The organism is Allobosea rubneri, from assembly GCF_032464875.1.
GTDB classification, from domain to species: domain Bacteria; phylum Pseudomonadota; class Alphaproteobacteria; order Rhizobiales; family Beijerinckiaceae; genus Allobosea; species Allobosea rubneri.
Genome location: NZ_JAWDID010000033.1, coordinates 1 through 56,235 on the forward strand (window position 1 = coordinate 1; position 56,235 = coordinate 56,235).

53 protein-coding genes and 3 pseudogenes (1 of these 56 only partly in view) are annotated in these 56,235 nt (G+C 64.7%); 27 read left to right on the forward strand and 29 right to left on the reverse strand.

Annotated features, from left to right (window positions below; all coding sequences use genetic code 11):
• A pseudogene (locus RKE40_RS19315) lies at positions 1-107 on the forward strand (IS5/IS1182 family transposase); the annotation flags it as partial.
• A gap of 467 nt (positions 108-574) precedes the next feature.
• Here the strand turns inward: RKE40_RS19315 and RKE40_RS19320 are convergent.
• Positions 575-820 carry a DUF6894 family protein gene (locus RKE40_RS19320; protein WP_316019850.1) on the reverse strand — a complete coding sequence of 82 codons (246 nt, stop codon included), beginning with the start codon at positions 818-820 and terminating at the stop codon, positions 575-577.
• A gap of 944 nt (positions 821-1,764) precedes the next feature.
• On the reverse strand, positions 1,765-2,181 hold the full coding sequence (locus RKE40_RS19325) for a DUF1236 domain-containing protein (RefSeq protein ID WP_066476425.1): 417 nt from the start codon (positions 2,179-2,181) through the stop codon (positions 1,765-1,767).
• 1,254 nt (positions 2,182-3,435) lie between these two features.
• Here RKE40_RS19325 and RKE40_RS19330 point away from each other — a divergent pair.
• Positions 3,436-3,693: a hypothetical protein gene (locus tag RKE40_RS19330; protein WP_316019851.1), complete on the forward strand. Its 258-nt coding sequence runs from the start codon at positions 3,436-3,438 to the stop codon at positions 3,691-3,693.
• Between the two features lie 92 nt (positions 3,694-3,785).
• Here RKE40_RS19330 and RKE40_RS19335 read toward each other — a convergent pair whose 3' ends face one another.
• The 3 genes from RKE40_RS19335 to RKE40_RS19345 all read right to left on the reverse strand — a co-directional run bounded on the left by RKE40_RS19335 (position 3,786) and on the right by RKE40_RS19345 (position 5,368).
• On the reverse strand, positions 3,786-4,388 hold the full coding sequence (locus RKE40_RS19335) for a cysteine hydrolase family protein (RefSeq protein ID WP_316019852.1): 603 nt from the start codon (positions 4,386-4,388) through the stop codon (positions 3,786-3,788).
• Positions 4,389-4,443: 55 nt separating this feature from the next.
• Complete coding sequence (locus RKE40_RS19340; protein WP_316019853.1) at positions 4,444-4,950, reverse strand: YciE/YciF ferroxidase family protein; 507 nt, start codon at positions 4,948-4,950, stop codon at positions 4,444-4,446.
• 76 nt (positions 4,951-5,026) lie between these two features.
• Positions 5,027-5,368: a low affinity iron permease family protein gene (locus RKE40_RS19345; RefSeq protein ID WP_316019854.1), complete on the reverse strand. Its 342-nt coding sequence runs from the start codon at positions 5,366-5,368 to the stop codon at positions 5,027-5,029.
• Positions 5,369-5,465: 97 nt separating this feature from the next.
• Between RKE40_RS19345 and RKE40_RS19350 the strand changes: the two genes are divergently transcribed.
• Positions 5,466-5,894, forward strand: coding sequence for a low affinity iron permease family protein (locus RKE40_RS19350; protein WP_316019855.1), 429 nt, complete (start codon positions 5,466-5,468; stop codon positions 5,892-5,894).
• 297 nt (positions 5,895-6,191) lie between these two features.
• Here the strand turns inward: RKE40_RS19350 and RKE40_RS19355 are convergent, their stop codons facing one another.
• The 4 genes and pseudogenes from RKE40_RS19355 to RKE40_RS19370 all read right to left on the reverse strand — a co-directional run bounded on the left by RKE40_RS19355 (position 6,192) and on the right by RKE40_RS19370 (position 9,390).
• On the reverse strand, positions 6,192-6,719 hold the full coding sequence (locus RKE40_RS19355) for an HWE histidine kinase domain-containing protein (RefSeq protein ID WP_316019856.1): 528 nt from the start codon (positions 6,717-6,719) through the stop codon (positions 6,192-6,194).
• Positions 6,716-7,342 carry a GAF domain-containing protein gene (locus RKE40_RS19360; RefSeq protein ID WP_316019857.1) on the reverse strand — a complete coding sequence of 209 codons (627 nt, stop codon included), beginning with the start codon at positions 7,340-7,342 and terminating at the stop codon, positions 6,716-6,718. The genes RKE40_RS19355 and RKE40_RS19360 overlap by 4 nt, the downstream gene beginning before the upstream one ends.
• A gap of 361 nt (positions 7,343-7,703) precedes the next feature.
• Positions 7,704-8,971 (reverse strand): annotated as a pseudogene (locus tag RKE40_RS19365) (Y-family DNA polymerase); the annotation flags it as partial.
• A complete protein-coding gene (locus RKE40_RS19370; RefSeq protein ID WP_316019858.1) occupies positions 8,968-9,390 on the reverse strand; it encodes a LexA family protein in 423 nt (140 codons plus the stop codon). The gene RKE40_RS19370 and the pseudogene RKE40_RS19365, both read right to left, overlap by 4 nt.
• A gap of 117 nt (positions 9,391-9,507) precedes the next feature.
• On the opposite strand from RKE40_RS19370, the gene RKE40_RS19375 reads away from it, so the two are divergent.
• Positions 9,508-9,699: a hypothetical protein gene (locus RKE40_RS19375; protein WP_316019859.1), complete on the forward strand. Its 192-nt coding sequence runs from the start codon at positions 9,508-9,510 to the stop codon at positions 9,697-9,699.
• Between the two features lie 108 nt (positions 9,700-9,807).
• On the opposite strand, the gene RKE40_RS19380 is transcribed toward RKE40_RS19375, so the two are convergent.
• Complete coding sequence (locus RKE40_RS19380; protein ID WP_316019860.1) at positions 9,808-10,347, reverse strand: helix-turn-helix domain-containing protein; 540 nt, start codon at positions 10,345-10,347, stop codon at positions 9,808-9,810.
• Positions 10,348-10,450: 103 nt separating this feature from the next.
• On the opposite strand from RKE40_RS19380, the gene RKE40_RS19385 reads away from it, so the two are divergent.
• From RKE40_RS19385 to RKE40_RS19395, 3 genes are all read left to right on the forward strand, one after another.
• Positions 10,451-10,894, forward strand: a complete 444-nt coding sequence (locus RKE40_RS19385) for a DUF6634 family protein (protein ID WP_316019903.1) — start codon at positions 10,451-10,453, stop codon at positions 10,892-10,894.
• Between the two features lie 106 nt (positions 10,895-11,000).
• Entirely contained in the window at positions 11,001-11,807 is an 807-nt protein-coding gene (locus RKE40_RS19390; RefSeq protein ID WP_316019861.1) for a metallophosphoesterase, read from the forward strand.
• Between the two features lie 39 nt (positions 11,808-11,846).
• A complete protein-coding gene (locus RKE40_RS19395; RefSeq protein ID WP_316019862.1) occupies positions 11,847-13,772 on the forward strand; it encodes an AAA family ATPase in 1,926 nt (641 codons plus the stop codon).
• Positions 13,773-14,193: 421 nt separating this feature from the next.
• Here RKE40_RS19395 and ligD read toward each other — a convergent pair whose 3' ends face one another.
• The 5 genes from ligD to RKE40_RS19420 form a co-directional block, all read right to left on the reverse strand.
• Positions 14,194-15,189 carry a non-homologous end-joining DNA ligase gene (gene ligD / locus RKE40_RS19400; protein ID WP_316019863.1) on the reverse strand — a complete coding sequence of 332 codons (996 nt, stop codon included), beginning with the start codon at positions 15,187-15,189 and terminating at the stop codon, positions 14,194-14,196.
• A 65-nt stretch (positions 15,190-15,254) separates the two neighbouring features.
• Complete coding sequence (locus tag RKE40_RS19405) at positions 15,255-15,395, reverse strand: hypothetical protein (protein ID WP_316019864.1); 141 nt, start codon at positions 15,393-15,395, stop codon at positions 15,255-15,257.
• Between the two features lie 148 nt (positions 15,396-15,543).
• Positions 15,544-15,879 (reverse strand): hypothetical protein, encoded by a 336-nt coding sequence (locus tag RKE40_RS19410; RefSeq protein ID WP_316019865.1) that lies wholly within the window; start codon positions 15,877-15,879, stop codon positions 15,544-15,546.
• Positions 15,876-17,156, reverse strand: coding sequence for a Y-family DNA polymerase (locus tag RKE40_RS19415; protein ID WP_316019866.1), 1,281 nt, complete (start codon positions 17,154-17,156; stop codon positions 15,876-15,878). The genes RKE40_RS19410 and RKE40_RS19415 overlap by 4 nt, the downstream gene beginning before the upstream one ends.
• Complete coding sequence (locus RKE40_RS19420; RefSeq protein ID WP_316019867.1) at positions 17,153-17,575, reverse strand: LexA family protein; 423 nt, start codon at positions 17,573-17,575, stop codon at positions 17,153-17,155. The genes RKE40_RS19415 and RKE40_RS19420 overlap by 4 nt, the downstream gene beginning before the upstream one ends.
• Positions 17,576-18,357: 782 nt before the next feature.
• Between RKE40_RS19420 and RKE40_RS19425 the strand changes: the two genes are divergently transcribed.
• From RKE40_RS19425 to RKE40_RS19435, 3 genes are all read left to right on the forward strand, one after another.
• The gene (locus tag RKE40_RS19425) at positions 18,358-19,911 is read left to right on the forward strand and encodes a site-specific integrase (protein ID WP_316019868.1); all 1,554 of its coding nucleotides are present in this window, start codon (positions 18,358-18,360) and stop codon (positions 19,909-19,911) included.
• Positions 19,904-21,946, forward strand: coding sequence for a hypothetical protein (locus RKE40_RS19430; protein WP_316019869.1), 2,043 nt, complete (start codon positions 19,904-19,906; stop codon positions 21,944-21,946). The genes RKE40_RS19425 and RKE40_RS19430 overlap by 8 nt, the downstream gene beginning before the upstream one ends.
• An 85-nt stretch (positions 21,947-22,031) precedes the next feature.
• A complete protein-coding gene (locus RKE40_RS19435; protein ID WP_316019870.1) occupies positions 22,032-22,394 on the forward strand; it encodes a hypothetical protein in 363 nt (120 codons plus the stop codon).
• Between the two features lie 207 nt (positions 22,395-22,601).
• Here the strand turns inward: RKE40_RS19435 and dinB are convergent, their stop codons facing one another.
• From dinB to RKE40_RS19455, 4 genes and pseudogenes are all read right to left on the reverse strand, one after another.
• Positions 22,602-23,735, reverse strand: coding sequence for a DNA polymerase IV (gene dinB / locus RKE40_RS19440; protein WP_316019871.1), 1,134 nt, complete (start codon positions 23,733-23,735; stop codon positions 22,602-22,604).
• A gap of 367 nt (positions 23,736-24,102) precedes the next feature.
• Positions 24,103-25,368 carry a tyrosine-type recombinase/integrase gene (locus RKE40_RS19445; protein WP_316019872.1) on the reverse strand — a complete coding sequence of 422 codons (1,266 nt, stop codon included), beginning with the start codon at positions 25,366-25,368 and terminating at the stop codon, positions 24,103-24,105.
• A gap of 179 nt (positions 25,369-25,547) precedes the next feature.
• A pseudogene (locus RKE40_RS19450) lies at positions 25,548-26,114 on the reverse strand (Y-family DNA polymerase); the annotation flags it as partial.
• A gap of 14 nt (positions 26,115-26,128) precedes the next feature.
• Positions 26,129-26,488, reverse strand: coding sequence for a DUF3572 domain-containing protein (locus RKE40_RS19455; protein ID WP_316019873.1), 360 nt, complete (start codon positions 26,486-26,488; stop codon positions 26,129-26,131).
• 68 nt (positions 26,489-26,556) lie between these two features.
• On the opposite strand from RKE40_RS19455, the gene RKE40_RS19460 reads away from it, so the two are divergent.
• Positions 26,557-26,928, forward strand: a complete 372-nt coding sequence (locus RKE40_RS19460; protein ID WP_316019874.1) for a response regulator — start codon at positions 26,557-26,559, stop codon at positions 26,926-26,928.
• Positions 26,929-26,946: 18 nt separating this feature from the next.
• Positions 26,947-28,323 carry a PleD family two-component system response regulator gene (locus RKE40_RS19465; RefSeq protein ID WP_316019875.1) on the forward strand — a complete coding sequence of 459 codons (1,377 nt, stop codon included), beginning with the start codon at positions 26,947-26,949 and terminating at the stop codon, positions 28,321-28,323.
• 538 nt (positions 28,324-28,861) lie between these two features.
• Here the strand turns inward: RKE40_RS19465 and RKE40_RS19470 are convergent.
• From RKE40_RS19470 to rnr, 5 genes are all read right to left on the reverse strand, one after another.
• Entirely contained in the window at positions 28,862-29,062 is a 201-nt protein-coding gene (locus RKE40_RS19470) for a hypothetical protein (RefSeq protein WP_316019876.1), read from the reverse strand.
• A gap of 192 nt (positions 29,063-29,254) precedes the next feature.
• Complete coding sequence (rpmG, locus tag RKE40_RS19475; protein WP_066469944.1) at positions 29,255-29,422, reverse strand: 50S ribosomal protein L33; 168 nt, start codon at positions 29,420-29,422, stop codon at positions 29,255-29,257.
• Between the two features lie 177 nt (positions 29,423-29,599).
• The gene (locus RKE40_RS19480) at positions 29,600-30,334 is read right to left on the reverse strand and encodes an NUDIX hydrolase (RefSeq protein ID WP_316019877.1); all 735 of its coding nucleotides are present in this window, start codon (positions 30,332-30,334) and stop codon (positions 29,600-29,602) included.
• Positions 30,331-30,777, reverse strand: a complete 447-nt coding sequence (locus RKE40_RS19485; protein ID WP_316019878.1) for a DUF983 domain-containing protein — start codon at positions 30,775-30,777, stop codon at positions 30,331-30,333. Before RKE40_RS19485 ends, RKE40_RS19480 begins: the two co-directional genes overlap by 4 nt.
• A 28-nt stretch (positions 30,778-30,805) precedes the next feature.
• Positions 30,806-33,112, reverse strand: coding sequence for a ribonuclease R (gene rnr, locus RKE40_RS19490; RefSeq protein ID WP_316019879.1), 2,307 nt, complete (start codon positions 33,110-33,112; stop codon positions 30,806-30,808).
• Between the two features lie 648 nt (positions 33,113-33,760).
• On the opposite strand from rnr, the gene urtA reads away from it, so the two are divergent.
• From urtA to urtE, 5 genes are all read left to right on the forward strand, one after another.
• Positions 33,761-35,047: an urea ABC transporter substrate-binding protein gene (gene urtA / locus RKE40_RS19495; protein WP_316019880.1), complete on the forward strand. Its 1,287-nt coding sequence runs from the start codon at positions 33,761-33,763 to the stop codon at positions 35,045-35,047.
• A gap of 223 nt (positions 35,048-35,270) precedes the next feature.
• On the forward strand, positions 35,271-36,872 hold the full coding sequence (urtB, locus tag RKE40_RS19500; protein WP_316019881.1) for an urea ABC transporter permease subunit UrtB: 1,602 nt from the start codon (positions 35,271-35,273) through the stop codon (positions 36,870-36,872).
• Complete coding sequence (gene urtC / locus RKE40_RS19505; protein ID WP_316019882.1) at positions 36,869-38,008, forward strand: urea ABC transporter permease subunit UrtC; 1,140 nt, start codon at positions 36,869-36,871, stop codon at positions 38,006-38,008. Before urtB ends, urtC begins: the two co-directional genes overlap by 4 nt.
• A 5-nt stretch (positions 38,009-38,013) precedes the next feature.
• Positions 38,014-38,778: an urea ABC transporter ATP-binding protein UrtD gene (gene urtD, locus RKE40_RS19510; RefSeq protein ID WP_316019883.1), complete on the forward strand. Its 765-nt coding sequence runs from the start codon at positions 38,014-38,016 to the stop codon at positions 38,776-38,778.
• 190 nt (positions 38,779-38,968) lie between these two features.
• A complete protein-coding gene (gene urtE, locus RKE40_RS19515; protein WP_316019884.1) occupies positions 38,969-39,664 on the forward strand; it encodes an urea ABC transporter ATP-binding subunit UrtE in 696 nt (231 codons plus the stop codon).
• A 257-nt stretch (positions 39,665-39,921) separates the two neighbouring features.
• Here urtE and RKE40_RS19520 read toward each other — a convergent pair whose 3' ends face one another.
• On the reverse strand, positions 39,922-41,733 hold the full coding sequence (locus tag RKE40_RS19520) for a monovalent cation:proton antiporter-2 (CPA2) family protein (protein WP_316019885.1): 1,812 nt from the start codon (positions 41,731-41,733) through the stop codon (positions 39,922-39,924).
• A 256-nt stretch (positions 41,734-41,989) separates the two neighbouring features.
• Here RKE40_RS19520 and gnd point away from each other — a divergent pair, with 256 nt between their 5' ends.
• Together gnd and RKE40_RS19530 are read left to right on the forward strand one after the other, a co-directional pair.
• Positions 41,990-42,976, forward strand: coding sequence for a phosphogluconate dehydrogenase (NAD(+)-dependent, decarboxylating) (gene gnd / locus RKE40_RS19525; RefSeq protein ID WP_316019886.1), 987 nt, complete (start codon positions 41,990-41,992; stop codon positions 42,974-42,976).
• A gap of 5 nt (positions 42,977-42,981) precedes the next feature.
• The gene (locus RKE40_RS19530) at positions 42,982-43,509 is read left to right on the forward strand and encodes a gluconokinase (protein ID WP_316019887.1); all 528 of its coding nucleotides are present in this window, start codon (positions 42,982-42,984) and stop codon (positions 43,507-43,509) included.
• 169 nt (positions 43,510-43,678) lie between these two features.
• Here the strand turns inward: RKE40_RS19530 and RKE40_RS19535 are convergent, their stop codons facing one another.
• Positions 43,679-44,665 (reverse strand): VOC family protein, encoded by a 987-nt coding sequence (locus RKE40_RS19535; protein ID WP_316019904.1) that lies wholly within the window; start codon positions 44,663-44,665, stop codon positions 43,679-43,681.
• A gap of 167 nt (positions 44,666-44,832) precedes the next feature.
• Here RKE40_RS19535 and RKE40_RS19540 point away from each other — a divergent pair, with 167 nt between their 5' ends.
• Positions 44,833-45,225 (forward strand): hypothetical protein, encoded by a 393-nt coding sequence (locus tag RKE40_RS19540; RefSeq protein WP_316019888.1) that lies wholly within the window; start codon positions 44,833-44,835, stop codon positions 45,223-45,225.
• Between the two features lie 24 nt (positions 45,226-45,249).
• Here RKE40_RS19540 and RKE40_RS19545 read toward each other — a convergent pair whose 3' ends face one another.
• On the reverse strand, positions 45,250-45,759 hold the full coding sequence (locus tag RKE40_RS19545) for a MarR family winged helix-turn-helix transcriptional regulator (protein WP_316019889.1): 510 nt from the start codon (positions 45,757-45,759) through the stop codon (positions 45,250-45,252).
• Positions 45,760-45,846: 87 nt separating this feature from the next.
• Between RKE40_RS19545 and RKE40_RS19550 the strand changes: the two genes are divergently transcribed.
• Together RKE40_RS19550 and RKE40_RS19555 are read left to right on the forward strand one after the other, a co-directional pair.
• Entirely contained in the window at positions 45,847-46,785 is a 939-nt protein-coding gene (locus tag RKE40_RS19550; protein WP_316019890.1) for an alpha/beta fold hydrolase, read from the forward strand.
• Between the two features lie 58 nt (positions 46,786-46,843).
• Complete coding sequence (locus tag RKE40_RS19555) at positions 46,844-48,046, forward strand: ABC transporter substrate-binding protein (protein WP_316019891.1); 1,203 nt, start codon at positions 46,844-46,846, stop codon at positions 48,044-48,046.
• 170 nt (positions 48,047-48,216) lie between these two features.
• On the opposite strand, the gene RKE40_RS19560 is transcribed toward RKE40_RS19555, so the two are convergent.
• Positions 48,217-49,401 (reverse strand): aminotransferase, encoded by a 1,185-nt coding sequence (locus tag RKE40_RS19560; RefSeq protein WP_316019892.1) that lies wholly within the window; start codon positions 49,399-49,401, stop codon positions 48,217-48,219.
• Between the two features lie 118 nt (positions 49,402-49,519).
• Between RKE40_RS19560 and RKE40_RS19565 the strand changes: the two genes are divergently transcribed.
• Entirely contained in the window at positions 49,520-50,275 is a 756-nt protein-coding gene (locus tag RKE40_RS19565; protein ID WP_316019893.1) for an SIR2 family NAD-dependent protein deacylase, read from the forward strand.
• A gap of 24 nt (positions 50,276-50,299) precedes the next feature.
• Here the strand turns inward: RKE40_RS19565 and RKE40_RS19570 are convergent, their stop codons facing one another.
• Positions 50,300-51,628 carry an oxygenase MpaB family protein gene (locus RKE40_RS19570; protein ID WP_316019894.1) on the reverse strand — a complete coding sequence of 443 codons (1,329 nt, stop codon included), beginning with the start codon at positions 51,626-51,628 and terminating at the stop codon, positions 50,300-50,302.
• 374 nt (positions 51,629-52,002) lie between these two features.
• Here RKE40_RS19570 and RKE40_RS19575 point away from each other — a divergent pair, with 374 nt between their 5' ends.
• The 4 genes from RKE40_RS19575 to RKE40_RS19590 form a co-directional block, all read left to right on the forward strand.
• Complete coding sequence (locus tag RKE40_RS19575) at positions 52,003-52,617, forward strand: cold-shock protein (protein ID WP_316019895.1); 615 nt, start codon at positions 52,003-52,005, stop codon at positions 52,615-52,617.
• A 216-nt stretch (positions 52,618-52,833) separates the two neighbouring features.
• Entirely contained in the window at positions 52,834-53,511 is a 678-nt protein-coding gene (locus RKE40_RS19580) for an HPP family protein (RefSeq protein ID WP_316019896.1), read from the forward strand.
• Between the two features lie 106 nt (positions 53,512-53,617).
• On the forward strand, positions 53,618-54,667 hold the full coding sequence (locus RKE40_RS19585; RefSeq protein WP_316019897.1) for an HD-GYP domain-containing protein: 1,050 nt from the start codon (positions 53,618-53,620) through the stop codon (positions 54,665-54,667).
• 160 nt (positions 54,668-54,827) lie between these two features.
• Positions 54,828-56,235: the 5' portion of an ABC-F family ATP-binding cassette domain-containing protein gene (locus RKE40_RS19590; RefSeq protein WP_316019898.1), read on the forward strand. The gene runs 182 nt beyond the window's last position; 1,408 of the gene's 1,590 nt are visible here — the first part of the coding sequence; it begins with the start codon at positions 54,828-54,830; the stop codon falls past the right edge of the window.

The following is a 56,235-nucleotide window of genomic DNA, read 5'->3' on the forward strand; positions in this document are numbered from 1 at the left end:
TCGCCAAGCTCAAAGACTGGCGGCGCATCGCAACCCGCTACGACCGATGCGCCCACACCTTCTTCTCAGCCATCTGCATCGCCGCAGCCGTCATCTTCTGGATCTGATCAATGAGTCCTGAGCCTAGAGCGAGGGGCGCCAAGGACGCCACGATGAATTTGAGACGTGTTTGCTCGGCCTCCTCCGAGCCAAACATCATAATCTGCTCGTCTTTGACCCTTGCCCATGCGGCCTCCGAAGCCGACAACGCCCGTGCAATTACGACCGGATCACTCAACGAACTGAACGGCATGGTACTCTCCTCCTTCCTAGGGCACTGTTTGAGATTGCGGCCATAATAAGATGACAGTTCGCCTCGTTTTCAAGAGGCCGCGCATGCCTATAGGGGCCAGCGCCGGGAGGCCCACCAAGTCACTGCGGCGACGCCTAGCATTCCGCCGGTGACAATCAGCGCGGTCCAGATTTTAGCCGCCTGGCTGGAAAGGACCAGGGCGTCTACGATCGGACCGTTGCGTCACTTCAACAGTGAAAGCTGGCCGGCGGCGAAGCGCCGCAGTCGGCGGAGCGCGGGCGATTACTTGGTCGATCCGCCGTCCACACCTCGTGCCTTTATATCGGCGGCTGTCTCGCCTCGAAATGTCAACGAGGCCTGATAGATGATTGTCCCCGCAGCGTCCTCGACAGCAATGCGGTATTCGGCGCGAGCGCCAGCCGGCAGATCAGCAACCAGCTCGGCAAGAGCTCGGTGAGCGTCCTTCACGGCGACGATGTCGCTGGGGGTGTTCAATGGCGTCAGCCAGATCAAGATGACGTCCATCATTCACGACAAACCGGTATAGGGGCACAGGCACCTCCGACCAATCCGACCCGAGAAGAATTCAGACCCCGCTTGCCGGTGCTAGATCGAAGGCGGCTTTGCAGAAGGTCATCGGGCGCCATGCAACTTCGCTGCCTGTTCCGCATTGGCATCGAGCGGAGGGCCGATGATGGACTTCGACGTTTCTAGGACTGCGCCCGGCCATTGGGTACTTACCGACCTCTTGGGACGGCCTGCCGGACATATCGACCAACTCGGCCCCCGCTTGTTCCGTTTTGCCCCGGTAGGACAATCAGGCAGCGCCCTGCGCGAAGTCGCCTCACATACGTTCGAGAGCCTCGATAACGTGCTCCGCGCCGTTGAAATCGTCAGCCGCGGGTCATGCCATCTGAAGCCGTAGCGCTTCAGCTAATGCGGAAACACCGGCTACAATTCCGTCCCAACGGTCCGCAGGGTAGCTTGGCGATCGAAGTCTATGAAGCGCGTCATCGCGGTGAAGACAGCCGGTGACCGCCAGTCCTAGCCTCAGGATAACCGCGCAGGTGGTTTTATCGACCGTGACGCAAGCTCGAAAACCCGCGCGTCGTAATACACCTCCGCGGCCCTCCGGAACCGCTGCCACGCGGGCAGTGGACTTCGAGCGGGCGACATCAACGCATAATCGAGTTCAGGAGGAAGAACTGCATCAGGGTCGAAGCCGGCCGACCGGCAAAGCGCCCTGGCTATGGCCTCTACGCGATCTGCTTCCATGACACGCCACCCAACGCGACACAGAACGCCTGCCGCCTTCCCCGGCAATTGAGACAGGCGGCAGGCTTGGCGCTCGGAAGCGGCATGAGCGCCATCGTCCGAAACGCACGATGGAGCGGGCGGTTCCGTTCCGCGCTAACGAAAAAAGCCCGGCCCCGCGTGAGCGAGACCGGGCCTTTGTTTTTGGCTTGCCCTGCTTACTCGATGACCTGGACGATCTTGCGGGTCTTCGGCTCGACCAGGACCGTGCGGTTGTTAACGACGGTATAGCGGTAATCCTTCACGCCATACTCGGCCGGCACCGCGTGGTAGGTCACGCCGCGCTCGGGCAGGACGGCGCCGACCCGAACTTCTTCACTGTAGGTATAGGACGGGACGCGCTGCTCGGTGACATAGGTTTTGAAGCGCGGCGTGTTGTCGCCAATGATGCCTCCGACGACGGCGCCGCCAACGCCACCGACGACTGCGCCGACCGGGCCGCCAACGACCGCTCCACCCACCGCGCCAGCAGCCGCACCGCCGGCCGCACCACCCTGGGCGCCAGAGGGATTCTGAGCGAAGACCGCCATGGGCGCCAAGGCGATAGCGGCAGCAAGAATGATCCTCTTCATGATCAGAACTCCAGTTGCTCCCCAGTTACCGAACAAACTTAGAATCCTTGTAAAAAGTTCCACTTGGGATCGGTTGACCGACACCTCTATCGAGCAGCCTTTACCAACTGCAATTATCGAGCGCATGGTGGAGCCGGGCATTCGCCGGAGCTGCTGCGTTCGCGGCATGAGCCGCGGTCGCGTTCTCTTCGCCCTCGTGGCGGAATGGCTACGCAGAGGTTGCATAGTCCTCAAATCCCAGGTTCGAATCCAAGGCGAGGTCTTCGGGGACGCACAGTTTGACGCAGCGGAACTCTCTTGAGAAACCCGCGTTGTCAGCCGCCGATTTTTTATCGAGTCCCGCCCATGTCGCTTGCCGCATCGCTATGGCTGGTCACCCTTGCTCTCATCCTCGGGATTCTCGCGGTGTTGTCCTTCGGGTGAACGACGGCGTCAGTTACATCGAATGACGCAGGGAAGGGAGCCCGCGCAAGGAGAGAGCGCCTGCACGTGGGCTAGGCTCCGCAGGCCCGATCAGGCGCCGGTGAAGATCAATAAGTAGGTTCAAGCCAAGGCGGCCTAGCTTGGCGATGGCTCCGGCTACCATCCCGGAGCCACTCTCATTCCCGTGACGATGAATCAGATGATGGCTCCCAGAGTTCGTAACTCTCTGAGAGCCCCGATTTGGGGGGCGAGCTCGATCGCCAAAGTGATATCGAGAGCGATTATGCGCTCTTCTGATGTGCCGCAAAGCAACCCCTGGGTAGTCCGGTCGATTGCCTAAGAGAGAGCGTCGAGAATTGGCGTTGAAAACTGATAATTATGAAACGGGGAAAGAATGTCTGATCGCGACACCTGGCAACGCTGAGCTGGCCGGCTTCAAACCGCCGGTGGATTGTCAAATGCTAAAGACCGGAGGTTCCGGGTCGACTAGCTTGCCCTTTGGGGCAAGGGGCAGATGGCGATGAAAATGCGCTCGACGGCCTACTATCGGAGGCGTGAAGCCTTTCGGGCTCGAATGAGCAAGAAGCGCGCCTTGCGAAATGCAACAGCTTTAGTGGGGGCCGAAACAGAGCAAGCCGCTCCATCCGAAGAAACCGTTTGGAGCTCGTTGCTCGAGCGCGTTCGTCGGCAGATGGCACGCAAATCATAGGGCCCAGCCGTTCCGGTAGGTTCGCGGCGCCCTTGGCACTTGACCAAGCGGAAGGTCTTTTCCGACTGCGCGGAACAGTGGGTGAGCTGGACCGTTCCACCACGGGGGGCACAAGGGAGGCTCCCATGTTCAATGGCGGAAATCGCAGGGGCATCGACGCGACGGACCTGGAGAAGATCAACATCGTGCTCAGCACCATGTACCTCTGCATCGACTTCGCAATGTGGTATATCGGAACGCGCGGAGGTTCGGCGTTCGCCGCCGACTGCAAGGAAGAGATGCTCAAATCTCTCAAGAGCGGGGATATCAATATGGCGCTGATGGAAGATGCTGCGACCTTTGACTACGTCGTCGCCAAGATCGAAGCGCTACACCGGCTTTAGTTTTCCGAGGCGGGCACGCGTTACGGAAATTCCAGGCCGCGCCGATCGGTCGGAGATGCTTCCGAGGTACACCGCGGCCTAGACGGTCTGGATCAGGGATGCCAACGGCCGATGATCTCTCCGACCGTGACTGCCGAGATTTGCTGACTGAAGCGTTCCCGGAAGAGCGCCAGCAGGCTGTCGTGTCCGGCGTCAGAGAAGCTGCACACGGCGTCGGTCGCGATCACGACGCGGAAGCCGTGGTCGACGGCTCCCAGCGCGGTGGAAAGAACGCAGACATCAGTCTCGGCACCGGACAACACGACGGTGTCGATGGAGCGCGCCCGGAGGTATGCGAGCAGCTTGCTGCTAGTGAAGGCCGAGTAGACGGGCTTGTCGAATACGGGGGCCGGGGGCGTGAAGCGGGCCAGTTCCGGGACGAGTTCGATGAGCGCGGGGTCCAGCCGTTCACGGGTCGTCTCCGGCCAGCGGCGATAGAAGTCGCGCCATGCGCCGATGGTCTCCTCCGGCGAGGCTGGCGTGACGAAGCGTGTGAAGAGGGTCGCCAGCGGGCGTGCCTCCGCGAGGGCAACGCATTGAGGAAGGACACGCGTCATCCATGGCGTGGCCCAAGGGCCTCCCGGAGCGAAGAGTCTCTGCATATCCACGCAGAGGTGGATGGTGCGATCGGTGAGCGACGGCATTTGCTCGCCCATCTCTTCCTCCCCGGGACGGCGCGCCGGCTCCTTAAGAGCCGACGCGCGTTCGGCCTCAGGCAGCCTTGCCCTGCGCGCTCTTGTTGATCATTGCAACGCCTAGCTTGGTCAGAAGCTGGTCGGTCGTCTCCTCCTCCTGGAGCGTCTGATCCAGCAAGTCAGCGGCATCCTTGAGGCCGAGCTGCGCCGCCCAGGTCTTCAACGTGCCGTAGCGGGTCATTTCGTAGTGCTCGACGGCCTGCGCCGAAGCGACCAATCCCGCATCAAGAGCTGGGCTATCTGCGTAGTCCTCCATGATCTCCTTGCCTTCCTCGATGATGCCCAGGATGGCGTCGCAGGTCTTGCCGCGCGGAGCCTTGCCGGCGATCTCGAAGACCTGGGTGAGACGTTCGACATGCGTCTCGGTCTCGTCGCGGTGCTTCTCGAAGGCGGCCTTGAGGTCAGGTGACGACGCGGCCTTCGCCATCTTTGGTAACGCCTTCAGGATCTGTTTTTCGGCGTAGTAGATGTCCTTGAGGGTGTCGATGAAGAGATCGTTGAGCGTCTTTGGTTCGCTGGCCATGGATCGCGCCTCCGGTTAGGTGAAACCGATCTAACGCCGCCTTCGGATCGAGGTTCCGCTGGCAGTAGCCCGAGCCTCAGCCGGAATGTTTTTCCTCGGAGCATCGCGCCTTTTCGATCTCCTCGTCGCTGCGCGCCTCGACCCCGATCAACGAATTGCGGGCGCCTTCATGCGCGCGGATGAGCTCGTCGATTTTCGCCTGCAATGCCGCTCCGTCGCGGTTCTGCGTCGCTTGTAGGATCGGCAGAAGCAGAAGGGTCACGGTGCTGATTGCCAAGCTGGCGCCTCCGAGAAAGTGGTCGCTTCCTGATAAGAAGGCCACGGCTCCAGCTAGCGACAATGCCAAAGCGATCAGCAGCATCGCGGGTCGCCCGGCGAACCTGGCGCACCCGGTCGATAACTCGTCGAACCAATTCATGCGGTTGCTCCGACGCTCGCAATGGGAACTCGCCCAGTGAGCGGGCGGTTCCAATGATGTGCGGACGAAGCCTTCAAATTGCTCTCGAGGTGACATCATGTCGAGTTACGAACACATCATTCACAAGGACAGCAAGGTGTCCTTGTTCACGCGGGTTGCGCAGTCGGTATCAAGCTGGACCGGAAAGCCGCTCACCTTCTTCGTCGCGGTCGGCCTGATCGTCGTCTGGGCGGTTTCAGGGCCCATCTTCGGCTTCAACGATACATGGCAGCTCGTCATCAACACCTCGACGACCATCATCACCTTCCTGATGGTGTTCATCATCCAGAACAGCCAGAACCGCGATACGGCCGCGATGCAGATCAAGCTCGACGAACTCATCATCCGGCTGGAAGGAGCGCGCGAGGAACTCCTCGATCTGGAAGAGATGGACGAGGAGGATCTGGTCGTCATCAGGCGTGATTTCTGCAAGCGGGCCTCCAAGGCGCGTCGTGAAGCCGACGACGGGAACTCGGGTTCTGCCTAAGACTCCGCGGCTGGTGGAGCCCGCCGGACTTCGACGCGATCGAGGCCGCTGACGCCGAGGCGGCGATCGCTGACCTTGAGCAGCATGCCGGGATCAGCATCGTAACGACGGATGTCGAAATGCCCGGTTCGGCTAACGGGACGAGCTGGTCTTTGCCATCCCGGACGTTGGCCTCCCGTCCACATTATCGTGGTCTCCGGGCGGATTAAACGTGGCGGGCGACCTGCCCGAGCACGTCCCTTTCATCGCGAAGCCCTATCGCCCGGCCGAGCTCGAAGCCGCCCGGCGCGCAGCCACCTAGCCTAGGATTGCTGTCAGCGGCAGCTTGATCGACACGACCACGCCTTCCCGTCGCCAGTCGTGCGAAAGAGTGCCGCCAAACTGGCGCACGATTGTCGTGTCCAGCAGACGGCTGCCGAAGCCGATGCGCTCGGGGACGGCTTCGATCGCGGCGCCCCCGCGTTCTTCCCAACGCACATTGAGCGCGTCGTCCTCCGTATCCCACGAGATCGAAACCTGCCCCTCTTCGGATGCCAAGGCACCGTACTTGATCGCGTTGGTGGCGAGTTCGTTGATGACCAGCGCCAGCCCGCTGATCGATTGCGGTCGGACCGACATCGTCGTTCCGTTCAACAGGAACCGTGTCCCGGCGTCGTGCTCATGGGGTTCGACGATCGAGCGGATGACGTGATCAAGATCCGCAGCGTCGACTTTGTCCTTGGTCATGACCATCTCGTGGGCGCTGGCGAGCGCCAGCATGCGGCCCGTCAGCGTCTGGGAAAAATCATCTTTGTCGCGAGCGCTTTTGGCCCCGAACCGGATCATCGTGTTGACCAGCGCGAAGAGGTTTTCACCCGATGGCTCATCTCTCGGGAGACGGTTTCCTGTGCCTCGAGCGCACGTTTGAGTTCTTCCTCGGATCGCTGGACACGCAGAACGGTCCCGACGAACGACGCCAGATCTCCGGCCACCCTCGCGTGCCCGCTGTGGAAGTGGCCAACGCTGTTGGAAACGATCCAGAGCGTGCCAACAGGTTCCGTGCGCCCGACGAAGAGCGGAACGAGCAGCACTTCCGGGACAACGATCCCGGCTTCAGCCACCCAGTCATAAACGCGCTCGACATGCTGCATCAGCACGGGACCGGTCCGATCGAGTGTGATCCCGCAAGGGCTGTTGTTGCGGGGCGTCGTGGCATTATTGAAGCGGGCGAGCTCGCCGATTAGATGGTGCCAGCGGAACACGCCGGGCGCGGGTTCGGGTTCGTACAGGCTTAAGCCCGCGGAGTTGGCTCCCGACATGCGCATCGCGATCTCGACGAAACGCGGCAGCACCTCTTCCGGAGCCTCGCCCAGCCGGAGTGCCAGATCCTGGATGTATTGCTTTTCCTTGAGATGGTCGGCTGATCCGATCGGGCGGCTCGTGAGCTCGTCCGTGATGTCGAATTCCAAGGATTGCGTTACTGCTATCGACATAGGATCCCCGCTGGTGAGTATAGATAATCACCCGAGTCTCTTCTGACCATCCGTGGCTTCAGAATGGCCTCTGGCGTTCAGCGTTCGGGATGCGCCGCTCAGGACAAGCGTTGCCGACAAGCGATGTAAGGCGGCGCCCGCCACTGCGCGAGATCGTTCCGTGTTTCCCTGTCCTCAACGACAAATGACTGGGACGAATTCGTCTCCGCCCTGAAACTTGTCGAGCAATTCGGCTGGCGGGGGACCTGCTTCGTCTACGCAGCCATCCAGCGGCCGGCGACAACGAAATGCAGGCGGTCGAGCATCGCCGGGCGCTCACGCGAACTCGCGCCTGCCCCGCAACCGGCACCTCATCCAACCGTGTCGTGTATCTTGGCGACCGCATCTCGAATTTGGCGGTCCATGCCTTGCGCTGGCGGGCGATCCCCGCCGCCGCTGGGAAGACAACGCCACGTCCGTGCTTCTGGTTGCAAGCATCCAAAGCCTCCATGAGGCGGCCGCTCTTGTCGCGATCGAGGGCGCCGATCAGGGCGCGCTGAGAGTTCTCCGGCGGCACGATGTCGACGGTCATCAGCCCGGCCTTGGCGTAGAGATAGCCCGACTTCCAGATCCGCCTCGCGCCCCACTTCGCAGCGCGCACTAGCACAAGGGTGTCGTTGCTCGCCTCCGGGAAATCGACGGTGACCGAGACCGACCGAGACGGGCCGTTGTCGAAGGGCGAGGTGTGGAAGAAGACTGTGACGTGGTCGGTCGCGAGGCCATGGTGCCGGAGCTTCTCGCCGAGCCGTGTGGCATGGGCGGCGATGGCTTCCTGCATCATCTCCAAGTTGTCTACTCGCCCGGAGAAGGATCGGGTAACGGCGCAACCCTTCCGGGTCGGCGCCACGGCCTCGAGGTCGAGGCAGGGCTGGCCGCGAAGCTCATGGATGATCCGCTCACCGACGACCGTCAACGTCTTCCGGGCGAGCTTGGGATCCAGCGCGGAGACGTCGGCGGCCGTCTGGCAGCCGAATGCGCCCAGCTTGGCCTGACTGGCACGGCCAATGCCCCATACGTCCTCCAGCGCGACGAGCGGCAGCCACTCGCGCCTCGCCTCTTCGCTGGTCAGGTCGCAGACGCCGCGGAGTTGCGGCGTACTCTTGGCGATCTTGTTGGCGAGCTTGGCGAGCGTCTTCGTCGGTCCGATGCCGACGCAGGTCGGGACACCCGTCCAGGTTGACACCGTCGATCGCAGGTCTCGACCGAGTTCCTCGCGTTGCTCCGGGACGACCGGCGTCAGGTCGAGGAAGCTCTCGTCGATCGAGTAGATCTCGATGTCAGGCGCGAATCCCTGGTACACCGTGTTCATGCGGCGGCTCATGTCCCCGTACAGCGTGTAGTTCGATGAGAAGACGACGACGCCCTCGCGCTTGCAGAGTTCGCGGATCGTGAACATCGGCGCACCATCCGGATGCCTAGCGCCTTGGCCTCGGCCGTCCGGGCGACCGCGCAGCCATCGTTGTTGGACAGCACGATGACGGGCCGCCCCTTCAGTTTCGGATCAAAGACCCGCTCGCAGGAACAGTAGAAGCTGTTGCCGTCGATCAGAGCGAACGAGCGGGTCATCTCCGGAAGCGCCGCACCGTGTTGGTCACGACGCCGAAGATCTCGATCTCGGCGTCCGGCCCGGGGTCGTAGTCGGGATAGCGCCGGTTGCCGAACGCGAGACTTGATCGGCCCGCGGTGGACTTGAAGATCTTGATCGAACGCTCGCCGTTGACGTCGACGACAACGGCGTCGCCGTCACGCGGCTTCAAGCTGCGATCGACCGTGATCAATGAGCCGTCGAAGATCCCGACATCGATCGCGCTGTCGCCCGCGACCGTCATGATGAAGGTGGCCGGGGCGTTCTGGATCAGCGCCCGGGATAGATCGATCGGGACGTCGAGGTAGTCGTCCGCCGGCGAGGGGAATCCCGCCCGCACTGCCTTCAGGTAGACCGGCAGAAAGATCGGTGGTCCCAAGACGGCGGGCGACATGTGCATCGGAACGGGCTCCTATTTGAAGGAACAAAATAGGAACATTGCCCTCTGCCAAGTCAAGATGCGAGTTGGCAACAGCCGGGGAGCGCGGCTAGGCGTGCCGAGGCTGGGGAGGGTGAAATGTTCAATGAAATCATCGCCGTCGAGATCAAGGACGGCAGGATCTTCATCGATGACCAGGCCCAAGGCTTGGAGCGCGACGATCAGGAGCGCGTTTTGCTGCTACCACGAGCAGGTCGCCGATCCGCTCGTCGCAGGAGGAAACTCTCCAACGGCGAGCCATACCCAGATCGGCCTAGTGGGCTACCCTGATCCTCAGAAGCAGGACCGTGACGCCGATCGCGTCGCTGTTGGTGTGTTTGCCAGCAGAACCGCTCATTGATTTCGATGTTATGCTCTCAACCCAAGGTGGAGCAGAGATTAAAGCGCCGATCGGGTTGGGGGCTCGGTTGGCAAGCGAAATCCAGCCCCTTCGTTCGCAGTAGCCTTTAGAAAGACGATGCCCTTCCGTTCGAGCGCGCGCTCGACGGCGATAGCGCTTCCGAGCGGACGCTGGTCGTCGCCACGACCCTCTACCCGGCTCACGGTCCTGCGATCGATCCCTGCTTCCGCCGCGAGCTCGTCGAGGCTGAGCCCGAGCGCAATCCTGGCCGCTCTCAACAGCTTAGCAGTCGCAACCATCTCGGTGGAATGGCACGCGACCGCCTTGGAATCCAGCTTGTCAACAATTTGTCCCAAACAGGAAAACCTTGCCCATGCAAGAATTGAATTGTCCTGATCGGGACATTTAGGTATGCGGGATTCAAACCTGATCGGAGACATGCCCCGAATCACGGTTGAGGACGCGTCATGGAACTCTTGGTTTTGGCCAGATCTGGTTGCGCCGTTGGCCGAATGACAATCGGCTTGCTGCTGGCACATGGGATGGTCGAGCTCTGCCTGAAGCCATTGCTCGTGCATGTTTTCGCGGATGGCGAATCCCTCTCCTTAGCGAGCGAGGAGGAGGAGGCGCGGTTCTCGGGGATCACGTTGAGGCAAGTTCATGGGCGCTCAATAGGTGCCGATGCTCGCGCACGCCCGGACGATCATTGCTTACGTCGTGCCGAGCGCGACGGGCAGTTCGCTAGTCGAGTTCCCGGGTGAATCTAGCAGGAACGGCATTCCGATGGATCCAATAGATTTGGCTTGGGCGGAACGGCGGGCAGGGCTTGAACTCGAGATCGAACGGCTGACGCGTCTCGTCGCCGACCTCAAGTTGTTCTGCGCAACGAAAGCTCCGGCCAGCGCCGAACTCGCGACGGCGCCGATGCTTGATCGATGGCTGGTGACGTCAAGGCCCGCCTATTGCCTCGTCGGCGAGGTCTCCGGACATCCGCTGCTGGCGGGATCGGGGCGCAGGGTCGTTACCTCCGACCTCGTCGTGATCGACGGAGAGCGCGGTTGGGCGAGAACACGGTCTCGCTGGTATCGGCTCGGCACGCACATCAAGTCGACGTCCGGCGGCTGAAGTTTCCGCTCAACGAGATCCATCGAGGGAGCCGAGAAAATTACCTCCGGCTTCCAACTCATCGTCGCGCGCGTTTCGCACCCGACGCGGCCAATAGGAATGATGCATGCGTCTTCTCGTCCTATCCGACATTCATCTTGAATTCGGCCCCTTCGAACTTCCCGATGACATCGAGGATTTCGATGTCGCCGTATTCGCCGGCGACATCGGGCGACCGATCGCGGACGCGATTGCGTGGATCGATCGGCAACGGAGCGGCCCGCTCAAGGGGAGACCGGTCGTCTTCGTGCCGGGGAACCACGAGTTCTATCGAGCAGAGCTCGCTGAATCCTTGAGCACGGGCGAGATCTTGGCCCAGCGGGCCGGAATCGACATGTTGGCGCCGGGAATGGTCGTCGTCGGCGATACACGCTTCATCGGCTGCACGCTCTGGACCGACTACGCCCTTCTGGGAGACGCAGAAGAGGCGCGACTCGCGGCGCTCCTGAGAATGAACGATCACCGCCTAATCGAGGTGGTCGAAGATGGACGACGGAGGCGCTTCCTGCCTCCGCACGCCGCCGCGCTCCATGCCCAGGATCTGAACTTCATCGTGGAGAACCTCCGGAAGCCATTCGGAGGGAGTACGGTCGTGGTCACGCACCACGCTCCTCACCCTGGCTCCGTTCAACCCCGATACCGGGGGGACGCGCTGTCGCCTGCTTTCGCCTCCGACCTCACCGAGGTCATTGAGCAATATAGACCCGAGCTCTGGATCCATGGTCACGATCACGCCTCCCACGACTATTGGGTCGGCCAGACGCGTATCCTTTCGAACCAAGCCGGCTATCCGCACCGCGGAGGAGGACGCGAGAACCCGGAGTTCAATCCGAGCCTCGTCGTCGAAGTCTCTCCATTTCGCAATTGTCGCTAACCGGGGTCCAGTCCGATGAGAAAACGGAATGGCAGAGTCTTGCGGGACCGCGCCAACATTATCCGCAGCGCTGGCCGCCTCTTGGCTTATTGCGCGACGATCCGTGGTTGCCGGCCGTATCTGCGCCGCGGCGGTACCCTCGCACTCGTCCTGATCGTCCCAGACGATGCCGACGTCGAGGACTACCGGCATGCAACCAACTTCGCGTTTTCGAAACCTGATCGGTTCGGCGGCTTCGATTTTGGCGACAACGCGAAGATCGTGGTCGCCCCCGATCACTGGCGAAAGGAGCGAAAAGAGGCCACTCAGGACGACCTTCTGAAGCACGATTGCCTTGTCATTCTTGCGAAAGATGTGGCCGAGGTTCCGAACGCGGTAATGGCGGCAATCGACGACGTGGTGAAGTTGGACCGCCCTCAGGTCCGGCACCTCATGGCGGCCAGTCGCGTCTGCCTTAAGCGGCGGATGAGTGTGGTGCAGGCCGAGGAGCTTGCTGCCATGCCTCTGGATCTCGTCGGTTCGATGCTGTGGCGGACCAGGCCCGTGTCTCAATCTCTAGATTGTATGAGGGAGGTTCTGAAGAACCGCACCCCGGTCAAGGATCGGGAACTCCGCATCGAGAATCTGCATGGCCTAGGCGAGGCCGGGAGCTGGGCGCTTGATCTCGCCCAAGATCTAAATGACTGGCGTGAGGGCAAGATCGGGTGGGAGGACATCGATAAGGGGATTCTAATCAGCGGCCCGACCGGGACCGGCAAGACGACCTTAGCAAAGGCTCTAGCGGCAAGCTGCGGCGTGCATCTCGTTCTAGGGTCACTGGCACGCTGGCAAGCGCACGGCCATCTTGGCGAATATCTCCGGGCGATGAGGGCCGCTTTCGACGAAGCGCGTAAGAACGCGCCGTCCATTATCTTTATCGACGAGGTCGACGCCGCTGGAGACAGGGAGAAATTCAGCAACGAATACAACAGCCAATACCACAATAAGGAGGTGGCAGCTCTCCTTGAATGCATCGATGGCGCCGAACGGCGGGAGGGCGTGATTGTCGTAGGCGCGTGCAATTATCCGGAAAGATTGGATGCCGCTCTCGTTCGGCCTGGACGCCTCGATCGCCATATACGGATTCTACTACCCGATGGTCCGGCTCGCGAGGGCATTATCCGTTGGCATCTGGCTGGGGCTCTACAAAACGACGATCTTTCCGTCACCGTAGGCCGGACCGAAGGCTGGAGCGGCGCTGCCTTGGAGCAACTCGTTCGTGACGCCCGCCGATCGGCCCGTCGGGCTCGACGGATGGTCTCCGTCTCTGATCTCGAGGCAACGCTTCCGCCGACAGTCTCCATTCCCGACGCGATGTTGCGCCGTGCAGCCGTCCATGAGGCCGGTCATGTGGTTGCCGCCGTCGCGTTGGAGAAGCCGTTCGAGTTTGCCGAGATCCGGGCCAAAGAAATTCCGGCTGGCGGGCATCAATCATTGGGGGTTGTCCGGATCGGCAAGACGCCGATCGCCGAGATCACCGTCCAGAGCCTCCTCGACGAGATTTGCTTTCTGCTGGCTGGCATAGCTGCGGAAGAGGCCATCCTGGGCAATCGTTCTATTGGAGCCGGGGGAACTCGCGGAAGCGACCTCCATCTGGCAACCCTGGCTGCGTTGCGGCTCGAAGCGTCATACGGGCTCGGCGACGGGCTGGCTTTCCTGGCGGGTGACGGAGAGCCGGAGCTGCTTCGATTGCTCCATACATCACAAGCCATTCGCGAGAGGGTCGAAATCGTTCTTGCGGAGCAAATGGTTAGGGCGCGCTCACTCGTCGAGGACCACCCCGGCGCGGTGGAGCACGCGGCGGAGGAACTGCTCGAAGGGAAGCGCATCACTGGAGGTGATGCCTGCATTTTCTTCGCAAGCCTCCAGCAGCGGCGAAAGAGGGGCCCAGAGCTTGTCGACTCCAACGCCGCTAGGCGAGGCTGAACAACGGAGCCGCTCGGTCGACGATTTTGGAGGGGCTTTCTCGGGTCGCCGCGCGCTGCGAATGAAGCTTCTTCCCGGAGCCCCCGGACGTCGGCGAGGTGCACGCGTGCGCTTGTGAGATCCCCACCGGCCTGCCTCCGCCGCAGCTTCGAGATTCCTTCATTGCAAAGTGTAAAGAATCGAGTTCGGACGAGCTCTGTTTTGGGGGCATTTTTGACAGAATGACCGACAATTGACCGGGCGCTTGTCGTAAATCTCTATAATGGTCCGGATCTCTCCAAATTTTACCGTTCTGAGTTCCAGTCTTCCGTTCTGAACCAGACCTGATCGATCTGGTCCAAGCGAGGGGAAACGACGAGCTGCCGACCCGCGATCGCCTCCGGCTCGACAGCGTCCGTGCTTGCATGTTCGGTCGCCTAGATCAGCTTCTCTGGCGTGATCGGCAGGTCCCTAACCCGCTGCCGTCATTGGTCCAACCGCGGAATGCGACCTCCGCGGGTAGGATGGGCTGCACCCAGACCATGCCTTTCGTCTTCAGCGGGATCGCGGGCTTCTCAGTCTCAAAGGATTGCAGCAGCTTCCTGAGATCTGAAGCCGTCTTGGTGGTGAACCCCGTACCGACGCTGCCGACATAGGCCAGTCCGTCGCCGCAACGAGCCGCCAGCAGCAAGCGACCGATCCCGCCCAACGCCACCGATGATGGCTCGTAGCCGAGGATGAGGAAGGTCTCGGACTGGACGCACTTGATCTTGAGCCAGTCTCCGCCCCGGCCGGATCGGTAGGGCGCGTCCCGGCGCTTGGCGATGATGCCCTCCAGACCGAGTTCGCAGGCGAGCTTCAGAAAGGCGGCTCCGTCCGCGTCGAGTTCCTCGCTCATCCGGATAGAGGTATGAGGCTTGATCGCCGTCATCAACAGGTCGCGCCGCTCGTCGAGCATGAGCGCGCGCAGGTCGCGGCTGTCGAGATAGAGAAGGTCGAAGGCGTAGAGGATCGCCGCGGCTGCGGACTTCCTCCCACCACGACCACCCAGCGCCCGCTGCAAGGCACCGAAGTCGGATGCCCCGCGCTCATCGAGCACCACCGCCTCGCCGTCGATGATCGCGCTTTCGAAACCCATCTCCAGGGCATCATGAGTGATCGTCGGGAAACGGCTCGTCCAGTCGTGACCACCACGCGTCAGTATGCGTACCTTGCCGCGATCGACGTGGATCGCGAGCCGATAGCCATCCCATTTGACCTCGAACGCCCATTCCAATCCGCCCGGGGCCCTGGGCGCGAGCAGCACCAGGCAGGGTTCGATTCGATCCGGCATCGGGTCGAATTGGAGGGTTGCTTGGCGGCGACTCGGGCGCCGCGTGACGATGGGGCTTTGCGCGACGTGCCCGCCGGCACCGGCTCGCAGCATGCGCCTGGCCATGCCGAACTCCACCCAACTGACTCAACGAAACGCCGAGTCAACGGTGAGCTGACGGTTCCGTTCCGTTACGAGTTCAGCCGCGGTCCGAAGCGCTCCCGGAACGCCTTGGCGTCCTCAAGATCCGGGAAGCTCACCCGCAGCCTTTCGTGCTCCGGCTCCATCAGGATGCGGGCCTGATGCGGAATTTCGCGCTCGATCAGCCACACCCCGATGTCGAACAGGCGCTCGTTGAGCGAGCCGGGATCGAGCGGCAGTCGACCCGATGAGGTCCTTCCGTGCCGACGCGCGTCGTGACGTTCACATGCCGTGTTGACATGGAGGCATCCTGTGACCGGGACCCCGCCACACTCCCATCTAATCCTCGGTCGCGCATTTTTTCAGTGCTCCCGCCCATTCCGCGTAGGGCGTGTTCTTGGCCATGTGGCGGTTCAGATCCGGCGCGCCGTCGTCCCACCAGACGGGGCCGCGCTCTCCCAATGCGACCTTGGCGGCATCGATGCGTTCGCGGGCGAGCCGAAGGTCAGCGCTTCCACGCTTGGCATCCTTGACGGCTCGCCGAGCCTGCATGAGCTCGGCGACGAGGTGATGACGACGTTCTTCCGGGATGGCCGGGTTCGTGGATCGCCACAGGCGGCCCGCGACGACGAAGTAGCGGCCGTCTGGCGTCGTGGGGTGCGCGCGTGAACTCACGCCCGGCCTACCACCGGCACCTCGTCCAGCCTCGTCGTGTATCGCGGCGAGCGCATCTCGAATTTCGTGACCCATGCCTTGCGTTGGCGCGCGATCCCTGCCGCCGCCGGGAAGACAACGCCGCGCCCGTGGCGCTGGTTGCAGGCGTCGAGCGCCGCCATCAGGCGGCCGCTCTTTTCGCGGTCCAGGCCGCCCATAAGGGCGCGCTGCGAATTCTCCAGCGGGACGATGTCCACCGTCATCAGGCCTGCCTTGGCGTAGGCGTAGCCGGGCTTCCAGATCCGTCTCGCGCCCCATTTGGCGGCGCGCACCAGCACCAGCGTGTCGTTGCTCGCCTCCGGGAAATCGACGGTGGTCGAGACCGATCGCGATGGACCCTTGTTGAAGGGCGAGGTGTGGAAGAAGACCGTGACGTGATCGGTGGCGAGGCCATGGCGGCGGAGCTTCTCGCCGAGCCGGGTGGCATGGGCGGCGATGGCCTCCTGCATCATCTCCAGCGTCTCGACGCGTCCGGCGAAAGAGCGGGTGACGGCGCAACCCTTTCGGGTCGGCGCCACCGCCTCGAGGTCGATGCAGGGCTGACCGCGCAACTCATGGATGATGCGTTCGCCGACAACGGTCAGCGTCTTCCTGGCGAGCTTCGGATCGAGCGCGGCGACGTCGGCGGCCGTCTCGCATCCGAAGGCGCCCAGCTTCGCCTGGCTGGCCCGCCCGATGCCCCAGACGTCCTCCAGTGCAACGAGGGGAAGCCACTCGCGCTGGGCCTCGTCGCTGGTCAGGTCGCAGATCCCGCGCAACTGAGGCGTGCTCTTGGCGATCCTGTTGGCGAGCTTCGCCAGGGTCTTCGTCGGCCCGATGCCGACGCAGGTCGGGACGCCGGTCCATGCCGAGACCGTCGAGCGCAGATCCCGGCCGAGTTCTTCGCGCCTCTCCGGAGCGACAGGGGTGAAGTCGAGAAAGCTCTCGTCGATCGAGTAGACCTCGATGTCGGAGGCGAAGGACTGGTAGACGGTGTTCATGCGGCGGCTCATGTCGCCGTAGAGCGTGTAATTCGAGGAGAAGACGACGACCCCCTCGCGCCGGCAGAGCTCACGGATCGAGAACATCGGCGCGCCCATCCTGATCCCGAGCGCCTTGGCCTCGGCCGTCCTCGCCACCGCGCAGCCGTCATTGTTGGACAGTACGATGACAGGCCGCCCCTTCAGCTTCGGGTCGAACACGCGCTCGCACGAGCAGTAAAACGAATTGCCGTCGATTAGGGCGAACGACCGCGTCATCGCCTGAAGCGCCGCACCGTGTTGGTCACGACGCCGAAGATCTCGATATCGGCATCCGGGCCGGGGTCATAGTCGGGATAGCGCCGGTTGCCGAACGCGAGACTTGATCGGCTCCCGGTGGACCTGAATATCTTGACCGACCGCTCGCCATTGACGTCGACCACCACGGCGTCGCCGTCGCGCGGCTTCAAGCTGCGATCGACCGTGATCAACGAGCCGTCGAAGATCCCGACGTCGATGGCGCTGTCGCCCGCGACCGTCATGATGAAGGTGGCCGGCGCGTTCCGGATCAGTTCCCGGGACAGGTCGATCGGCACGTCGAGGTAGTCATCGGCGGGCGAAGGGAAGCCCGCTCGCACCGCCTTCCGGTAGACCGGCAGGAACAGCGGCGGTCCAACAACGGCGGGCGAGATCTGCATTGGAAGTGTCCCTATCAAAAGAACAAAATAGGAACATCTTCTCGCAGCATGTCAAGATGCACGCCGGGGTCCTGCGGCCAATGCATGGCGGGGGTGCCATTTTATGGCGCCTCGAGAAGGATGTCGGCCGACCCATCGACGTCGGTCGGTCCGCCGATCAAGGATTCGCAAGCGGGATCCGGCCGGACGGTCAGCGTGGGCAATCGCCACGAGGAAGAAGGATTGAATCCCTTACTAGAAGGATTCATTCGACGTTGTGCGCGATCTAAGGCAACTATGCATAAGAATTATTGCAGCTAGTCGAGGGTGCGGGGAGGAAGATATAATTTAAGGATTCATCGGGTCATGAGTATAGAGCGTCGTCTGGTCGGCCGAATGTTGACATTAAGCGTGCATTGGGTCACCGCTGATCGCCATCTTTGGTGATGTAACCTTTTTTGTGACGGAGCGGTGTGATGGGGAGGGAGGGAGCGGGAACCTGCGCGATGCCTCGGCCTGAGGTGGATCCCGGCGAGGAGGCATCAACCCGCGAGCCTCCCGGGGCGTGCCATTCGTGTCCGCCATTCGTGTGGGTGGACGATGCGCACCTGCTGGAGCTCAGGCGCGACGAACTGCTCCATCTTGCGAACGAGCGGGGGCGGAAGTGAGAGCCGTCGGTTCGAGTCGCCGCGCCTCGGGCGTAACCGTGTGCCCCGGTGCCCCCCGTATGAATACCGACTGCACCGGGGTCGGATGTGATGCCCGACCAAATGCCGAAGATATCGCTACGCCGAGGTCGCCGCGTGTCTGATCCGACCCCTCACGAGCTAGGTCGCCATGCGAGTTATGATCTTCCGGAGAGCGCGCAAACTCGCGACGGATACCTCTTCCAACCGAGGAAGGATGACTGGCGCATTGTAACCGATACCAAGAGTAGCATTTTCCACTTCGGGGAACTGAACGTTACGAAAGCACTGAAAACCTGTTTCAAGCGTTTTGTTTTGACAAAGCTTCGTGGTGAGAACACATCTTCCGTGAAGCTTTATTATGAATTTGGACAGCGTCTGCTTCGCCATATCTCCAGCTACGATGACCAGGCCGTCGAGGTGTCATCGATCCACCTCATAAACTACCAGGCAGCACTCGCGCCCAATCAACTCTATCGCTCAACTGGCGCGAATGATGTCGTTCGAGCATGGGCGAGACTCGGCTTGCCAGGAGTAAGTCAGCAGGCGTTCGTCACAGCGGCGGAGATGCCAAGGCACAGCCTACCGAAGGGGAGGGCTGTGCGTCTCCGGTGCCCAATACACGGCGCCTACTCCAACCTGGAATTTGATGGATTGAATCGAGCTCTCCATGCCGCTTTCTCAAGCGCAGAAGTGAGCATCGAAAAGTACGCGCTTTGCCTGCTGAGCATGGCGATCACCCCACGTCCTATTCAAATCGCTAGTCTCTTGGTGAAAGATCTGAAGATTAGGCTTGGCGCTTCCGGGAAGGATTACATTCTTTCCGTGCCGAGGGCGAAGCAGCGAGGTGGGGGCTACCGAACTCAGTTCACCGAGAGACCGCTGGTTGAGGAGATCGGTATGGTGATCGAAGCCCAAGCTTCGTTGGTCCGCGAACGAGCACGCAACTCGGGGATGCTCGATCCCGACCAGGCGCCCTTATTTCCAGCCCGACATCCAAGATCGATTCATTTCGAGAGCGATGAAGTACCTGCAAGACCGTCTGCTGCCTCGATCGCGGCGCGCATCAAGGACGTAATGGAGTCGTTGGATGTCAAGTCGGAGCGAACCGGGTGCTCCATCAACGTTACAGCGTCGCGAGCCCGACGGACTGCGGGCACGCGAGCAGCGCAGGACGGGCGATCAGTCGCTGAGATAGCCGCCATTCTCGACCATTCCACGCTGAAGGCGGCGATGCTGTACGTAGAGATGCGTTCAGATTTGATCCGTCAGTTGGATCGGAAAGTTGCGATGCTCCTGGCGCCGATGGCGCAGCGGTTCTCCGGAGTTCTTGCGTTACGAAATGATGACGGGGCGCACGGAATTGAGCGGCGCGTTTTCGGCTCCTTTGGCGAGGATGCCCGTTCCGCGGAAATTGGTGGGTGCGGTAAGCATGGCTTCTGTGGTCTTGGCAAGCCAACGGCTTGCTACACTTGCAGGCTATTTCATCCGTGGCTCGACGGTCCGCACGAGGCAATGCTGGATCACCTCTTGCTGCGGCGAGGCAGAATGGCTGCCGATGGTTCGTTGATCGTCGCAGCCGTTTTGGACGAAACGATTCTTGCGTGCGCTGAAGTAGTTCGCCAGTGCGCTGCTGCTGCCTCTGTGTTGGGAGGCGAATGCCATGGCTGAGATCATAACCTTCGTGCCAAAGGCGAACTTAGACGCCGCAACGAACATGGCGGCGTTCGTCCGCCTTTGCCGCGAGAAACTCACGGTGTTCGGGATCGATCTCGATTATGACGCCGCAATATGGGATGTCTCGAGCCATTATGAGCGGCGAGGCCACCACCATCGCCTTAATCTGAACTTCGTCGAGCATCGACCTAGGGCGGGCGAGCTTGGGGCGCCCATGCCAGAACCATTTGCAATGCAGGTGAAGGCATACGTGCGGTATAACGCGGGGTTGAAGGCCAAGAGTACACCGCCGCAGCACGATGTAATTGCGTTTCGCGCTCTGCTGGACGCCTTCAAGGACATGGCGGTCGAGCCGAATCTCTGTTCGCTGGACACACATATTCTCGACCGCGCTGTGATGCTGGCCAATCAGAGAAATCCCGGAAACTTTGCGGCAGAGATTGGAGTTTGCCTGGCGCGCTTTTCGAGATTCCTCCGAGAAAAACAACTTGCTCTCTACGCGCCCATCGACTGGCGGCATCGGCTAGAGTGGCTGGATAGGACATCTCGGACCAGTAAGATCGCGGCAGAGCGGCGCGAGGCGCTATTGCCTTCGGTTGACGCGCTGCGCGCTCTTCCAGAGGCATTTCGCTTAGCCAGGGAACCACGAGATGTGATCGCTACATCGGTTGTGGCCCTGCTGTCGTGCGCGCCAAGTCGTATCAACGAGATTCTCACGCTGCGATCAGATTGCGTGATCGAACCTCTTACGGAAAATGACGATGGCTGCTTGCTTCGATGGGCGGGATCGAAAGGTCACCCTGATTTCGCGAAGGCGATCCCCGCAGTGATGGCCGATGTCGCCGTTGAAGCGGTTGCTCGGCTCAAAAAGCATACTGACGAGGCGCGCGCAATTTCGTTATGGTACGAGGAAAATCCAGGGAGCGTTTATTTGCAAAGCGAATACGCTCATTTGCGGGGCGCTGATTTAACAACAGATGACATATCTAACATAGTAGGGTGTAGGTATGGTTCAGATTGGGCCAAGATAAATAAGGTTGAAAGGATTGGATCAATTCAGCGCGCGAGAGGTGGCGTTGAGTATATTTATTCTTTTATTGACGTAGAAAGAGCTATTATGGCTCATCTGCCTTCTGGATTCCCGATTCTTGATAAGAAAACGGGGCTTCGATATAGTAATTCAATGATGGTAGTCCGGCGTAATGAATTTGCTCGTCGTCGAGATTTTCGATGGAAATGCATGATTTCAGCCGTTAATTATTATAACATCCAATATGGATTCTACAACGTTGAAGACGGAATTCTCGCGCGACTCGGATTGTCGAGCGCTGATCAACCCATAGTCTTCCAGTCCCATCAGTTGCGGCACTATCTTAACACGATCGCACAGCGAGGAGGCCTCTCGGAGGTTGAAATCGCTGCATGGAGCGGGCGCCGGGACATTCGTCAGAATGCCGCCTACGACCATCGTACCCAAGAGGAAAGGTTGGAACGAAAGCGGCAACGGGACAACGAGTTGGCGGCCATCACCGGCAAGAGGGCTTCCATCAACAAGCCCGTTTCGCCAGCGGAGGTCACCGGTCGCTCGATCCACGGTCACGCGACAGAGCTTGGCTTCTGCGAGCACGACTTTGCCGCTTCTCCCTGCCTGCATTTTATGGAGTGCCTCCATTGCACCAAGCAGGTCTGCGTGAAAGGGGCCGATCCTCGCCATCGCGAAAGGGTGGCTTTTGCCCTGGAGCGCGCGCGCAAGAGCTTGCAGGACGCCGAAGAAGCGCTTTCGAAGGAATACGAGGGAGCGCAGGATTGGGTCGACGCCCACAGGGCAACCATCGACAGGCTCGGGCAACTCGCTGCGATCCTCGACGATCCTGGCACGCCGGACGGCTCGGTCATCCGATTAGCCAAGTCGGGACAATACTCCCTGGTCGAGCAAGCCATGTACGATCACCAGGCAGCGACCGGAGCGCTCCTGCATCTGAAATCGGATATCCGGGGCACGATCTCCGGGCCCGCCAGTGAGCAGTAAGGTTCCGCCTCGCAAGCGCACCGGCAAACGTCGACGCGCTTCGCCAATCAAGCGTCGACGCGCTCCACCGATGACGGCGGAGCGCGTGGAGCGCATCACCGCGATGATCCGCGCTTGGGAGGGGCGTTTGACCTGGGATGCACTTTGCGAGGCGGTCGAGCGGGAGACGAAGGCGGGATATACCCGGCAAGCCCTGAACCGATATGTCGAGATCAAGGCAGCGTATTCGGCGTACAATGACAATCCGACGCCGGGCGACGGGAAGCATCTTAGTGCATCCTCGCGGAAGATACTGAAACTGGAGAGGCGGGTTGCCGAGCTTGAGGCGGTGCGTAGTCTGCTTCTGGAGAAATTCGCGCGGTGGGCGTTCAATGCCAGCACACGCGGCCTGGATGAGGATTTTTTGGATCGACCGCTGTCGCCGATCAATCGAGCGGGAAATCGCTGAGGCGCCGCGCCGCCCCGACCCGTTCGACTGATGGTGTTGCGCGAGGTCTATGTCGTGGCCGAAGGGAAATGGTTGGCGCCGCAGCTTTCGACGGAGACGGGCCCCCTGTTCCCAATAGACGTCGGCTTCATCCGGCCGTTGCGAAACGCGGGCGGTGGGTAGTGCGTCGTCGTCTCTAGGATCGGCGGGAGATCGACCCTCCAGCTTTTACAATCCCAGTGAGAGCTGGCGTTCGCTCGATAGCGGCGGATCATCGCGATCGTTTTGGAGGTTCGACAGTGTCACGCCCAGCAGTCGAACGGCCTTCGGCAGCGGAAACGTTCCTTCGAGGAGAGCTTTTGTCATGGCTCCGAGGTCCTCCCGGCTCCCGACCTCGCGTGGCGTGGACTGGCTTCGCGTGATCTGCTGGAAGTCCGCATATTTCACCTTCAACGTTACGGATCTGCCGCGCACGCCCGTGCGTTCGCAGTGACTCCAGACCTTCTCGATGATCGGGTCGAGGCAGGCTCTCAGTTCATCCATATCGGTGAGATCGCTCGCGAACGTATTCTCCGCCCCGATCGACTTCCTGATCCGGTCGGGCTGTACGGGGCGCTCATCGACACCGCGGGCAATCCAGTAATAATGCTGTCCCGCCTTGCCGAAGTGCTGTTGCAGGAAGTCGGCGGGTTTGGATCTGAGATCGAGGCCTGTGAAGATGCCGAGGCGGTTCATCCTCCGTTCGGTCTTGTCGCCGATGCCATGGAATTTCCCGACCCTGAGGCCCGCGACGAAATCCTGCGCCATCTCGGGGGTGATGACATATTGGCCGTTCGGCTTGTTGATGTCGGAGGCCATCTTGCTCAGGAATTTGTTGGGCCCGATGCCGCCGGATGCCGTCAGATGTGTCTCCTCCCAGATCCGCTTTCTGATTTCCTTCGCGATCCGTGACGCGTACTCGATACCCTTGAGATTCTCGGTGACGTCGAGATAGGCCTCGTCCAGAGAAAGCGGCTCCATTAGAGGAGTGTAATCCAGGAAGATCTCGCGAATCTGGAGCGAGACCTCGCGGTAGACGTCGAACCTGGGTTTGACGAAGATCAGCTCCGGGCACAGGCGCTTCGCCGTGACGGAGGGCATCGCCGAGTGAACGCCGAACCGACGGGATTCGTAGCTGGCCGCCGCGACCACGCCACGCTCTCGCGATCCACCGACGGCAATCGGCCTGCCGCGAAGCTCCGGATGATCCCTTTGCTCGACGCTTGCATAGAAGGCATCCATGTCGATGTGGATGACCTTGCGCTGTCGCGCACCGTCTCGCGTGCCCGGGACGCCATGATCTTCGCAGGCTTCGGGGAGCATCATCCTGAACCAGGCTGATATCGGGAGAGCACCGCGCGCCTCCTCGTTCGCGAAATGTACTCCACCGTTGGACGACCCTCAACCGAGAACGGCCAATATGCCGACGATCGGCTCATGAATGTGCAATGCAGCTCGTCCTTGCCGGGGGACGATCATCGCCGTTTCATGCCGAACCACTAGGTCGACGAACTATCATCGATGCTGATGACGAGAACCGAGGAGGAAAGCGCACGCTCAGGACATCGGGGAGTGGGCTGAGCGGACCACCACCTGCATGCGGGTCGCGGAAGGCCGCCATGTGAAGCCGTCGCCGACCGGCGATAGCGCACGGGCGCGCCGGGATCACACGCCTCACCAGCCGAACCTCCTAATGTTTGGGTTCGTCCTGCAATGCGCGGATCCTGACGCGAATCTCATTGGCATGGGACATGAGGCGACGCTGCATCGCCTTGCTGTGTTCGTCAGCTTGCTTCTTCGTCCGCCGCTTGAGGTACCAGGCCGGCATCGTTGAAGTCGCGCTCCACCCCATGAGCCATGACCGTTCCCGGGCCTCCTCTTCGGGATCCATCCCGATGCTGTCGGCATAAGCGGAAAAATCCTCGTTCCATTGGTGCCGCAGGACGTGGGCGGTAACAGGACCGAGTTCCGGGAACCGTTGCCGGAGCGACGCGAAGATTTCCGAGATGGAGCTGACCGAAAGCGGAGCGCCATCGTCCGCAACGATGAGAAATCCATGCTTGCGAGCCGTTTCGATGCCCTGGCGGGCCTTGAGGTAGTCCTCGCCAAGGCGAACCAGCAACTCGTCGAGTGGCGCAAAGCGTTCAACGGTTTTCGCGTTCGGCTGTCTCCGGCGCTCGTCCCGCTTATCATCGTGACGGCGTTTGATGTCACAGTAGGCTTTACCGCGATCGAAATCCCGAACGTGCAGGCCCAGCAGTTCGCCTCGACGCATCCCCGTACCGAGAAGCCAACGCACGATCAGCGAGTTCCGCACGCGCACGAACGGATCGAGCCACGGGTTCATCGCGCTGTCGGGATCGGTGACCTCCAGCAAGCGGGCGACCTGTGCGGGTTCGAGGCTCATTCGAGCATTGCCGGGTCCGGAAGGGCTACGCTCCTCGATCTGCTCGATCATCTTGAGCAGCCTCAGTTCATATTCATGGGTCCTGACGAGTGTATCGGTGCTTGTCGCGGCACCGAAGACCTTCCGGGACTTTTCGCGCTCGCCCAGCCAGTTCAGATACCGCGTCGCATAATGCAGGCGAACTCGAACCGTCGGATCGCCTACGACCTTCACAGCCTTCTGGGGTGGCAAGGTTCGGATCGGCATCTGGATCGCCATCGAACTGAGCCGTCGAGATTGCCGTCGACGTGACGCCCGAGGCAGCGGCTTGTGCAGCTCGGCGAACGGCTTTGATGCGTCCACGGCGAACGCTTCAAGCTCATCGGTGCTGAAAAAGCTTCCCGCTTTGAACCGCTCGTTCAGATCGATTCGATGCCGTCGGCAGAAGAGGTGCACGAGCATCGCGCTCCGCAGAGCCTGCTCCATGGTAGCTGAGCTGCTCGCTCTGTATCGAGCGACAGACCAGACGGTCGGATCGAAGATCGGAATGCCCGCCTCGTTCAAGAGCATCGGGCATCTTTCCCCGTCACCGAATCTCACCTCTTTGATTCTGAGCCGCTTCGTCTCTCTCGACGTTCCTGATCGCATGGGTACCTAGCCTGCGTGAAGTCGTGTCAATAGGCAATTATCGAAGCTAACGTAGCGGCTTACTAAAAATGGTTGTCAATTCCAGGCCCTATTGTGCCTTAGAACTTGGCATAGGACAGGCCGACCGAGACGGTGATGCCGATCTCGTCCTCGATCCGGCGCTGGAAGCGGGCGAGGGTGAGCGCGGGGCTGGCATGGTGCAGGCGCTCGGTGCCGCCGAGATCGAGGAAGGCCTCGTCGATCGAGAGCGGCTCGACCAGCGGCGTCAATTCCTGCATCAGCCGGCGGACCTGCCGGCCGACCGCGACGTACTTCGCCATGTCCGGCTTGATGACCACGGCTTCCGGGCAGGCCTTGAGCGCCTTGAACATCGGCATGGCCGAGCGCACGCCGGACATGCGGGCGATGTAGCAGCAGGTCGAGACGACGCCGCGCTTGCCGCCGCCGACGATCACCGCCTTGTCGAGCAGGGACGGATCGTCGCGCTTCTCGATCGCGGCGTAGAAGGCGTCGCAGTCGATATGGGCGAGGTGGAGCTCGTCGCGCTCGGCATGGCGGAGCAGTCGCGGCGAACCGCAGGCCGGGCAGCGGCGCAGGGCTGGGGCAGGCGGCGCCTCGCCATGGTCGCGCAGGCAGTCGCGGCAGAGCGCCCGTTGCGTGCCGACCAAGGCGGGCGTGCCGCTCACGGCTCGAAGACTTCGGGCGGACCGGCGAGAATTTCGCGGGCCTGGCCGACGATCTCCGGATTAAGGCCCAGATTTGCTGCAAACTCGAGCAGCAGCGAATCGCTGGCGCAGAGGTGGTCGATAACGCCGAGGAGGAAGCCCGGCTCCTGTGCGGCCGAGCGCAAGGTCGCCGGTCCAAGGCCAGTGGCCGCCAGGAAAGGCTCCAGGCGCTCGGGTTCGGAGGCCAGGAAGGCGAGGGCGCGCAGCGCCAGCGTCTCGGCTTCCTGCAGGTCGATGGGACGGGGCATGGCGATTTGCTCGGTGTGTCTGCGATCGGGTTTGCGTTTCGTCAACGGCTCGCGTGCTAACTTCATCATCGAACGGGGCTGCCGGCTTGGGAAGTCCGGGATATCGGATACCCATGATGCGGCGGACTGGGGGCGGAATGACAAAGACGGTACTGATCGTCGAGGACAATGAGCTCAACATGAAGCTCTTCAACGACCTGTTGGAGGCGCATGGCTATGCGACGCTCAAGACCGCCGACGGCATCGAGGCGATCGAGCTCGCCCGCACGCATCGTCCCGACCTGATCCTGATGGACATCCAGCTGCCGGAAGTCTCCGGGCTGGAGGTGACGAAATGGATCAAGGAGGACGATGCCCTGAAGAGCATCCCGGTGATCGCCGTCACGGCCTTCGCGATGAAGGGCGATGAGGAGCGGATCCGCGATGGCGGCTGCGAGGCCTACATCTCCAAGCCGATCTCGGTGGGCAAATTCCTGGAGACCGTGCGCGCCTATCTCGGCGCGGCCTGAAGGGACGAAGCCTGCGCCATGTCAGCCCGCGTCCTGGTCGTCGATGACGTCGCCACCAATGTGAAGCTGCTCGAGGCCAAGCTCTCGGCCGAGTATTTCGACGTGGTGACGGCGACGAACGGCATCGACGCGCTGGCGATCTGCGAACGCGGCGAAGCCGACATCGTGCTGCTCGACGTGATGATGCCGGTGATGAACGGCTTCGAGGTCTGCCGGCGCCTGAAGACCGGGCCGACCACGGCGCATATCCCGGTGGTGATGGTGACAGCGCTCGACCAGCCGAGCGACCGCCTCAAGGGGCTCGATGCGGGCGCCGACGATTTCCTGACCAAGCCGCTCGACGATACCGCGCTGTTCGCGCGGGTGCGCAGCCTGGTACGGCTGAAGGCGGTGACCGACGAGCTGCGGCAGCGGGCGCTGGCCTCGCGCCGGCTCGGCATTGCCGATCCGCTGGCCGCCGCCGCCGCCGAAACCGGGCTCAACGGCCGCATTCTCCTCATCGAGGACCGGCCGCTGATCGCCGAGCGCCTGACGCAGGCGCTGTCCACCTTCCACTCGATCGAGGTCGAGCCCGACGCCCAGACCGCGCTTGCGCGCGCCGCCGAGGGCGATTTCGAGATCGTGCTCGTCAGCCTCGACCTGCAATCCTATGATGGCTTGCGCCTGTGCAGCCAGCTGCGCTCGCTGGAGAGCACGCGCAATCTCTCGGTGCTGATGCTGGGCGAGGCCGACGATCGCCGCCGCGTGCTGCGCGGCCTCGAGATCGGCGCCCATGACTTCCTCGTCCGGCCGATCGACCGCAACGAATTGCTGGCGCGCGCCCGGACTCTGGTCCGGCGCAAGCGCTTCGCCGAGCGGCTGCGCGACAGCGTGCAGTCCTCGATGGAAATGGCGGTGATGGACCAGCTCACCGGGCTGTACAATCGCCGCTATCTCGATGGCCGCCTGGCGGTACTCTTCGACGAATCCGCGCTTCGGGCCCGGTCCCTGTCGCTGCTCATCCTCGATGTCGACCACTTCAAGGCGGTCAATGACAGCTGGGGGCACGATGCCGGCGACGAGGTGTTGCGCGAGTTCTCCGACCGTGTCCGCGCCTGCACGCGCGGGATCGACCTCGTCGCCCGGATGGGCGGGGAGGAGATCGTCGTCGTCCTTCCCGATACGGCGCTCGAGGCCGCGCGGGCCGTGGCTGAGCGGATCCGCGAGCGGGTCGAGGGCGAGCTGTTCCAGATCCAGGACGGCGCCCGCAGCATCGCCGTGACGGTGTCGATCGGCGTCGCCAGCCGGCGGGCGGGGGATGTCGGCCCGGCGGAGATGATGAAGCGGGCCGACGAGGCGGTTTATCTCGCCAAGGCGGGTGGCCGCAATCGCGTCATCGTTGCTAACGCCGCCTGAGGCTGGCGGTCACGCGAAGCCCGGGGCCGACTCTGACGGCCGCTCCTCGACCAACATGCGCGTGCGCGGATGGAGCGCCGGCGTCGACATGCACGCGGCCGTGAGGACCTGGCCAGCGCTCCGTTGCCAGAAGGACTCGCGAAGATGAGCTGATCGCTGATCGTCGCCCGTACGGTCCTTCCGCAGGTGCTGCGCAAGGTTTTCGTGGGGTAGATCAGGCAAGTTTATGTAAAAATTGAATATTTTGCATTTACCATAGTTTTTACAGTAAATGCCGAGGGTTATCCGGTAAGGTTAAAGGATGATGAAGAATGGTGAATCAACCCTAAACGATTGATTCGCGGGGGCTTCCGCGTAGGGTCGTTTTCAACAGGCGACAGCGACAAGCGGTTGCCCGGAACGCCCCTCGGGAACTCAGGTTCCGCCGCATCTCCTGGGAAACCGGTGGGCTCGGCCGGTCGGTAGCGGGATATCTGGCCTCATCAGATCCGCTATCGGCCGGCCACTGTTTTTCCGAAGCGAGGAGCGGGGCCCGCGTTCAGCGGAAGGCGCGCTCCAGCAGCGCCGGCAGCCAGTAGCCGAGCAGCCCGAACGCTGCCAGCAACCCGAGCAAGATCAGCGCCGCCCTGACGCGGTGCAGCCAGAGGCGCGATTCGTCGACCTCGACGATGAGGCGCAGGAAGCGGCGCAGTGGCCCGATGGCTGGCTGGCGCGGTTCGGCGGGCGATGGGCGGTTCAAGGCGGGGCTCCGGGCGAGAGAGCAGGGCGATGGACGCTCCGCAACTTAGGAACGATGTTGCGAGCGCGCCAGAGGACCCGAGCTGCTTGCGGCGCGCAGGCGCCATTTCGCTCGAATGTGTGCCATAAACGCAAAAAACCGCCCGAAGCGGGCGGTTCTCGCAAAAGCGGCAAGAGTGTAAGGCTGGGTGCCTTACTTGATCTTGGCTTCCTTGAACTCGACGTGCTTGCGCGCGACGGGGTCATACTTCTTCTTCGACATCTTCTCGGTCATCGTGCGCGAGTTCTTCTTGGTCACGTAGAAAAACCCGGTGTCAGCCGTCGAGACGAGCTTGATCTTGATGGTCACGGCCTTGGCCATGGCGGAGCCCTCGAACTGGTGGGGCCGTGCTCGACCCGCGCATGAAAAAGAAAACGGCCGGGGCGAGCCCGGCAATCCGATGGCGCCGGAATGCCGTATCGGAGCCTGCAAGTCAAGGAATATCGGGCGGCGGTCTCGGCCGCCCGCAAAATGGCCGGCTTTCGCCGGCCAAACCGCTCAGATCAGCTCGCGCACGAAGCTGCCGCGCTTCTCCCAATAGAACGGCACCGGCAGATGCGGGGCGAATCCGTTTTTCAGCCGCTCCTCGACCTCGGCGATGATCACCTTGGTGATGGTCGGCAGGTCGAGCTCGCGGGCTTCGTCGAAGGTGACGGAGACCAGGTCGACGAGCTCCGAATCGGGCCCGATGATGCCTTCGACCTTATCGGCGACGGCGCTGGCATCGACGGTGAAGAAGCGGGTGTCGAAGCGCTTCGGCCGGCGCGGCGGGGTGATCGCCCGGGCGACGAAGGTGACGGCGCCGAGATCGGGGAAGATGCCTTTCGCGGCGAATTCCGACCAGACACCGGGCGGCGGGTTTTCCGGCGCGCCGTATTCGGCGCTGCCGAAGAGCAGCCCGGTTTCCTCGAAGGTCTCGCGGATCGCGGCCAGCGCCAGCGCCCGCCCGCGCTGGGCGCTCGGGCGCACGCAGCGCGCCGCCAGGCGCTGCTCGCAGGGACCGGGAAGGGCGCCCGCCGCGGTCATGCGGCGATCCTCCGGATCGATCCGCCCGCCGGGGAAGACGTATTTCCCGGGCATGAATTTGTGGCTCGGATGGCGCTTGCCCATCAGCACGCGCGGCTGCCGGCCGGAATGATCGAGGATCAGCATGGTCGCGGCATCGACCGGCCGCAGATTGGTCGCGGTGCGGACGCGTTCGGCCTGGGTGAGGGTTACGGTATGATCGTTCACTGGCCGCCCGTCCTGCTTGCTGCGGGTTGAACCTCGACCTGCGGCGCGGAACCGCCGAAGCCGTGCATGCGCAACGCCCATTGCAGCCCGATGACCGCGCCCTTCGTCGGCTGCATCAGTGCAAGGCATAGCACCACCGTCAGCAGCGGCCACACCAGCATGTGCATGCCCATCGACCAGTCGCCGAATTTCTCGACCAGCACCAGCCCGCCGACGACGATATGCCCGACGATGGTGATGACGATATAGGGCGGCAGATCGTCGGCGCGCTGATGGTACAGCGCCTCGCCGCAGGCCTCGCAGGCGTCGACCGGCTTCAGGAAGGCGCGGAACAGTCGGCCCTCGCCGCAATGCGGGCAGCGCCCCCGCATGCCGCGCCTGATCGCCTGGCGCCAATCGCGCTCGGCGGCCGGAGCCGAGAGGTCGTGATACTGAACGGACATGGCACTCTTCATCTTCGAGGCGTCGGCCTCAGCGCTTCCGGCCGGGCTTGGCACGCCCTGGCCGGGCCATACTGCGCTTTGCAGCTAGGGGACGCGTGGCTTTTTTGAAAGAGCGGTTCGATGTCACAGTCCGCCCCTCGCTCAGGAGCTCCAAGCGCAGGGCGCCGGCGACGGGGGCGGCCTCGACCAGGCGGACATGCACGCGGTCGCCGAGGCGCCAGCTCTCGCCGCTGCGTTCGCCGATCAGCGCATGGGCCGCCTCGTCATAGCGGTAATAGTCGGCGCCCAGCGTCGAGGCGGGAACGAAGCCGTCGGCGCCGGTGCCGTCGAGCTTGACGAAGAGCCCGGCGCGGTTGAGCCCGGCGATCCGGCCGTCGAAGCTCGCGCCGATCTGGTCGGCGAGGAAATGCGCGATCAGCCGGTCGGTGGTCTCTCGCTCGGCCGCCATGGCGCGGCGCTCGGCGGCCGAGATCCGGGTCGCGACCTCGCGCAGTTCGGCCAGCGTCGTCGAGCTGGGCAGTCCATCATCGCCGCGCTTCATCGTCGCGATCAGGGCACGATGGACGACGAGGTCGGCATAGCGCCGGATCGGCGAGGTGAAATGCGCGTAGCGGCGCAGGTTGAGGCCGAAATGCCCGTAGTTCTCGGCGACATATTCGGCCTGGGCCTGGGTCCGCAGCACGACCTCGTTGATGAAGAGCTCGTTCTCGGAGCCCTTGATCATCTTGAGGATGCGGTTGAACAGCACCGGCCGCAGCGCGGCGTCCTTGGGGAGCTTGATGCCGATCGAGGCCAGGACCTCGCCGAGCACGCGCATCTTCTCGAGCGAAGGCTCGTCATGGCAGCGGTAGATCAGCAGGCTGCCGGCCTTCTCCAGCGTCTCCGCCGCGGCGACGTTGGCGAGGATCATGAATTCCTCGATCAGCTTGTGCGTCGCCAGCCGGTCGGGGACGATGACGCGGTCGACCGAGCCGTCCGCCTTCAGGATCAGCTTGCGCTCGGGCAAGTCTAGGTCGAGCGGCTGGCGCGCATCGCGGGCGCGGGCCGCGACACCATAAGCGGCCCAGAGCGGCATCAGGATGCTCTCGCGGATCAGGGCCGTCGCCTCGTCCGGCTTGCCGTCGATCGCGGCCTGCGCCTGCTGATAGGAGAGCTTTGCGGCCGAGCGCATCAGGATGCGGTGGAAGCTGTGGCCCTTCTTGGAGCCGTCGGCCTTGAGCACGAGGCGGACGGCGAGCGCCGGCCGGTCCTCGCCGCCGCGTAGCGAGCAGAGGTCGTTCGAAATCCGCTCCGGCAGCATCGGCACGACGCGGTCCGGGAAATAGACCGAGTTGCCGCGCTCCAGCGCCTCGCGGTCGAGCGCCGTGCCCGGCCGGACGTAGGAGGCGACATCGGCGATGGCGACGGTGACGACATGGCCGCCGGGATTGTCCGGGTCCTCGTCCGGCGCGGCATGGACCGCGTCGTCATGGTCCTTGGCGTCGGCGGGGTCGATGGTGATCAGCGGCAGGTCGCGCCAGTCCTCGCGGCCGGCCAGCGTCGCCTTCGGTGCGGCCTCCGCCTCGGCCAGCGCCGCGGGCGAGAATTCGTTCGGGATGCCGTGGGCGTGAATCGCGATCAGCGAGACCGCGCGCTCCGACTTCAGCGAGCCGAGCCGCTCGCGCACCTGCGCCTCAGGCGGGCCGAAGCGGCTCTCGCGCCGGAGCGCGACCGAGACCAGATCGCCATCCTGGGCGCCGCCGGTCTGGCCCTTCGGGATCAGCGCCTCGCGGCCCTGCGCCTTCTTGTCGACGGGTATGAGCCGGCCGGAACCGTCGGGCAGGGCGCGGAAGATGCCGAGCACCTGCGCCTTGCCCTTGCCCATGATCTTCAGGACGCGGCCGGACCAGGAGATGCCGGTGACGCCGCGCAGGCGCGTGAGCTTGAGCAGGACCTGATCGCCGATGCCGGGCGCGGCGACAGCCGGTCCGGTGCGGCGCGAGCGCGAGGGGCGGCCGCTCTCGATCAGGACCTTCGGCGCCTCGCCCTGGTCGGCCTCGTTCCATTCGAGCGGCGCGGCGATGAGATCGCCCTCGCGATCGCGTGCCTTGATCTCGCAGAGCAGGACCGCGGGCAGGGCGCTGTGCTTGCGGACGGGCGAGCCGTCCTCGGCCGCGTCGATATGCTCTTCGTCCTCGAGCTCGCGCAGCAGGCGCTTCAGCCAGATCTTGCCGCCGGCATCGAGGCCGAACGCCTTGGCGATGTCGCGGCGACCGGGCTCGCGGCCGGCGGCGCGCTCCTCCTCGATGAAGGCGAGGATGGCCTGGCGGGGAAGGTCAGGGGCTGGCGCTGGCAAGCGGCGGCCTCATCTGGATATGGCGCTGCACAAAGATCACGCCTCTCTCTGGCATGTCCTGCCGCGGCGCGCCAGAAGCGGCCGCGCAGGGCCGATCGCGCAAAAGAGAAGGGCCGCCCTCGCGGGCAGCCCTTCCATTGCCGAACCGCAGCCCCGGTAACCGGGCCTAGCGTCGCGAAAACTCAAACGGAACCGAACCCCTCATGGGACGAGTCCAGGCCATGCAGTCCCCGCGACAGCGGTTGATGACAATGAGACACTGGATCACCTCCTTTCAGTTGTTACCGACAAGGTGAGGCTAAGGTGATTCCAGCGCGTGCGTAAACGATAAAGATTCAGCGCCCGTTTCGCTGTCCACTGCCGAATTTCTCGGCGTTTTTGCTGCATCGCACCGCCGCTGCCTAAATATTGCCCGCCCGATTTGCCTGCCGGCTGTGCAGATTCGCCCGTATTGGCGGGTTCGGCGCAAAAACTCGCAGCGTCCTGCCTGAAATCCAGCCGGAGCCGCAGCTTTCACGGCTTTTGCTGCGCTTGCGAAGGCGTTGGCGGTAGTTGGCACGTCGCTTGCGATCCCGATTTCGCCAGCCAGCAAGGCTGCGCTGCGCCCGGCAGGGGCGCGGTCAACAGAATCGATCGGGGGACATCTCGATGAAGCTCACACGTCGCGTTGTATTGGGTGCTGCGCTACTTGGCGCCACGGCTCTCTCCACGGTGCTTCCCGCAGCCGCGCAGCAGGAGACCATCAAGGTCGGCATCCTGCATTCGCTCTCCGGCACGATGGCGATCTCCGAGACGACGTTGAAGGACGTCATGCTCATGCTGATCGAGGAGCAGAACAAGAAGGGCGGCGTGCTCGGCAAGAAGCTCGAGGCCGTCGTGGTCGACCCGGCCTCGAACTGGCCGCTCTTCGCCGAGAAGGCGCGCGAGCTGATCGTCAAGGACAAGGTCGCGGCCGTGTTCGGCTGCTGGACCTCGGTCTCGCGCAAGTCGGTCCTGCCGGTGTTCAAGGAGCTGAACTCGATCCTGTTCTACCCCGTCCAGTACGAGGGCGAGGAGAGCGAGCGCAACGTCTTCTACACCGGCGCCGCCCCGAACCAGCAGGCGATCCCGGCCGTCGACTACCTCGCCAAGGAAGAAAAGGTCGAGCGCTGGGTGCTGGCCGGTACCGACTATGTCTACCCGCGCACCACCAACAAGATCCTGGAGGCCTACCTTCTCGCCAAGGGCGTGAAGAAGGAGGACATCATGATCAACTACACGCCGTTCGGTCATTCCGACTGGCAGACCATCGTCTCCGACATCAAGAAGTTCGGTTCTGCCGGCAAGAAGACCGCCGTGGTCTCGACCATCAACGGCGATGCCAACGTTCCCTTCTACAAGGAGCTCGGCAACCAGGGCATCAAGGCGACCGACATCCCCGTCGTGGCCTTCTCGGTCGGTGAGGAGGAGCTCGCCGGCATCGACACCAAGCCGCTGGTCGGCCATCTCGCCGCCTGGAACTACTTCCAGTCGGTCAAGACGCCGGAGAACGAGGCCTTCATCAAGCAGTGGAAGGCCTTCAAGAAGAACGACAAGGCCGTCACCAACGACCCGATGGAAGCCCATGTCATCGGCTTCAACATGTGGGTGAAGGCGGTCGAGAAGGCGAAGTCCACCGATCCGGACAAGGTGATCGACGCGCTGCCGGGCATCGAGGCGCCGAACCTGACCGGCGGTGTCTCGAAGATGCTGCCGAACCACCACATCACCAAGCCGGTGCTGATCGGCGAGATCAAGGCCGACGGCCAGTTCGATGTGGTCTCGAAGACCGGCCTCGTCGCCGGCGACGCCTGGTCGAAGGAGCTCGACGGGTCCAAGGACCTGGTCGGCGACTGGGTCGAGAAGAAGTGCGGCAACTTCAACGTCAAGACCGGCAAGTGCGGCGGCGGCGCCTGAGTTGAAGAGGGGGGAAGGGCGGCACGGTCGGAAAGCCCGGCCGCCCTTCGCAAACCTCCACTCCCGCCTACGCTTCGAGTTGACAATGCCATCCCGGTCGTCCCGGCCGAAGCGAAGCGCAGAGCCGGGACCCATGCCTGAGCCTTTCCGAAAGAGGTTCAGGCATGGGTCCCGGGTCTCCCTGCGGTCGCCCGGGACGACCCGACCCCGAGACTTTCCGACAATGTCTCTTCCTATCCGCCTCATGCGCATGCTGGCCGTCGTCCTGGCGCTTCTCGCCGCGCCGGTCGTCGCCGTCGCACAGACTGCCGAAGAAGCCTTCGCGCGCTTCAACGCCGACAGCTTCTCGGATACGGCGCGCGCCATCGATATCCTCGTCCAAGGCGCCCATCCGAATGCGGGCGTCATCATCGAGGCGCTGGCCGATGGGCGCTTGCTCGCCGGGGGCGGTGCCGTAGTGGTGAAAACCAAGGACGGCGGCCTCCTCGACGCACGCACCGGGCAGGCGCTTTCCGCCGAGCCGGCCGGTGTCAGCGCCGTCAGGCTGAACAACAATGTCCGGCGGGCGATCCAGGCGGCGCTCGGCAGCCTCGGCCTGATCAATCCCGACCCTGCCAAGCGCGTCGCCGCCGCCGAGGCGGTCTTCCGGGCGCGCGACGTCTCGGCGCTGCCGGTGCTCGAAGCTGCGATAGCCAAGGAGACGAATGAGCGGGCCCGCCGCGCCTTGCGGGAGGCCCAGGCTGCGATCCTGATCGTCAAGACCGATGCGCCGCCCTTCGACAGGATCGCCGCCGTCGACGTGCTGCGCGAGCGCGGCGACCAGGATGCGCTGGCGACGCTGCGCGCCCTGCCGGGCGATGCCTCGCCGGCGCTGAGGGAGGTGCAGGCCCGCGCCATCTCCGAGATCGAGGGCAAGCTCGCTCTGTGGCAGGCCGGGCAGAACCTCTGGTACGGGCTCTCGCTCGGCTCGGTGCTGCTGCTCGCGGCGATCGGCCTCGCCATCACCTTCGGCGTGATGGGCGTGATCAACATGGCGCATGGCGAAATGGTGATGCTCGGCGCCTACACCACTTTCGTGGTGCAGGAGCTGATCCGCACCAACGCTCCCTACCTGTTCGACTGGTCGCTGGCCTTCGCGCTGCCGTCCGCCTTCATCGTCGCCGGCGCTGTCGGGATCGCGATCGAGCGCGGCGTGATCCGCTTCCTCTATGGAAGGCCGCTGGAGACGCTGCTGGCGACCTGGGGCATCAGCCTGATCCTGCAGCAGACGGTGCGGACCGCCTTCGGTCCGACCAATCGCGAGGTCGGCGCGCCCAGCTTCATGTCTGGTGCCTTCGAGTTAGGAGGCCTCGCCATCACCTGGAACCGGCTCTGGATCATCGTCTTCGCCGCGCTGGTCTTCCTCGCCTTGCTCGCCATCCTGAAGCTGACGCCGATGGGCTTGCAGATGCGGGCCGTCACCCAGAACCGGCGGATGGCTGCGGCGATGGGCATCCGCACCGGGCGGATCGACGCGCTGACCTTCGGGCTCGGCTCGGGCGTCGCCGGGCTTGCCGGCGTCGCGCTCTCGCAGATCGACAATGTCAGTCCCAATCTCGGGCAGAGCTACATCATCGACAGTTTCATGGTCGTGGTCTTCGGCGGGGTCGGCAATCTCTGGGGCACGCTGATCAGCGCCATGACGCTCGGCGTCGCCAACAAGCTGCTCGAGCCCTATGCCGGCGCCGTGCTCGGCAAGATCGCGCTGCTCGTCTTCATCATCCTGTTCATCCAGAAGCGCCCGCGCGGCCTGTTCGCGCTGAAGGGCAGGGCGGTGGAAGCATGATCAGCCGCTTCCTGCTCTCGAACATGGACACGCGGGGCTACGTCTTCCTCGCGCTCGTCGCCGCGATCGGCCTGCTGGTGCCGCTGGCGAACCTGCTGGTCCCGGCCGGCTCGCCCTTCCATGTCTCGACCGCGACCATGTCGCTCTGGGGCAAGTATCTCTGCTACGCGCTGCTCGCGCTCTCGCTCGACCTGGTCTGGGGCTATTGCGGCATCCTCTCGCTCGGCCATGGCGCCTTCTTCGCGCTCGGCGGCTATGCGATGGGCATGTACCTCATGCGCCAGATCGGCTCGCGCGGCGTCTACGGCAACCCGGTCCTGCCCGACTTCATGGTCTTCCTGAACTGGCAGGAGCTGCCCTGGTACTGGTGGGGCTTCTCGTCCTTTCCGTTCGCCATGCTGATGGTGCTGGCCGTTCCCGGCCTGCTCGCCTTCGTCTTCGGCTGGTTCGCCTTCCGCTCCCGCGTCACCGGCGTCTATCTCTCGATCATCACCCAGGCGCTGACCTATGCGCTGCTGCTCGCCTTCTTCCGCAACGACATGGGTTTTGGCGGCAATAACGGGCTGACCGATTTCAAGGACATCCTGGGCTTCAGCGTGCAGGCGCAGACGACGCGCGCCGCGCTCTTTGCGATGACCTGCACGATGCTCGCCGCCGGCTTCCTGATCGCCCGCGGCATCGTCTCGTCGAAGCTCGGCAAGGTGGTGATCGCCATCCGCGATGCGGAATCCCGCACGCGCTTCCTCGGCTACCGGGTCGACCGCTTCAAGCTCTTCGTCTTCACCGTCTCGGCCTGCATGGCCGGTGTCGCCGGCGCGCTCTATGTGCCGCAGGTCGGCATCATCAATCCCGGCGAGTTCGCTCCGGCGAATTCGATCGAGACCGTGATCTGGGTCGCGGTCGGCGGGCGCGGCACGCTGGTCGGCGCGGCGCTCGGCGCCGTCGTGGTCAACTGGGCGAAGACGATGTTCACCTCCGGCTTCATGGCGCCGTACTGGCTGTTCGCGCTCGGCGCGCTCTTCGTCCTCGTCACCCTGTTCATGCCGAAGGGCATTCTCGGCACCGCGCAGGGCTGGTGGGAGAAGCGGCGCAAGCCCGAAGCGATGCCGGCGGCCGAGCCGGCGCCGGCGGAGTAGATGCGATGAACGCTCCCGTGCCCGGCGCTCTCACCTCCTCGCTGCTCTATCTCGACGGCGTCAGCGTCTCCTTCGACGGCTTCAAGGCCATACGCGGCCTGTCGCTCACCATCGCGCCCGGCGAGATGCGCGCCATTATCGGCCCGAACGGCGCCGGCAAGACGACGATGATGGACATCATCACCGGCAAGACCCGGCCCGACGAGGGCACGGTGATGTTCGGCGGCTCGGTCGATCTCACCCGGCTCGACGAGGCCGCGATCGCCAATCTCGGCATCGGCCGCAAGTTCCAGAAGCCGACCGTGTTCGACTTCCACACGATCGAGGACAACATCCTGCTGGCGCTGAAATCGCAGCGCACGGTGCTGAAGACGCTGTTCTGGCAGACGGCGAGCACCCAGCAGAAGCGGATCGACGACATCCTCGGCATCATCAAGCTCGCCGACAAGCGCGACCGGCTCGCCGGCTCGCTCTCGCACGGCCAGAAGCAGTGGCTCGAGATCGGCATGCTGCTGGCGCAGGATCCCAAGCTCCTGCTCGTCGACGAACCCGCCGCCGGCATGACCGATGGCGAGACGGCGCAGACTGCGGAGCTGCTGAAGGAGATCGCGCGGGACCACTCCGTGATCGTGGTCGAGCACGACATGGGCTTCATCCGCGAGCTCGGCGTCAAGGTGACGGTGCTGCACGAGGGCTCGGTGCTGGCCGAGGGGCCCCTCGATCAGGTCAGCGCCAATGAGCGCGTCGTCGAAGTCTATCTGGGGCGGTGAGCATGATGATCGGGATTCTGATCCAATTCTCCCTCCGGAGTCATCCCGGACAAGCCGCGAAGCGGCGCCGATCCGGGATCCATTCCGGAGCGCTTCCGATAGAGGTTCAGGAATGGATCCCGGGTTTGCGCTTCGCTCCGCCCGGGATGACCCGTGGCGTTTCCCTCAAAGCCATGACGGAGACGATCCCATGCTGAGCGTCGAAGCCATCGATCTCCATTACGGCGCCGCCCAGGCGCTTCGGCGCGTCTCGCTCACCGCCGAGATCGGCAAGGTGACCTGCGTGATGGGCCGCAACGGCGTCGGCAAGACCTCGCTGATGCGCGCCATCGTCGGCCAGCAGCCGATCTCCGGCGGCCATGTCCGCCTCGACGGCCAGGATATCTCGAGCCTGCGCAGCGAGGCGAGGGCCCGCGCCGGCATCGCCTTCGTGCCGCAGGGCCGCGAGGTCTTCCCGCTCCTGACGGTGAAGGAGAATCTGGAAACCGGTTTTGCGCCCTTGCCCCGCAAGGAGCGCTACATCCCGAACGAACTGTTCGACCTATTCCCCGTGCTGAAGTCGATGCTCGGCCGGCGCGGCGGAGACCTCTCGGGTGGCCAGCAGCAGCAGCTCGCGATTGCGCGGGCGCTGGTCACCCGACCCAGGCTGCTGGTGCTGGACGAGCCGACCGAGGGCATCCAGCCCTCGATCATCAAGGATATCGGCCGTGCCATCGACTACCTCCGTCAGAAGGGCGGCATGGCGATCGTGCTGGTCGAGCAGTATTTCGACTTCGCCCGCGACCTCGCCGACACGATGTTCGTGATGGATCGCGGCGAGGTCGTGCTCGCCGGACCGATGGCGGAGCTTGATGGGGCGCAGGTTCAGCGGTTGATTCAGGTCTAGCGGCCAAGCCGTTGAGACGGAATCGATTCTGGCGCTCTCCTGACCTGTCATGGTTGGGCTTGTCCCGACCATCCACGTCTTCCCTCGGGCAGGATGATGTTCAAGACGTGGATGCTCGCCAAAAGGGCGAGCGTGACGGAGATCGGACCCGCTGACGAGGAGTCAGTCGCCCCTTCAAAACTCCAGCTGCGCGTGGTCGATGACCTCCTTCATCACGAAGAAGGTGCGGCTTCGGCGCATACCTCCCGCAGCTGACCTCAAGCTCCGACGCCGACGCCCCCCGGCAGATCGCCGATGACCGTGCCGACCGTCTTCGGCTTGGTGAGCGGGGCGGGGACCGGCTGGTTGCTGTGCAGCAGGTCCTGTCCGGCATGGATGTCGCTCGCGACCTGGAGGTCGAGCCGTTCGGCGTCGCGGCGGCGGACATCCTCGACGATCTCGACGACCTCGTCCTCCGGGACGCCCAGCGCGCGCAGGACCTCGCCGCCGAAGACCATGGCGGATTCGAAGGTCTCGCGGATCTGGTACTCCACCCCGGCGCGGATCAGGTCCATCGAATGGCCGCGGTCGAAGGAGCGGACGAAGAGCTTTGCGTGCGGGAACTCGGCCTGGGCGACCCGCACGATCGCGTTCGCCGTGTCGCGGTTCTCGACGCAGACCAGGATCGCCTCGGCATGATGGGCGCCCGAGGCGTGCAGGATGTCCGCGCGGGTGCCGTCGCCGTAATAGACCTTGAAGCCGAAGCTCGCGGCGGCCTGGATCATCTCGACATCGGTCTCGATCAGCGAGACGCTGAAGCCACGAGCGAGAAGGCCCTGGCTCGCCACCTGCCCGAAGCGGCCGAAGCCGACGACGAGCACGCGCCCCTCCAGCCCCTCGGCGTGCTCGACGCCGTCGAGCGATTCCCGTTCGGCCGGCATGAAGCGGTCGATCAGGAGCACGACGAGGGGGGTGAGCGCCATGGAGAGGATCACCACGGCGCTGGTGATGGCGTTGATCTTCGCATCGAAGATGCCGGCCGCGGTGGCGGCGCCGTAGAGCACGAAGGCGAATTCGCCGCCCTGCGAGAACAGCGCGACGCGGGTGATCGCATCGCGCGTGCGAGTGCGGAACAGCTTGGCGACGATGAAGATGCCGGCCGCCTTGACCAGCATGAAGGAGGCGACGCCGAGCGCGACGATGCGCCATTCCTGCGCGATCAGCTTGAGATCGAGCGACATGCCGACGGCGAGGAAGAACATGCCGAGCAGGAGGCCGCGGAACGGTTCGATATCGGCCTCGAGCTGATGGCGGAAGGTCGATTCCGAGAGCAGCACGCCGGCGAGGAAGGCGCCCATCGCCATCGAGAGGCCGCCGAGTTGCATGGCGAGCGCCGAGCCGAGCACGACGAGCAGCGCCGCGCCGGTCATGACCTCGCGGGCCTGCGCATTGGCGAGCAGGCGGAACATCGGGTTGAGCAGGTATTTGCCGGCCACGACGAGGCCGACGAGCGAGCCGGCGCCGATCAGGACCGGCAGGAGGCCGCCACTCCCGGCCGCCTTCGTCGGCGCCAGCAGGGCGACGAGGGCGAGGAGCGGCACGATGGCGAGGTCCTCGAGCAGGAGGATCGAGACCGCCTGCTGGCCATGCGGGGTCGAGGCTTCGCCGCGCTCGTTCAGCATCTGCATCACGACGGCGGTGGAGGAGAGCACGAAGCCCATACCGGCGATGAAGGCAGCCGCGGGGCTGAGGCCGGCGAGAATGCCGACGCCGGTCAGAAGGGCGCCGCAGAGCCCGACCTGCGCGACGCCGAGGCCGAAGATCTCGCCGCGCAGGTTCCAGAGACGGGCCGGCTGCATCTCCAGCCCGATGATGAAGAGGAACATCACGACGCCGAATTCGGCGAGATGGAGCACGCTTTCCGGATGCGGGAACAGGCCGATTCCGGAGGGACCGATCAGGACGCCGCCGGCAAAATAGCCGAGGACCGAGCCGAGCTTGAGCCGCCGGAAGATCGGGACGGCGATGACGCCCGCGCCCAGAAGTCCGACGGCCTGAACCAGCTCTGGAGAAAAGCCCTGCGCTGCCATGACGCTCCTGCTGCCGTTGCCGGCGCGGAGGCGCGCCTGTTCGACAAAGAAAGCGCCGGAGGGAATTAGGCAAGCGTGCGCTTGCCGATGGCGACGCTCAAAAGCTGGTGATCGCCTGCCGCTGCGGCCGGCGAAAGCCCGGCGGTGACCCTTGGGGCGGAGCCGAAAGCCTGAGCGCCGCGCTTGCCCGCCGCCCGGCATCGGGGCATGTAGCGTCCCCAAAGCCGGCTTCGTCCCGGCAGCAGGAGCGTTTGCGATGCAGCTTGGAGTGGTCGGCCTCGGCCGGATGGGAGCCAATATCGTCCGGCGGCTGCACCGCGCCGGGCACAATTGCGTGGTCTATGATCGCGACCCGAAGCCGGGCGCGGCGCTGGCCAAGGACGGCGCCGTCAATGTCGGTGACCTCAAGGAGATGGTGGGCAAGCTCCAGGCGCCGCGGGCGATCTGGATCATGCTGCCGGCAGGCGAGATCACCGAAGCCACGCTCGCCGAGCTCGCCGGCATGCTCGAGCCCGGCGATACGCTGATCGACGGCGGCAACGCCTTCTGGAAGGACGATGTCCGGCGCGGGCGCGAACTCGCGGCCAAGGGCCTGCACTATCTCGACATCGGCACCTCCGGCGGCGTGCACGGGCTGGAGCGCGGCTATTGCCTGATGATCGGCGGCGACAAGGGCGTGTTCGACCGGCTGGAGCCGATCTTCCAGGCGCTGGCGCCGGGCAAGGGCGACATCGAGCCGACCGGCCATCGCGAGGGGCGCAACCCGACCGCCGAGCAGGGCTATCTGCATTGCGGCCCGGCGGGCGCCGGCCATTTCGTCAAGATGGTCCATAACGGCATCGAGTACGGGATGATGCAGGCCTTCGCCGAGGGCTTCGACCTCCTGCGCAATGCCTCGGCCAAGGACGGGCTGCCGGAGGAATACGGCTTCGATTTCGACACCGCCGAGATCGCCGAGGTCTGGCGCCGCGGCTCGGTCGTCACCTCCTGGTTGCTCGACCTGACCGCCGCGGCGCTCGCCGCAGACGAGGAGCTTTCGGCCTATTCCGGCCATGTCTCCGATTCCGGCGAGGGGCGCTGGACCGTGCAGGCCGCGGTCGAGACCGCGACGCCGGCCGAGGTGCTGACCTCCTCGCTCTACACCCGCTTCCGCTCGCGCAAGGATCACACCTTCGCCGAGAAGATCCTCTCCGCCATGCGCGCCGGCTTCGGCGGCCATGTCGAGCCGAAGAAGCAGGGCTGAGCGGGATGAGCGTCTCGAACAGCGCCGGCAAGCCGGCCGTCATCGTCGTCATGGGCGTCGCCAGCTCGGGCAAGACCTCGCTCGGCGAGCGCCTGGCCGAGCGGCTCGGCTGGCCCTTCCGCGATGCCGACAGCTTTCACCCGCCCGAGAACGTCGCCAAGATGTCGAGCGGCACGCCGCTGACCGACGAGGACCGCAAGCCCTGGCTGGCGGCGATCGCGGCCTGGATCGACGGGCTGCGCACGACCGGCGGCAACGGCATCGTCACCTGCTCGGCGCTGAAGAAGGCCTATCGCGACGTCATCGTCGGCGACCGGCCCGACGTCACGCTGGTCTATCTCAGGGGCTCGCGCGAACTGATCGGCCAGCGCATGGCGGCGCGCCAGCACCATTTCATGCCGCCGGCCCTGCTCGACAGCCAGTTCGCGACGCTGGAGGAGCCGGGCGCGGACGAGAAGCCGCTCGTCGTCCAGGTCGAAGCCAGCAAGGAAGCGATCGTCGAGCAGGTCGTGCGCGAGCTGCGGCTCGGCTGAAGCGATTGGCGCCTTCGCTCGAACGGGCGGCGATCAGAGGGCGCCCTTTAGCTGCGCCTGAGCCTTCGCCGTCATGGTCGGGCTCGTCGCGACCATCCACGTCTTCCTTCCTTACATGCGGTGTTCAAGACGTGGATGCTCGCCACGAGGGCGAGCATGACGGGCGAGCCTAGACCCCGACCAGCCTGAGCCGGGTCCCCCAGGGATCGGTGCTCTCGAAGCCGTGCTCAACGGTCGTCGGCGCGAAGCCGGCGCGCGCCATGCGCTCGCGCTGCGCCGTGAGCAAAGCGGGATCGGCGACCTCCAGCGAGAACCAGTCGAGGCCGGTCTTCGCAAGGTCGCGGCTGCCGGCGCCGGCGCTGTTCCAGGTGTTGAGCGCGACATGGTGGTGATAGCGCCCTGAGGACAGGAAGCTCGCGGTGTCGCGCCGCGAGGTCGAATCGAGGCCGATGGCGTCGCGGTAGAAGCTCTCGGACTGCTGGATGTCGCCGACGCGCAGATGCATGTGGCCGATGCGCAGTCCCGTCGGAGCCGAGGCGTAGTCGTTGCGGCTGGTGTCGGTGAGGCCAAGGATGCCGTCGACGTCGAGCCGGTGCGTGCCCATCACGACGCGTTCGCCCTCCCAGCGCCAGAGGCGCGGGTCGCGATCGGCATAGACCTCGATGCCGTTGCCCTCGGGATCGTCGAGATAGACGGCTTCGCTGACGCTGTGGTCGGCGAAGCCGGTCAGGGGCGTCTGGTTACGGGCGACATGCACGAGCCAGCGCGCGAGGTCGCGGCGCGAGGGCATCAGGAAAGCGGTGTGGAACAGGCCGGCGGCGTTGCGCGGCTCAAACTCAGCCTGTGGCCGCGCCTCCATCGAGACGAGGGGCACGCCGCCCGCCCCGAGGGTGACGCCATCCGCACTGGCCGAGATGACGGCGAGCCCGAGCACCGACTGGTAGTAGCGGCTCATGCGGTCGAGATCGCGGACGCGCAGGCCGATGGCGCCGCAGCGGATCGGCGTGCTGCCGGCGAAGCCCGGGGCGGTGGCCGCAATCGTGCCCGCGCCGGCTGTCGGCGTCCCCTCTGCCCGCGCCGCCGCGGCGGCGGCCAGCGCAAGTGAGGCCGTCCCGGCCAGTCGCAACAATGTCCGCCGGGTCAGTTCGATCGTCATCGCCATCCATTCCGCTCGCGGCGCATTGCCGCTGCGGCAGTGCAGAGCATTCTTTGCATCCGGATGCATGTCACAAGCGCGAGAGAGGGGCAAAATCCGCTCAGGCGGTCGCAATGCAGCCGCGCCGGCATTGGTCCGGCGCATCATAACGGACAAGACCCCCGACAATGCGCAATTTTCTGATGGTCACTCTGCCCCGGACCGCCCTCGGCCTGCTCTTCCTGGTCAGCGCTGCCGACGGCTTCTGGTATCTGGCGACCGGCAACCACCTGATCCATCCGCCGGTGACGGAAATCGGCCTCGCCTGGGAACGCTCGCTGGAGCAGGCAAGATTCTTCCTGCCGCTGCTGAAGAGCGTGAATCTGGTCGGCGGGCTCCTGCTGCTGCTCAACATCGCGCCGGCGCTCGGGCTGGCGCTGATCGCGCCGGTGATGACGGTGATCGTGCTGTTCCATGCCGAGCTCAACCCGCAGGGCATTCCGGTCGCGGCGATCGTCGCGGTCTGCGGCGCGCTGCTCGTCTTCGCCTATCGCGGACGCTATGCGGCGCTGCTGCGCTGACAGCGTCCGAGGCTTTGCCTCCGGTCAGAGATCGGAGGCGGAGCCCCATTCCGGGACATGGGTCGCGAGCTTGTCGAGCAGCTTGCCGAGCTGCGCCCGTTCGCCAGGGTCGAGGCAGGCGAGCATCGCCGCCTCCCGCGCCTGCAGCATCGGGATGTAGCGCTCGTAGAGCGCCCGGCCCTCGGCCGTGAGGTAGAGCAGCTGGCGGCGATTATCGGCCGGGTCGGGCTCCCGGCGGATCAGCTTCTTCTTGTCGAGCAGGATCACGGCGCGGCTGACGCTCGCCTTGAGATGGCCGGAGAATTCGCAGAACTCGCTCGCGCTCGCGCCGTCGCGCACCGTCAGGAAGATCAGGATGACGATCTCCGGCCGGGTCAGCCCGAACTCCGTCTCGATCAGGCGGAAGGAGGGCTCGCGATAGAAGTTCAGCACGTAGCCGATCTTGTAGGCGGTCGGGATCGCGGTCCCGTCCAGGATGGCGCGCCGCTGAGCGGCGTCCAGCCCGGCGGACTCGTCCTGTTGAATTAGTCTCACATTGGACTTTTTTGTTGCGCGCGCCATGAGCCGGTCCTAGCATCCTCGGCAACAGATGGCACGGCCTTGCCGCGCCGGGAGGAGGCTATGGACCAGGCTGGTGCCGGAGGGCGGCAGGCGCTTTCGCGCGCGCTGCAGCGGCAATGCTTCTATTCGGGCACCGAGGCCCATCCGATCTATGTCGACCGGCTCGGCGCGGCCGGGGCAGGGCGCCTGCCCATCGTGCTCGTCCATGGCGGCGGCCATACCGGCGCCTGTTACCTTACGACCCCCGATGGTCGGCCCGGCTGGGCGCATGCCTTCGCGTCTTCCGGCCGCGAGGTCTTCGTGCCGGACTGGCCGGGCCATGGCCGTTCGCCGATGCGGCCGGATTTCGCCACCTTGTCGAGCGTCGAGATCGCGACCAGCCTGAGGCGCCTGCTGGAGGAGATCGGGCCGGCGGTGCTCCTGGTGCATTCGGCGAGCGGGCCGATGGCCTGGTGGATCGCCGAGCAGGCGCCAGGGGCGGTCGCGGGAATCGTCGGCGTCGCACCGGGCGGGCCGGCCAATCTCCTGCCGGAGCTGCCCGACGATGCCGAGGCGGTGGCGAAGCTCAGGGACGATGAGAGCCTGGGCTGCCCGGTCCGCGTCGAGGAAGACAGGCCGCTCTTCATCCCGCCCGAATTCATGCGGGCCTACTGGGCCAACTCCGAGCGCTTCCCGAAACAGGCCTTCGAGGCCTATCGGCGCTCGATCGTGCCCGAGAGCGCGCGCCTGATGAACGAGCGCTTCAATATCGGCGGCAAGGGGCTGCGGATCGGGGACCCTGCGGCGCTGGCGGGCCATCCGATCCTGATCGTCACCGGCGACAGCGACCCGCGCCATCCGCGCGCGGTCGACGAGGCGACGGCCCGCTATCTCGGCGCCGAATTCGTCTGGCTGCCGGAGCGGGGGATCGCCGGGAACGGCCATATGCCGATGTGCGAGGACAACAGCGACGAGATCGCGGCCCTGATCGTCGCCTGGCTGGAGGCCAAGGGTCTTTGACGTGAAGAACGCCGGCGCCTGTCGCAGCCGGCGAGACAACGAGCTCGGGAGGAATGTGATGCGGTCGCTTCTGTTGGGCGGCGCCATGCTGGCGCTCGCCAATCTGCCGGCGCTGGCGCAGGTCAGCGACGATGTCGTGAAGATCGGCGTGCTGACCGACATGGGTGGCGTGACCGCCGATATCGGCGGCAAGGGCTCGGTGATCGCGGCCGAACTGGCGCTGAAGGAGTTCGGCGTGACCGTGCTCGGCAAGCCGATCCAGATCGTCGCCGCCGACCATCAGCACAAGGCCGATGTCGGCACCTCGATCGCCCGGCAATGGTTCGACGTCGACAAGGTCGACGCGGTGGTCGACATCCCGAACTCGGCGGTGGCGCTGGCGCTGCAATCGCTCGCCCGCGAAAAGAAGAAGATCGTGATGTATTCCGGCGCGGGCACGACGGCGCTGACCAATGAACAGTGCTCGCCCTATGGCTTCCACTGGACCTACGACACCTATGGCGTGGCGCGCGGCACCGCCTCGGCCGTGGTCAAGGCCGGTGGCACCTCGTGGTTCATGCTGGCCTCGGACTATGCCTTCGGCCACCAGTTGCAGAAGGATGCCAGCGACGTGGTCGAGGCCAATGGCGGCAAGGTCCTCGGCTCGGTGCGCCACCCGCTCAACAATGCCGATTTCTCCTCCTTCCTGCTGCGGGCGCAGTCCTCCGGCGCCAAGGTCGTCGGCATCGCCAGTGCCGGCAACGACACCGTCAACGCGATCAAGCAGGCCGGCGAGTTCGGCCTGGTGGAGCAGGGCCAGAACCTCGCGGCGCTGATCTTCTTCCTGCAGGACGTCCACAGCCTCGGCCTCAAGGCAACGCAGGGCACCTATCTGACGACCGCCTCCTACTGGGATCTCGACGAGCCCTCGCGCGCCTGGTCGAAGCAGTTCATGGAAAAGGCCGGGATGATGCCGTCCATGCTGCATGCCGGCGTCTACGGCTCGGTGCTGCACTATCTCAAGGCGGTGAAGCAGGCCGGCACCGACGATCCCGACAAGGTCGCCGCCGCGATGCGCGCGATGCCGATCAACGACGCTTTCACCAAGGACGCGACGATCCGCGCCGATGGTCGCGTGCTGCGCGAGCTGTATCTCGCCCGGGTCAAGAAGCCGGCGGATTCGAAGGGGCCGTGGGACTATTTCGAGATCGTGCGCAAGATCGAGCCGTCCGAGACGGTCTGGCCGCTGTCGGAAAGCAAGTGCCCGGCGGTGAAGGGGTGAAGCGGCCGCTCACGCATCCGCAGTCCTCATCCTGAGGAGCAGCCAAGGGCTGCGTCTCGAAGGATGGTCCAGCCGTCTCCTGAGCCTCCTGGAACATCCTTCGAGACGCCATTCCCTTCGGAATGGCTCCTCAGGATGAGGGGGCTGGAGTGCTCAATGGCGCAGCGCGCTCAGAGCGCAAAACCCTTCAGCCTGTCGCCGAGCTCGCCGAGCCGGTCGGCGCCGACATTGGCGATGGCGATGCGCAGGTGCCGTTCCTGGCCGGGGCCGAAATAGGGGCCGGGGAGGGCGAGCACACCGCGCTCCTGAACCAGGCGGCGCACCACCTCGGCCGCCGGCACGCCTTCGAAAGGGTGGGCGAGATAGGCGAAGTAGGCGCCGGCGGCGAGGACGTTCCAGCCGTTCAGGGGCGCCATGGTTTGGCGGAACAGTTCGGCGCGGGCGTTGATCTCGGCGCGGTTGGCCTCGCGCCAGGCGCGGATGCCGTCGATGCCCCAGGCGATGGCGCCCTGGCCGGCCCTGACCGGGCTGATCTGGATGCAGTCGAGCACCTTGCCGATCTGCGCCAGGACCGCTTCGCCGGCGGTGATCGCGCCCAGCCTCCAGCCCGGCACGGCATAGGCCTTGGAGAAGCTGTAGAGGCCGATCAGCGAATCACGCCAGTCGCTTGCGGCGAAGAGTTCATGCGAGCGGCCAGCCCCGTCCGGCAGGAAATCGCGATAGGTCTCGTCGAGCACCAGCCAGATCCTGCGGCGACGGCAGAGCGCAGCGAAGGCGGCGATCGTTGAAGGCGGATAGACCGCGCCGGTCGGATTGTTCGGTGTCACCAGCACGATGGCGCGGGTGCGTTCGTCGATCAGGCTCTCGGCCACGGCGACATCGGGCACGAAGGCCTGTTCGGGATCACAGGGCAGCGGGCGGGGCTCGACGCCGAGCATGTTCAGCGTCATCTCATGGTTGAAGTACCAGGGTGTCGGCAGCAGCACATTGTCGCCGGCGCGGGCCACCGCCATCATCGTCACGACATAGGCCTGGTTGCAGCCGGCGGTGATCGCGATCTCCTGCGGCGAGATCGGCGCGCCATAGAAGGCGCTGGTCTCGGCAGCATAGGCTTCGCGCAGAGCAAGGTCGCCGGTGATGGCGCCATAGCGGGTCTGGTCGGGCCGGCCGGCCGCCTCGGCAAGGCGCTCCAGCAGCGCGGCCGGCGGCGGCGCGCCCGGCACGGCCTGCGACAGGTCGATCAGCGGGCCGCGACGGCCGTCATAGGCTCTCGCCCAGCCCTGCGCCTCGGGGATCGGCGGGGGGGCGGTGTCGATGAGATCGGGGTTCAGCGAGACGGGGGACGGCGAAGACATGGGCGAGCTTTGCGGCGCCCGCGCCGCGCCGTCAACGCCTGGACGCCGGCAGTCTTGGAGCGCGGGGCGCCCGCCGCCATATTCGCCGGGAAGCAATGATGATCCGGAGCCCGGCGGCATGGATGAAGAGACACAGGACGCGATCGAGGAACTGCATGCGATGCTCGACCGTGCCCGGGTGATCGTCCCCTTCACCGGCGCCGGCATCTCGACCGAATCGGGCGTGCCCGATTTCCGCTCGCCGGGCTCGCCCTGGATGGTCAACAAGCCGATCCCGTTCGACGTCTTCGTGCACAGCCGCGAGGCCAGGGTCGAGGCCTGGCGGCGGAAGTTCGCCATGGACGACCATTTTCCGGATGCCAGGCCCAATCGCGGCCATCGCGCGCTGGCGACGCTGGTCGCGGAAGGGCGCTCGCCCGGCGTGATCACCCAGAACATCGACGGCCTCCACCAGGCCTCGGGCATCGCCGAGGAGGCGGTGATCGAGCTCCATGGCAACGGCACCTATGCGACCTGCCTGAGCTGCGGCTGGCGCCATGAACTCAAGGCGATCCGGCACGCGTTCGAGGCCTCGGGCGAGCCGCCGGACTGCCTGATGTGCGGCGGCGTGGTGAAGGCCGCGACGATTTCCTTCGGCCAGCAGATGCCACAAGGGCAGATGCTGCGCGCCCATGAGATGACGCTCTCGGCCGATCTCTATCTCGTCGCCGGCTCGTCGCTGGTCGTGTTCCCGGCGGCGAGCTTTCCGGTCGTCGCCAAGCGCAACGGCGCCAAGCTCGTGATCCTCAACCGCGAGCCGACCGATCTCGATCCCATCGCCGATCTCGTGGTGCGGGCTGAGATCGGCGCGGCGCTGGCAAGACTGGCGAACTGAACGGCTGCGGCCGTACCCGCGCGGTCAATGCGGCGCAGAGGAAGCGCTCGGACGATAGGCCGCCGCATCGGTCGCGAAATGCGCATGCCCCCAGGCGGCGAGCTGTCTCTCGATGATCGCGACCAGACGCCGATCGACCGCGGCCGAGAGCATCGGGATGTTCATGGCGAGCTTGTAGGCCAGCATGCGGCTGCCAGCGACCGCCGCGGCGATGCCGTAGCAGAGCTTGTCCAGCGCATCGGGAACCACGCCCATGCTTGCCGCTTTCGCCTTGTCGCCGCCGGCATAGTTCTTGACGAAGAACACCTTCGAGAAGCCTTTCTCGACCCGGTCGAAGAGGCGGGATGGGAGGGACTTGTCCGGCGGGAGATAGGCGCCGAGCGTCGCTCGCAGCAGGTTGCCGCAGGTCTCGTCGTCGAAGCCCGAGCGCAATGTCGCAAGGCTCGCGGCCATCAGCGTCACGATCTCCTTCGGCGTCGTCGCCAGCAGTGCCTCGGGCAGGCCCAGCAGATAGCAGCGGTAGCGGCTGAGCTCGACGCGGGCGCGTTCCTGCGCCGTGAACTCGCTGCGGCCCTGCCTCATCACGTCGGCCGCCATCATGGTGACCCCGATGAGACCGGCCGGCATCTGATCGACCTGCGGAATCGGGATACCGTAGACCGAGACGTCCCAGCGGCCCTTGCGCATGGCGTTGAAGCGCACCATCGAATGCATCAGGCGGACCATCGCCGCCGCGCGGAAGCCCTCGCCGCCACGGGCGAGCGCTCCGGGCAGCACCGAGGTCGCGAAGAAGGTCGCCGTCTCCTTGACGCGCCTCGCGGCGCTCTCGTTCGAGAGCGTCCCGGTCAGCGCCATCGGAAGCGCGGCGTAACGGTTCATGAAGGTCGCGATGAAGGCGGCGCGGATGGCGATCGGGCTCATGATCGCCATGGCTGCGCGCTCGACGCGCGCGCCTTCCTCGACCATCGCCATGTCGAGCCAGTCGGGCACCGTCTCCATCGCCGCGATGAAGCCGCGCAGTTCGGGCGGGGCGCCCGCAACGGAATCGATGCCGTGCCTGCAGGCCTGGTCGAGCATCTCGATCAGCCGCTTGAAACCGTACTCCGGCATCAGGGCGGCATAGGGGTCGACGACGCGGTCGCCCATGAAGGTATAGGCGCGGATCAGCGTCATCAGGCGCTCGTCGGCGAGAAGCTGGGCTCGCTCGGCCTCGCCTACGGTTCGCAGTTCGTTCGGATCACCGGCCGCGCCGGCGAAGCGCTCCGGCACGGCGTCGAAATCCACCGCTCCGTAGATCGCAGGCGTCACAACCGCCTGCGCCCGCACCTGATCCCAAATCTGCTGCTTGTACATGTCGCCCATCCCGCTCGGAGCTGTTTCGAAGCGGCCCCCCGGAGCCACGCGGGCGCACCGTAGGCAGTCGCGCTTAACCTCGGCTTACCCAACGGCGTTTCCAGTTACGACGGCCTGCCTGCAGCACAGGCGTGGCGGGTGGCCGTCGGCCTCCGATCACGAGCCCGGTCCCGCACCGCGCGGTCATTTCGCCTGTCGCGATGGAGTCCGGGCGAGCTGTCGGCCCATGGGGGCGGAAGTCGGCCCGAGGGCGACCATCCCAGTATATTTTCCGGCTCGATCATGTGGATGGAAGCGTTGGCGCTGTTTCGCGAGTCCTCTGCGGTGCTATCGTCGCAAGACGAATCAGATTTCGCATCGGAGATGAGCGGCACATGTCCGACGAGTACGGCGATGGTGGGAGGCCCCCACTCGGACCGATCCAATCGCTCAACCGGGTCGTGCGGCTCGACGGGCCCGAGGCTGGCATCCCCGATGCGGGCGTCGAGCTCGCCGGCTACGTCAAATGGTTCGACGTCAGCAAGGGGTACGGCTTCGTCGTGCCGGAAGATGGCGGCAGCGACATCCTCGTCCATGTCACGATCCTGAAGCGCGACGGCTTCAACGCCATCGCCGAAGGCGCCCGCATTGTCCTCGAAGTGATCGCGAAAGCGCGCGGCCGCCAGGCGATCCGCGTGCTCTCGATCGACACCTCGGCTGGCCGCCATCCCGCCGAAATGCCGATGCCGCGCACGAATGCCACGGTGACGCCGACCAGCGGGCTCGAGCGCATGGTGGTGAAGTGGTTCAACCGGCTGCGCGGCTTCGGCTTCGTCTCGGCCGGCGAGGGCGCGCCCGACATCTTCGTCCATATGGAGACGCTGCGCCGCTACGGCATCGTCGAGCTGATCCCCGGCCAGACCGTGCTGGTTCGCTATGGACCGGGGCCGAAGGGGCTGATGGCCGCCGAGATCCGCCTGGAGCAGGGCGGGCCGCCGAGCTCGCACTGAGAAAAACACTCTCCGGAAGGGCGCCTGCGGGCGCCTTTTTTTGTTGCGCCGAACGCGTGTGGAGCGGGATTTAGGCAAATAACATACAGTACTGTGAATTGACGATTTTGCCGTTGTTTTGTGCGTGATGCCGATTATAGAGGCGGTCGAAAACTGATAGTTGGAGCTTGCCCGGTTCGGCCTGAAGGTCGGCGGGATGGCTCCGGAGAACCGGCCGTGAAGCTGTTCCATCCGATCCTGGCCGGTGCGACGCTGGCCGAGCGCACGGCAGCCTGCGCCGGTGTCTTCACGGCGATTGCGCTCACCGCCGCGGCCGGCTTCATGTTCCCGATCCATGCTCCGCTTGTCGTCGCGCCGATCGGGGCGTCGGCGGTCCTGGTTTTCGTGGTGCCTGCCAGCCCGCTGGCGCAGCCCTGGCCGGTGATCGGCGGCAATGTGATCTCGGCCTTCGTCGGGCTGGCGGTCGGCTGGGCGGTCCCGGAGTTGACGATCGCGGCGGCACTGGCAGTCGCGCTCGCCATCGCGGTGATGTCGCTGACGCGCTCGCTGCACCCGCCGGGTGGCGCTGTCGCGCTGACGGCCGTGCTCGGCGGTCCGGCCGTGATGAAGTGGGGGCTGCTCTTCCCCTTCGTGCCGATCGGGCTTTGCTCCTTGTCGCTGGTTGCGCTCGGCGCCGCCTTCCACGGGGTCACGCGCCGTAGCTACCCGCATCGTCCGCCAAGCGCCGATCCTGTGCTTCCCCTAGCCGTTCCGGCGGCGGCGTTCAGCCCTTCCGATATCGACGAGGCGCTGGCGCAGATGGGCGATTCCTTCGATATCGCCCGCGAGGACCTGGACCTTCTCCTGCAGTACGCCGAGGCGAGCGCGATGCGACGGCAGGCCCTGGGCTCCTGAGCCGGGCCGATACGCTTCGCGTCTTGCGCGAGAAACGGCGAATTTGAACGATTCCGTTTCATCAGGCCTCACGGATCCCTGGCTAGGGTGACCTCGTTATGAGGACATGCCTATCGCCGTGCTGCTGATCACCGACCGCCCAGAACAAAGTCACAAGCTCGACCGGCTGCTGTCGCTCTGGGGCCGCTGCGCGGTCGTCGACTTGAACCGTCCGGTGGCGAAGCTCCCCGAAACGCGGCAACTGCTGATCAGCGATGTCGATCTGTCGAGTCGCGCCTCGGTCGAGGCGATGCGCCGCGCGCTCGCTAGCCACAAGCGGACGGGGGTTCCCCATCTCTGTCTGGTGCGGGACCGCTCGGCCCGGACGACGGTGCAGGCGAACGCTATCGGAGCCAGCGCCGTGCTGCCGGCCGACGTCCCGGTCAAGGTCCTGCTCGGCGAAGTCGGCCGCATGCTGAATGGCGGTGGCGGGCCCGAGCCGGTGCAGCAGCATTTCCTCTCGGCCTCGGCGGCCGTCGCCGACATGCTGGCGAGCGCCGCCCGTGGCGAGCTTTTGCCGGCGGCCGCGATCGAGGAGGGCGTCGAGGCGATCAATCGTGCCGCCGACAGGCGCGATCTCGGGGCCTGGCTCGAACTGGTCTGGGACCACGACGATGCGACTTACCAGCACTGCCTCCTGGTCGCCGGCCTGGCGGCCGCCTTCGCCCAGCGGCTCGGATTCCCGGAGCATGCGCGCCGACTGGTGACGGGCGCGGCGTTGCTGCACGACATCGGCAAGGCGCGCATCCCGCTCGCCGTCCTGCACAAGCCCGGGCCGTTGACGGCGGAAGAACAACTGATCGTGCGCGAGCATCCGCAGATCGGTTACGAGATGCTGTGCCGGCAGGGCGGCTTCGCGGCCGACATCGTCGATGTCGCCCTCAGCCACCACGAATATCTCGACGGTTCCGGTTATCCGCAGGGCCTGCGGGCAGGGGAGATCTCCGATCTCGTGCGGATGATCACCATCTGCGACGTCTACGGTGCGCTGATCGAACGGCGCTCCTACAGGGCGCCGATGGCGCCTGAGGAGGCCTACCGGGTGCTCGTGACGATGGTCGGCAAGCTCGACGCCGATCTGGTGCGCGTCTTCAGGCAGGTCGCACTGCCGAACTGACGGGAATGACGTCGCGGTCGGGCACGCCCGGCCAAGCGACTTGAACGCGCCGCATCCTCGGTGTAGCCGAGGACTACGACACCAGACAGGATGAACGCAGACATGGATTTCCACCCGACCGCAACGCCGCTTCGCCTTGCCGCCGGGGAACTCCGTATCCATGCCTGCTTCGATCACCCTGTCCAGACTGAGCTGGTCCACGCCTGAAGGGCGCCGACTCTTCTCCGATCTCGATCTTTCCTTCGGCCCCGAACGCACCGGCTTTGTCGGGCGCAACGGCGTCGGCAAGACCACCTTGTTCAAGCTGATCGCGGGCGAATTGCCGCCCGCTTCGGGCAGCGTTGTCACCAACGGCAAGCTCGCCGTTCTTGCCCAAGCTGTGCCGCAGGTCGCGGCAGAGACGGTGGCGGATCTATTCGGCGTCGCTCCGGCCTTGGCCGTGCTGGACCGCGCCGAGCGCGGGATCGCGACCTCTGCCGAGCTTGCCGAAGCGGATTGGACGCTGGAGGCGCGCCTCGCAACGGCCCTCGCCAGATTCGGGCTGGATATGCCTCCGGCCACGGCGCTCGCCTCGCTCTCCGGCGGGCAGCGCACCCGGGTGGGTCTGGCCGCGCTACTCTTCGCCGAGCCCGATTTCCTTGTCCTCGACGAGCCGACCAATAATCTCGACCGGGACGGTCGCGACGCGGTGATCGCGATGCTCGCGACATGGCGCGCCGGGGCGATCGTGATCAGCCATGATCGGGAGTTGCTCGAGACCATGGACGCCATCGTCGAGCTGAATTCCCTCGGCGCGACGCGATATGGCGGCAACTGGTCCCATTACCGGGAACGGAAGGCGCTCGACCTCGCTGCCGCCCGGCACGATCTGTCGACCGCCGAACAGCGCCTGGCGGAGGTGGCCCGGGACAGGCAACTCGCGAGCGAGCGCAAGGCGCGCAAGGACGGCGCGGGCCAGCGCAAGCGTGCCAAGGGCGACATGCCGCGCATCCTGATGGGCGCCCGGCAGAACCGCAGCGAGAACAGCGGCGGCAACGCCGCGCTCCTGGCCGAGCGGAAGCAGGCGCAGGCTGCGGCGGCGATCGAGACGGCGCGCAACCGCATCGAGATTCTTCAGCCGCTTTCGGTCACGGTTCCGCCATCGGGGCTCGCGGCCGGGAGGACGGTGCTGCGGGTCGATGGCCTGTGCGGCGGCTACGCGCCCCATCGCCCGATCATTCGGGATCTGTCGTTCTCGATCACGGGGCCGGAGCGCGTTGCGGTGACCGGCCCCAATGGTTCGGGCAAGTCGACGCTGCTCAGGCTTCTGACCGGCGAACTGCCTTCTTCGACGGGGGAAATCCGCCTCGATGTCGACTGGGCGCTGCTCGACCAGAGCGTCGGCATGCTCGACCCATCAGACTCGATCAGGGACAATTTCCGGCGGCTCAACCCCGGTGCCGATGAGAATGCCTGTCGCGCCGCGCTGGCCCGCTTCAGGTTCAGGGCCGATGCCGCCTTGCAGGAGGTGGCGACGCTGAGCGGCGGCGAACTCATGCGGGCGGGCCTCGCCTGCGTGCTGGGCGGGG

Bases quoted from the DNA above. Each gene is read 5' to 3' on its own strand.
- RKE40_RS19530 (WP_316019887.1), top strand. From the start codon at position 42,982: ATGAGCGTCTCGAACAGCGCCGGCAAGCCGGCCGTCATCGTCGTCATG.
- RKE40_RS19330 (WP_316019851.1), top strand. From the start codon at position 3,436: ATGTTCAATGGCGGAAATCGCAGGGGCATCGACGCGACGGACCTGGAG.
- urtA (WP_316019880.1), top strand. From the start codon at position 33,761: ATGAAGCTCACACGTCGCGTTGTATTGGGTGCTGCGCTACTTGGCGCC.
- urtD (WP_316019883.1), top strand. From the start codon at position 38,014: ATGAACGCTCCCGTGCCCGGCGCTCTCACCTCCTCGCTGCTCTATCTC.
- RKE40_RS19535 (WP_316019904.1), bottom strand. From the start codon at position 44,665: ATGACGATCGAACTGACCCGGCGGACATTGTTGCGACTGGCCGGGACG.
- RKE40_RS19355 (WP_316019856.1), bottom strand. From the start codon at position 6,719: ATGATCCGGTTCGGGGCCAAAAGCGCTCGCGACAAAGATGATTTTTCC.
- RKE40_RS19385 (WP_316019903.1), top strand. From the start codon at position 10,451: ATGCTCGCGCACGCCCGGACGATCATTGCTTACGTCGTGCCGAGCGCG.
- RKE40_RS19585 (WP_316019897.1), top strand. From the start codon at position 53,618: ATGCCTATCGCCGTGCTGCTGATCACCGACCGCCCAGAACAAAGTCAC.
- RKE40_RS19350 (WP_316019855.1), top strand. From the start codon at position 5,466: ATGTCGAGTTACGAACACATCATTCACAAGGACAGCAAGGTGTCCTTG.
- RKE40_RS19575 (WP_316019895.1), top strand. From the start codon at position 52,003: ATGTCCGACGAGTACGGCGATGGTGGGAGGCCCCCACTCGGACCGATC.
- RKE40_RS19380 (WP_316019860.1), bottom strand. From the start codon at position 10,347: ATGCACGAGCAATGGCTTCAGGCAGAGCTCGACCATCCCATGTGCCAG.
- gnd (WP_316019886.1), top strand. From the start codon at position 41,990: ATGCAGCTTGGAGTGGTCGGCCTCGGCCGGATGGGAGCCAATATCGTC.
- RKE40_RS19570 (WP_316019894.1), bottom strand. From the start codon at position 51,628: ATGTACAAGCAGCAGATTTGGGATCAGGTGCGGGCGCAGGCGGTTGTG.
- RKE40_RS19420 (WP_316019867.1), bottom strand. From the start codon at position 17,575: ATGCAGATCTCGCCCGCCGTTGTTGGACCGCCGCTGTTCCTGCCGGTC.
- urtE (WP_316019884.1), top strand. From the start codon at position 38,969: ATGCTGAGCGTCGAAGCCATCGATCTCCATTACGGCGCCGCCCAGGCG.
- RKE40_RS19390 (WP_316019861.1), top strand. From the start codon at position 11,001: ATGCGTCTTCTCGTCCTATCCGACATTCATCTTGAATTCGGCCCCTTC.
- RKE40_RS19460 (WP_316019874.1), top strand. From the start codon at position 26,557: ATGACAAAGACGGTACTGATCGTCGAGGACAATGAGCTCAACATGAAG.
- RKE40_RS19320 (WP_316019850.1), bottom strand. From the start codon at position 820: ATGATGGACGTCATCTTGATCTGGCTGACGCCATTGAACACCCCCAGC.
- RKE40_RS19375 (WP_316019859.1), top strand. From the start codon at position 9,508: ATGTTCAATGAAATCATCGCCGTCGAGATCAAGGACGGCAGGATCTTC.
- RKE40_RS19560 (WP_316019892.1), bottom strand. From the start codon at position 49,401: ATGTCTTCGCCGTCCCCCGTCTCGCTGAACCCCGATCTCATCGACACC.
- RKE40_RS19430 (WP_316019869.1), top strand. From the start codon at position 19,904: ATGGCTGAGATCATAACCTTCGTGCCAAAGGCGAACTTAGACGCCGCA.
- ligD (WP_316019863.1), bottom strand. From the start codon at position 15,189: ATGGCCAGGCGCATGCTGCGAGCCGGTGCCGGCGGGCACGTCGCGCAA.
- urtB (WP_316019881.1), top strand. From the start codon at position 35,271: ATGTCTCTTCCTATCCGCCTCATGCGCATGCTGGCCGTCGTCCTGGCG.
- RKE40_RS19540 (WP_316019888.1), top strand. From the start codon at position 44,833: ATGCGCAATTTTCTGATGGTCACTCTGCCCCGGACCGCCCTCGGCCTG.
- RKE40_RS19445 (WP_316019872.1), bottom strand. From the start codon at position 25,368: ATGCTCTTGAACGAGGCGGGCATTCCGATCTTCGATCCGACCGTCTGG.
- RKE40_RS19485 (WP_316019878.1), bottom strand. From the start codon at position 30,777: ATGTCCGTTCAGTATCACGACCTCTCGGCTCCGGCCGCCGAGCGCGAT.
- urtC (WP_316019882.1), top strand. From the start codon at position 36,869: ATGATCAGCCGCTTCCTGCTCTCGAACATGGACACGCGGGGCTACGTC.
- RKE40_RS19555 (WP_316019891.1), top strand. From the start codon at position 46,844: ATGCGGTCGCTTCTGTTGGGCGGCGCCATGCTGGCGCTCGCCAATCTG.
- RKE40_RS19335 (WP_316019852.1), bottom strand. From the start codon at position 4,388: ATGGGCGAGCAAATGCCGTCGCTCACCGATCGCACCATCCACCTCTGC.
- RKE40_RS19340 (WP_316019853.1), bottom strand. From the start codon at position 4,950: ATGGCCAGCGAACCAAAGACGCTCAACGATCTCTTCATCGACACCCTC.
- RKE40_RS19415 (WP_316019866.1), bottom strand. From the start codon at position 17,156: ATGACGCGGTCGTTCGCCCTAATCGACGGCAATTCGTTTTACTGCTCG.
- RKE40_RS19520 (WP_316019885.1), bottom strand. From the start codon at position 41,733: ATGGCAGCGCAGGGCTTTTCTCCAGAGCTGGTTCAGGCCGTCGGACTT.
- rpmG (WP_066469944.1), bottom strand. From the start codon at position 29,422: ATGGCCAAGGCCGTGACCATCAAGATCAAGCTCGTCTCGACGGCTGAC.
- RKE40_RS19370 (WP_316019858.1), bottom strand. From the start codon at position 9,390: ATGCACATGTCGCCCGCCGTCTTGGGACCACCGATCTTTCTGCCGGTC.
- RKE40_RS19345 (WP_316019854.1), bottom strand. From the start codon at position 5,368: ATGAATTGGTTCGACGAGTTATCGACCGGGTGCGCCAGGTTCGCCGGG.
- RKE40_RS19455 (WP_316019873.1), bottom strand. From the start codon at position 26,488: ATGATGAAGTTAGCACGCGAGCCGTTGACGAAACGCAAACCCGATCGC.
- RKE40_RS19465 (WP_316019875.1), top strand. From the start codon at position 26,947: ATGTCAGCCCGCGTCCTGGTCGTCGATGACGTCGCCACCAATGTGAAG.
- RKE40_RS19565 (WP_316019893.1), top strand. From the start codon at position 49,520: ATGGATGAAGAGACACAGGACGCGATCGAGGAACTGCATGCGATGCTC.
- dinB (WP_316019871.1), bottom strand. From the start codon at position 23,735: ATGCTCCCCGAAGCCTGCGAAGATCATGGCGTCCCGGGCACGCGAGAC.
- RKE40_RS19550 (WP_316019890.1), top strand. From the start codon at position 45,847: ATGGACCAGGCTGGTGCCGGAGGGCGGCAGGCGCTTTCGCGCGCGCTG.